Below are 46083 nucleotides of genomic sequence, written 5' to 3'. Positions count from 1 at the left end.
GGCCTAAGATACGGTTCAGAGTCTGTCGGAAGACCGGGGAAACTTATCTACCAAACATGGTCCCAGCCATTAGGTGCGACACAGCTTTCCCCGGTTTCCACTTAATGAAATTCTACGATTTCCAAGATACAAGGTGCGACATTCTTGTCGCACATAAAAATCCTCCATATTGGTTCGGCGGGTGGGTACAGGCTCTCAGCCTGTACATCGGCCCGGGGGCCGATGGGTTTCTCCCTTGGAAAAATGTACATGCTGAGAGCATGTACCTGCCGGGAAAAATAAAGAAAGCTTTGAAAATATTTCTGGGTGCCGGATCAAGTCCGGCATGACACAATAATTTCAGGCGGCGCTTTCGCGCTCCACGTTCCAGCCGGGGAACAGGATCACGGCGGGATGGCATTCAGTGACCTTCACAATTTTCCCGCTGCGTAAAGAGAGAGGCTTTAAGCGGTCAGCAGTCTGCGCTGCAAAAGGGTCTGCATGTCGCGGCGGCCATCGGAGATCAGCAGGACATATACGGCATTATCGATAACCCGGTAAATTATCCGATAGGGTTTGAAAAATATCTCGCGGTAATCGCGTATTCCCAGCGCCAGCAGTTCCTTTGGATATGCGCCGCGCTTTGGGGATGCGGCAAGGGTGGCGACCGCCTTTTCAATTTTATCCAAAACGTGCTCCGCTTTTTCCGGAGCGTCATGCCGGGCGATGTGATCGTACAGTTCTTCGAGGTCATGCACCGCGTCGCTGGTCAGGTGAACCGCGAATGGCATTAGCAGTTTTCCCCGCGCTTCCTCAGGCGCTTGAACACCTGCGCGGCGGGTTCGGTTTTGCCTTCCTTGATTTGGCGGCCGCCCAACGCGAGGATTTTCAGCAGTGCCATCGTCTCCTGATTCTGTTCGTAGCTTGCGATGTCCTGCATCACGGCCTTCGCCTCGCCGTTTTGGGTGATGACAAGCGGCCCGCCGCTTTCGCTTATGTTGCGCACGATCTCGGCGGCATGCGCCTTCAGGTAACTGATCGGCTTTATCCGGCTGGATTTCATAATGGCTCCGTATTTTGATATGACTAAATATAGTTCATAAACAGGTCAATGGTCAAGATTGGGGGGATGTTCTTTTTAAAACCCCTTCCCGCGCCTCCCCTTGCTAAGGGGAGGACTTTATTCTTTCACCCCCGATTCGCACAGCGCGGTCAAGCGCGGACGGCACAATTGGTGGAAATGGCGCGGTTGGCGCGGTTGGAACGTTGAGTGGCGGAAAAAACCTGACGGGTTGAAGGATTTGGAGGATTTGGCGCGTTTAGGGGGATTTGAAAGAATTGAAGGAAGATTTTTCGGGTGGGTGTGGGGAGGGAGAGCCGGAGCGGGAGGGAAGAGAGCTTTGATAGTGTGTATGGGTCCCCGCGTTCGCGGGGATGACAAGAAAAAGGTCGGCCCGTTGGGCCGACGACACACAGGATTGTGTGTCCTGCCAAGGTCAGAGGGAGGAGAGGGCGTTCACCTTTTGGATGAGCTGCGCCACTTGCGGCTTGCCCACAACGTCGTCCACGCCGAGAGCTTTCCATTCCTTGATCCGCTCCGGCGTGGCCATGCTGGAATAGACGATTATCTTAAGTCCGGCGAAGCGTTTGTCCGCCTTGAGTATGCGGGCGAGGTGCAGCCCGTCCATCATCGGCATCTCCACATCGACGGTGACGGCGTTGATGAAGTCGCTGAGCGGCCGCTTGAAGTTTTCCGCCTGCCGTTGCAGCTCTTCCAGATCGCGTATCGCGTCCACGCCGTTGGTGGCGGTCAGCACCTCGTAGCCGGACTCCGTGAAGGCCGCTTCCATGATGCCGCGGGTCAGGCCGCTGTCGTCCACCACCATCACGGCGTGGCCCGGCACCGGGGCGGCTTCGATATCGGCTCCGTCTTCCATCGTATCGGGGTCGATGTCGGCGAGCAGTTTCTCCAGGTCGAGCATCATCACGATGTGTCCCGCGTTGCGGTAGAGGCCGGTGGAGGCGAGCTGCTTTCCCTGCTTCATGAACGCGGTGGGGGGGGATAGCTGGTCGAACGGTATCCGGTGTATGCGGTGTACGCGGCTCACCATGAAGCCGGCGCGGAGCATGTTGAACTCCACCACGATGGTCCGCTCGTAGCGGTAATCCGGCTCCCATTTCCCCAGCCAGCGGGGAAGGTTGATGACCGGTATCACGTCGCCGCGCAGGTCGATGACCCCTTCCAGCGCGGGATGTTCGCGCGCGGAGTGGGCGATGGCGGGGGTGGCGATCACCTCGCGCACCTTGTTGACGTTGATGCCGAAGAAGTTCGATTGCGGCGCGCCGCCGGGGCCTTTTTCGTCTATTTCGAATTCGATGACTTCAAGGATGGAAGAGGCGGCGGGGGCGGGAACCTGTTCAACCAGTGGCATCGCCTCAGTCGCCGAACGATATCCCCGTGGAGCGGGCGGCCACGATAACCTGGTCGCCGGGCGAGACTTTCCGGTTTTTCGCCGCTTCTTCCAGCGGCACCGCCTTGATGTCCGGCGTCCGGAGGCAGGCCATCTTTCCGAACTCCTTGCGGTGCGTCATGTGTACCGCTTCCACGCCGAGGCGGGTGCAGAGGACGCGGTCGAAGGCCGAGGGCTTGCCGCCGCGCTGGATGTGCCCCAGCACCACCGTGCGGGTTTCTATGCCGGTGGCGGCTTCTATTTGGTCCGCCACCACGTTGGCTATGCCGCCATAGCGGGCGCCGGTGGTCGGGTCGTCCACCACCCTCTTGATGGTGACGCTGCCCCCCACCGGCTTGGCCCCTTCGGCCACCAGCACGATGGAGAAATGCTTTCCCTTGCCTTTGCGTTCGTAAATCTTCTGGCAGACCTTTTCGATGGTGTACGGTATTTCGGGGATCAGGATGATGTGCGCGCCGCTGGCGAGGCCGCTGTAAAGGGCTATCCAGCCGGTGTCGCGCCCCATCACCTCCACCACCATCGCGCGGTCATGCGATTCGGCGGTGGTTTGGATGCGGTCCACCGCGTCGGTGACGATGCCGACGGCGGTATCGAATCCGAAGGTGTAGTCGGTGGCGGAAAGGTCGTTATCGATGGTTTTGGGAACGCCGATGATGTTGAGCCCTTTTTCCTTGTAGAGCTTGAGCGCGGTGGAGAGCGTGCCGTCTCCGCCGACGATGATAAGGGCGTCGAGGCCGTTGCTCTTGTAGGTTGCCACCACGCGGTCGGAAACATCGTGCGTAATTTTTTTGCCGCCGGCAACTTCGATGTAATTGTACGGATTGTCGCGGTTCGAGGTGCCCAAAATGGTGCCGCCGCGCAGCAGGAGGCCGCCGACGTTGTCGCCGGTGAGGGGGCGCGATTTGTTTTCGATCAGCCCTTTGTAGCCGTTCAGGAAGCCGATCACGTCCCAGTGGTAATGCTCTTCCGCCGTCTTCACCGCAGAACGGATAACCGCGTTGAGTCCGGGGCAGTCGCCCCCGCCGGTGAGAATTCCTACCTTCATAACTATTTGAGTTTACCAGATGCCGTAGTCCTTCAATGAAATAAAATTGCTATTATTTTGAAAATTTCCATTACCGTATCGAAGCGTTATTTGATGTAAAAGTCAACAATAATACATATATAATACATCTAATTAATATGTATTATATAAAATATATGGGAATTCAAACAATATGTTGACAAAGAGGGTTTTAATTACTATAATTTGGAAGCTCGGAGGATTTGAGGAGGATGTTCGGAGTTCTGGTGTTTGGAGGAGTTGTGTTGTGGTTAGTCCCGGCAATAAAGTAAAAAAAATCCGCGAAGATAAGATGATGAGTAAAGCGGAACTTGCGCGGAAAACCGGTCTTTCGGTGCAAACCATTGACCGCATAGAGAAAGGGCATATCTGCCGGCTCGATACCAAACGGAAAATACTTCTTGCCCTCGGCTTGGGGCTTGAATACCGGATTGAAGTGTTTAACGACGAGGAATAATTAAAAAATAGGAGCAGTGGACGGCCATGTTTTTTTCATCCTCGCAGTTGCTTGTGGCTCTGGATATTGGCGCCCATAGCGTAAAGCTTGCCCAGCTTAAAAAAGGGCGCAAAGGGTTGGAACTCTTGAATTTCGGGATGATTCAGCTTCCGGAAGACACGGTAATGGACGGAGAACTGGAGAATCCCCAAGCGCTCGCCGATGCGTTGCGCAATCTTCTGAAATCCGAAAAGATCAAGAATAAAAATGCCGTTATCGGCATTTCCGGCCAGTCGGTCATCATAAAGAAAATCTCGGTGCCGCTGATGTCCGAAGAAGAGCTTAACGAGATGATCCGCGAAGAGGCGGAGCAGTACATTCCTTTTGATATTGACGAGGTGCATCTCGATTTCGCGATCGTGAAAGCGGAAGGGGACATCCCCGTGGAGAAAGGGGCGGCTAATGAAGACCGCCAGATGGACGTTATCATTGTCGCGGTACGCAAAGAGGTCATTAAAAAATACATGGATGTGTTTAAAGAAGTCGGCATGAAGGTGAAAATTGTCGATTTGTCGGCCTTTGCCTTGGAAAACGCCTTCGAACTGAATTACGAGGTTGATAGGGACGCGGCTATCGCCTTGGTGAATATCGGGGGGTCGATGACAAACGTCAATATAATGGAGGCGGGGGTGACCGCCTTTAGCCGGGACATTACGATAGGCGGGTCTACGATTTCTGAGGAAATCCAAAAAAACATGTCGATTGGGTTTAAGGAGGCCGAGAAGATCAAGCTCGGCATGATTCCGCGTGATATGAACCGTGCGGACATCATAACCCAAGTGAAGGATTCCGTTGAGTTTATCTGTGGAGAATTGCGTAAAACCTTTGATATGTATGAGAAAACGTCGGATTTTAAGGTGTCAAAAATATACCTTTCCGGGGGGAGTTGCCTCATGGAAGGGCTCGATCTTTTGATGCACCAGAATCTTGGTATTGAAGTTGAGGTGATGAATTCATTTCGGAACGTATATTGCAACACCAAGAACTTTGATGAGCAATACATTGAGGCCATGGGGCCGGTTGCCGCTATTCCCGTTGGATTGGCTTTGAGGATGACAAACGATAAATGATTAAGATAAACCTTATAACCGTAAGAATACCGAAAGATCACCTGATCGTTCAGCGGCAGGCCATGTCGGTTGTCGGCGGGGTTATTTTATCTATCATCATTGTTGGCTGGTGGGCGAGTCACGCCAGCGCCACCAAGGAGGAAGTGCAAAACCAGCTTGAGGGTGAAAAGGCGAAGTTGCAACGGCTGGAGCAGGTCGCGACGCGGATCGAAGAGTTTGAAAAGAAAAAACTGCGCCGCGAACAGATTCTCGATGCGATCAAAAAGCTGGAGACCCGCAAAGTCGGGCCGCGCCTTTTCCTGGACGATCTTAACATGATACTGCCATCCGACGTCTGGCTGTCGAAGATCACCCAGCGCGACGTTACCATCAGCGTGTCGGGCTACAGCTTCTCGAACTCCGCCATCGCCGACCTGATGCGCGCGATGGAAGCATCGCCGAACTTTTCCGATATGGAGTTGGGCCAGATCACGAACGAAGTGATGAAGGGCGAAGATATCAAGAATTTTACGCTAAACTGCGGTTGGGAAGCCGTGAAAAAGCTTGAAGAGAAACCCGCTTCGCCCAAAGCGCCCGCGGAAAAGAAATAGACAGTATGGAATTGGAAGTTTTACAGGAAAAGGTTTTCTCAAAGATACCTTATGGCCGCCTTACGGGGATGCCGTTAAATGTCCGTTGGGGCATTGTGGCCAGCATACCGTTGGTGTTAATCGTCGCGGCCTATTTCTTGTTGATCAGCGGCACCATGGCCGAAACCGACGTCATCCGCGAGGAACTGCTGAAAGCGCAAAAAGATGTCCAGGTGAAAGAGGCGCTGGAGCGCCGGCTGCCGGAATTTGAAAAGAAAATCGCCGAGTTGGACGGGCAGTTGGCGATGATCCGCCGCCAACTCCCCGAAAAAAAGGAAATACCGGATCTTCTGGATCAGATATCCAGCCTTGGCACGCAAAGCGGCCTTCAGTTTCAGCTTTTCAGGCCGTTGCCCGAAGCGGAAAAAGACTTTTATGCCGAGGTGCCGGTTGATCTGGTGGTGTTCGGCAGTTTCCACAACGTGGTGGAGTTTTTTGACAAGGTGGCCCGCATGCCCCGTATCGTAACCATCACCAACATCGAAATTGGCAAGTCCGGCAACAAAATGAAGGGGACGCGGCTTAAGGGGACGCCGGTGGAAGCCAAGTGCAAGGCGGTGACTTTCCGTTTCCTTGAAACAAAAATCGACACGCCGGCGCCAGCCGCGGCGGCGGTAAAGGCTTCACCGCCCGCGGCGGGGGGGCATTAAGCCGTGGATACGAAAAAGAAGATCATGATCGGCGCGGCGGTGGCCGCCGTGCTGGTGGGGGCGCTGCTGTTCTTTGTCATGGCGGGTTCCGGCAAGGACGAACAGGCGTTGCGTGAGGCGTTTAAGCAGTTTTCCGCCGATCTTGCCGCGGGGAACAAGGCCGACGTCGGAAATCTCATCTCCCGCAAATTTAATGACGCCGGAATGGATTATAATGCGGCGGTGGAAGAGTTTGGCATCAAGCGTGTCGGCTATATGGCCGAAATCACCGGCATTAAAATCAAGGATGCGCTGGCCGAGGTGAACTATTCGCGCAAACAGATGGTGGGCAAGAAACTGGAAACCACCCAAGTCACCGGCGAAACCTGGGTGAAGGACGATGACGGCAAGTGGCGTCTCGTGAAGTTGTCCGCCAGCGACCGCACACAGTTGCCGAAACTGCGGCAGGCGCGCAAGGAGGCCGAGGACAAGCTGGCGGCCGAACTGAAAGCGGCCGAAGACGCCGAAATGGCCGCCCGTAAAGTGAGCTACATCTCCGCGGGCAAACGCGACCCTTTTGAATCGCTCATCGTTGACACGGCCGGCGGAGAGGGGGCGGCCCAAACGGATCCTTCCCGCATGTGCGATCCGGGGCGTCCGCGGCAATACCTGGAAGGGTTCGATCTTTTCTCGTTCAAGCTGGTCGGCATGGTAAATACGAACAACGTCTACTACGCGTTGGTGGAGGCGCCCAATGGCAGTGGTTATACGCTGAAAGCGGGGATATATATCGGGCGGCGCTGCGGCAAGATCACCAAGATTACCGCCGAGCGGATCGTGATTGCCGAAAAATTCCCCACTCCCCGCGGAGATTTTAGTGTAAGAGAGATAGAATTGAAACTCAAAGAGGAAGAGTAGGGGGCTTATGAGAACAGGCTGGAGAACTTTTGCGGCTTTTGCCCTGACGTTGGCGGTCTACGCCTGCGCTTCGGGAGATCACTCGGGGCCCGCCGGGGCCGTGCCCGAGGGGGGAATCTTTGTCACCAATATCGTGCCCGTCGCGCGTGAGGGCGGCCTGGAGCTTTCGATCGAAGGGAGCGGAAAGCTGCAATATACCGTCTACAAGCTCGAGAATCCGAAACGGCTTGTGATCGACATTCCGGATGCCGACTCTTCAGCTTTTACCGCGCCTATCGAGGTGGCAAAGGGCGTTGTGTGGCAGATACAGCCGCACTACTTTCCGAAACCCGGCAACTCGCGCATTGAAATTTTCCTCAAAGAAGCGGTTCTGTACAAGGTAAGCCGGATTAACGACAAGAAAATCGTGGTGGACGTCAACCCCTACACCGCGGAGGCGGCCCAGGTGGTCGCCGAATCCGACATGGCATTGGAGCCGGGGCAGACCGAGATTACCGACGTCGACCTGAGGGATGTGCAGGGGATGGCCCGCTTGGTCATATCCTATAAGGGAGCCAAGCCGCAGTTTGCAATGACCCGCCGCCGCGATATGAACCGCATAACCCTGGATATCAGCAACGCCAAGGTGCGCAAGTCGAACGAAAGACTGCTCACCGTGGATACGGCGGAGAGCCTGGTGAAAAACGTGGCGCTCTTCCAGTTCACCACCAAGCCCGCATCGGTCAAGGTGATCGCCAATCTTAACCAATTCACCTCGTCCAACGTGTTTGAAAAGGACGGCAAAGTCTACTTTGACATCGGCCCGGACGCGGTGCTTGCCACCGCTTCGGAAATGAAGGGCGAAGCCAAAAAGCCGGTTGATGTGAGCGCCAAGAAGGAAAAACTCCCCTCCGACTACATGGGGCAGAAAATCTCGCTCGACTTCCAGGACGCCGACATCCATAACATCCTGCGGATCATCGCCGATGTCAGCGGCATGAATGTGATCACGTCCGACACCGTCAAGGGCAAGGTCACCATGAAGCTGATCGACGTGCCGTGGGACCTCGCGCTTGAAACCATCCTGAAGAACAACAAGCTCGCGATGGTGAAAACCGGAAATATTATCCGCGTTTCCACGGCGGACGAGCTGAACAAGGAAAAAGAAACGGTCGCCGCCGACCAGCAGGTCAGCGATAAGTCGGAAGTTCTCTACCTGAAGGTGTTCCAGATAAATTATGAGACCGCCCTGAAACTCAAGGACAACCTCAAGTCGATCGCCAGCCCGCGCGGCAGCATCGACGTGAACGAGCGGACCAACACGCTTATCATCCAGGATACCCGCGACCGCCTGGCGGAAATGGAAAAACTTATCGAAACGCTGGACAAGCGGACGTTGCAGGTGCTCATCGAGGCCCGCATCGTGGAAGTGAACCACTCCTTTACCCGCGAACTGGGCATCAAGTGGGGCGGCAACTATAATGCCAACACCGGCAGCGCTTTCCCCGCCACCATCGGCCTCAGCGGCGTGCAGGGCGGCGCGGCGAGCACCGCGGCGGGGAGCATCGTGAATACCGGCACCAGCGGCGTCACCGGCACGCTGGGCCTCAAGCTCGGCAGCGTGGACAGCACCGCGCTGCTTGACATGCAATTGATGGCCCTGCAGAACGAGGGGAAAGGGCGCATCCTCTCCATGCCGAAGATCGCCACGATGAACAACATCGAGGCGCTCATCGAAAGCGGCCGCGAAATCCCGTACCAGACCACTTCGGCCGACGGCACCAAGACGGAATTCAAGAAGGCCACCCTCAAGCTGAAGGTGATCCCGCACGTTACGCCGGACAACTTCATCCGGCTGGAGATCGAGGCGAACAAGGACGAAGCCGACTTCGCCAACCAGTTGCCGAACTCGCCGCCGCCGATCCTCACCAAGCACGCCAAGACGGAGGTGCTGATCAAGGACGGCGATACCACGGTCATCGGCGGTCTCTTCAAGGAGACGAAGAACGAATCCGAATCGGGAGTTCCGTTCTTCTCTAAAATCCCGGTGCTGGGCTGGTTTTTCAAGGGGAAGGCCAACTCCAACACCGGCGAAGAACTGCTGATATTCATAACCCCGAAGATTCTGTAAGGAGGTATGGGGGATGCTGAACAACGGATTTAAAACGGCGCTTGTGGCGGTGGTCGGCGCGGCTTTCTTGATAGCCGGCGGTTGCGGCACTAAGGCCGATAGCAATACCTATAAGGTGGGTCCCACCGGCCCGACATCGCCGGGCGGGTACTATTTCACATTGGATGTTCACCCGGCTGTCGTCATAAAAGACGGCACCACCCATGCAAATGTATGGGTGACCAACGCCGCTGGCACGCCGATCGATGGCACTGTGACAACGGTTTACGTGTTTTTTAGCGGAACAGGGGCTGCGATTGACCCGATAGCAATAGATGCCAACGGCAGGGCCGGAATGTTTCTTACGGTGACCGGTGCCGGCGGGACGAATGTTCAGATTACCGCCAACGTTGGGGATAAGAGCTTAACGATACCGGTGCAGATACTTCCGTAAGGGCTATCCGCATTTTGGCTTCCTTGCGCGTTGACCTTGGCGAGAGGTCGTATTCCATTCTTATCGGAGACGGTGTCTCCGAAGAGGGTATCGCCGCGCTTCCGCGTCTGTTGCGCGGGAAAAAGATCGCCGTCGTCACCAACCCCACGGTGGCTAAGCTCTATGCGCCTAAAACCGTCCGGCTTTTGCAAAAGGCCGGCTTTAAACCGCTTGTCATCACGTTGCCCGACGGGGAGCGGTATAAGACCATAAAACACCTTGCCCGCGTCTACGACGGGCTTATAGCGGCCCATTGCGGCCGCGCCGACGCCATCCTCGCCCTCGGCGGCGGGGTGGTGGGGGATATGGCCGGGTTCGCCGCCGCCACCTATATGCGCGGCATCGACTTCGTCCAGTTTCCCACAACGCTCCTGTCGCAGGTCGACAGCTCGGTGGGGGGGAAGACCGGCGTCGATTATCCCGGCGGCAAGAACATAGTCGGCGCGTTTCACCAGCCGCGCCTCGTTGTGTGCGACCTCGGCGCGCTTAAGACGCTGCCGGAGCGGGAATACCGCTGCGGCATGGCCGAGGTGATAAAGTACGGCGTGATCCGCGACGCGCGGTTCTTCGCTTGGCTGGAAGACAATGTGAAAGAAGTGGCGGCCCGCAAGACCGGCGCGCTGGAAACGGTCATACGCAAATCGTGCGCCTGCAAGGCGGCGGTGGTGGCGGCGGACGAGCGGGAGGCGGATATCCGCGCGATACTCAACTTCGGCCACACCTTCGCCCACGGCATCGAAACGGCGCTGGACTACAAACGCCTCAAGCATGGCGAGGCGGTCGCCATCGGCATGGTGATGGCCAGCCGCCTTTCGTACAGCCTTGGGCTTATCCCGTATAAGACCGCCGAGCGGGTGGCGCGGCTCATCGCCGCCTATGGGCTGCCGACGCGCATTCCCAAATATCTTTCCGCCGACGCGGTGATTTTGGGGATGGAGCACGACAAGAAGATCATTTCCGGTTCGTGGCGGTTCGTGGTTTATGACCGGATCGGCAACGCCTTTGTGAAAGGCGGGCTCACCCGCGCCGAAATCGCCGCCGCGATGCGCTGAACCGGTTTACAACCGCTTTTTGCCGAAGGCTTCCATCGGCGTTTACTTGGCCGCTTTCACCACCGCCGTGGCGATGTAATCGATGTCGTCCGTCGCCAGGTACGGATGCATCGGCAGGCTGAATACCTTCTTTGACACCGCTTCGCAGACCGGCAATTCGCCCTGTTTGTAGCCGAGGCCGGCGAAGGCGGTTTGCAGGTGGAGCGGCTTGGGATAGTAGACCATGGCCGGTATCCCCTCGGCTTTCAGCGCGGCGATAATGGCGTCGCGCCTGTCGTGCAGAATCGAGTACTGCGCCCAGGCGCTCCGCATTCCTTGCGGGATGTGCGGAGTGGTCACCGCCCCTTTGAGGCGTTCGGTATACGCGGCGGCAACATCCTGCCGCTTCACGATTTCTTCCTCAAAAATCGCCAGCTTCTCCAGCAAAATGGCGCATTGGATGGTATCCAGCCGCCCGTTGATGCCGATGCGGATGTTGTCATATTGGTCGGTTCCTTTGCCGTGGATGCGGATGGAGGCCATGATATCGGCCAGCCGGCCGTCGTTGGTGAATACCGCGCCGCCGTCGCCGTAGCAGCCGAGCGGCTTTGCCGGGAAGAAGCTCGTTGCGCAGATGTCTCCCAGCCCGCCGATCCGCTTCCCTGTGTACATCCCTCCAAATCCCTGGCAGGCGTCGTCGAGGATGAAAAGCTGGTGTTGCCGTGCGATGGCGGTTAGCGCCTCGAAATCGGCGGGGAGGCCGAAGAGATCCACCGGAATGATGCCGCGGGGGCGCAACCCCGCTTTTTTTGCCTTGTCGATGGCGGCGGGGATGAGCGCGGGGTCGATATTGTAGGTTTTCCGGTCGATATCGACGAAGACCGGCGTGGCCCCCAGCAGGCTCACCACCTCGGCGGTGGCGATGAAAGTGAAAGCGGTGGTGATAATGGCGTCCCCCGGTTTCACATCGTAGGCCATCAGCGCCATCAGCAGCGCGTCGGTTCCCGATGCGCAGGCGATGGCGTATTTCGCTCCCGTGTATGCGGCCAGCCCCTTTTCGAGTTCGGCCACCTCCGGTCCCATGATGTATTGCCCGTGATCCAGCACTTTTTTGATGCGGCTTTCAATGTTGGCGCGTATGCGCTGCTGCTGGGCCGGGAGGTCGATAAAGCGGATGTTCCGTTGTGTCATAGGTTTTTCAGATTCCCTTCATGTTTCATATTCAGTAATCATAAACGATTTTCGTGCGCCGCCGGAAGCCGGGAAATCGCCGGGGGCCGCCGCCCAAAACCCCCGGCTGTAACCGCGGCGTGGTGGTGGTACAATGGCGCAGGTTTATCAACGGGAGGATTAGAAGATGGGTGACGCCGGGAAGAAAGACATCGTTCTCGATTATTCCAACATGATGATGCAGGCCGTTGGCTCCGACCACGGCATCTTGCAGGGGGAATTGGACGGCCTGAAAGGGCGTGCCGCCGCCGCGCACAAGCGGCTGGCGGAATTGAAGGCTGGCGGCACCATCGGCTTTTTCACCCAGCATGAAATGGACACCAAGCCGATTAAAAAATACGCCGCCAAGGTGCGGGAAAAGTACGAAAACTTCGTGGTGCTGGGCATCGGCGGCTCGGCGCTTGGCACTATCGCCGCGAATCAGGCGGTCAACCACAGCTTTTCCGCTTTGCTCACCAAGCGCAAACGCAACGGCTACCCGCGTCTCTTCGTGGCGGATAACATCGATCCGGATCAGTTTGAGGAACTGCTCAAAACCCTCGACCCGAAAAAAACCATTTTTAACGTCATCTCAAAATCCGGCACCACCGCCGAGACGATGAGCCAGTTCATGATCGTGTTCGACATGCTGAACCGGAAGCTGAAGGGAAAGTGGAAAAAGAAGGTGGTGGTCACCACCGACCCGGCAAAGGGCATCCTGCGCGAGGTTGTCAACGAGTTCAAGCTGGACAGCTTCGAGGTGCCCGCGAATGTCGGCGGCCGCTTCTCGGTTTTTTCAGCGGTGGGCTTGCTGCCGCTCGCCTGCGCGGGCATCGACATCGACGGACTGCTGGCCGGCGCGGCGCGCATGGCCGGGCGGTGCAACGACGCGGAATTGATGAATAACCCGGCGTATCTTTTTGCGTCGCTTATGTACCTCTCCGACACCACCCGCAAAAAGCCGATGCTGGTGATGATGCCTTACAGCAGCAAGATGTACGGCATCGCCGACTGGTTCCGCCAGCTTTGGGCCGAAAGCCTGGGCAAGCGGTACGATCTCCAGAAGAAGGAGGTTCACACCGGCCAGACGCCGATCAAGGCGCTGGGGGCCACCGACCAGCATTCGCAGGTGCAGCTTTACGTGGAAGGGCCGAACGACAAGGCGTTCTGTTTCCTGCAAGTGGAAAACTTCAAGACCACCACGGAAATCCCGCATGTGCTGGAAGACAAGCCGGAACTTGCCTACCTCGCCGGCCACAGCCTTAACGAACTGATCAAAACCGAGCTGGAGGGGACGCAATACGCGCTCACCGTTCACCACCGGCCGAACATGGTCATCCGCCTGCCGGAGCTTTCGCCCTATACGCTGGGGCAGGTCATATATCTGTTCGAGCACGCCACCGCGTTCGCCGGGGGCTTGTATAACGTTGACCCGTTCGACCAGCCGGGGGTGGAGTTCGGCAAGAACTACGCCTACGCGATGATGGGGCGCAAGGGGTACGAAGCGCTGAAGGCGGAGATAAAAGACAAGCTGAAAAACATTCCTTCCCGCACACTGTGACACGGCCATGAAACCATTCCTTGAAGCGCTGCAAGAACGGGTGTTGCTCTGTGATGGGGCGATGGGTACCTACCTCTATGAAAAAGGGGAGTACATCAACCGTTCCTACGACGAGCTGAACCTCACCAAGCCCGACCTCGTGCGCGAAATCCACCGCGAGTACATCGCCGCCGGAGCCGACATCATCGAGACCAACTCCTTCGGCGCGAACCGGCAGCGGCTGGCCCGCTGGGGCCTGCAGGACAAGGTGCGCGAGATAAACATAGCCGCCACACAAAACGCCGTCTACGAGGCGCGCGGCGCGGTCTATGTGGCGGGGAGCATCGGGCCGCTTGGCACCGGCATACAACCGCTCGGCACCGTGCCGCCGGAAGAGGCCGCCGCGGTTTTCAGGGAGCAGGCGGAAGCGCTCATCGACGGAGGCGTCGACCTTATCATCCTTGAGACATTTGCCAACCTGAAAGAACTCGAAATTGCCGTTGGCGCCGTGCGCGCACGGAAGGCCGACATCCCGCTCATCGCGCACATGACGTTCGGCGAAGACGGCCACACCCCGCTGGGCGAGCCGATAGAGAAGGTGGCCGCCGCGTTGGACGCATTGCCGGTGGATGTTATTGGCGTGAACTGCTCGGTCGGCCCCGCGCCGATGCTCGACATGGTGGCGAAGATCGCAACCGTCACGCACAAGCCGGTATCGGCCATGCCGAACGCGGGTTATCCCCGGATGCACGAGGGGCGGCTCATATACATGACCACCCCCGAATATCTTGAGACCTACGCCAAGCGGTTCATCCGCTCCGGTGTGAAAGTGATCGGCGGCTGCTGCGGCACCACCCCAGCGCACATCCGCGCCCTGCGCCACGCCGTGAAGGCGCTCGCCCCGGCCCGTCCGGCGGTGGAGGTGAAAGAGGCGAAGAAGGAAGAGGCGGTGCCGGCCGTGCCGACCGCCGAAAAAAGTCCGCTGGCGAAGAAATTGGCGCAAGGCAAATTCGTCACCTGTGTTGAGATACTGCCGCCGAAGGGGGCCGACCCGTCGAAAGTGCTCGACATGGCAAAGCAGCTCAAGGACGCCGGGGTGGATGCCTGCAACATACCGGATGGCCCGCGCGCCAGCGCCCGCATGAGCCCGATGTCGTTGGCGCTTCTCTTTCAGCAGAAGGTGGGGATAGAGCCGGTGCTGCACTACACCTGCCGCGACCGGAATATTCTGGGGATGCAGTCCGATATTTTGGGAGCGCACGCAATCGGCCTGCGCGATATTTTGGCCGTCACCGGCGACCCGCCGAAACTGGGGAACTATCCCGATGCGACCGCCGTGTACGATGTCGACGCCATCGGTCTGGTAAAAATCATCAGCAATCTTAACCACGGACTCGACGTGGCGGGCAACCGCATCGGCGCGCCGGCCGCCATCCACATCGGGGTGGGGGTGAACCCGGTTGCAATCAACCTTGAGCAGGAGATTTCCCGCCTGCGGCAGAAGGTGGATGCCGGCGCGGAGTTCATCTTTACGCAACCGGTGTTCGATACCGAGATGTTCATTCGCTTCAAGGAATTGACGAAGGACATCGCCATCCCGACGCTGATCGGCATTTTGCCGCTGGCGTCGTCGCGCATGGCGGAGTTCCTGCATCACGAGGTTCCGGGAATGAGCGTGCCGGATGGCATCAGGAAACAGATGGCCGACGCGGGGGACAAGGGGGCGGAGCTTGGCGTGCAACTGGCCGTGGAAGCGCTGGAGGCGATGCGCGGCATGGTGCAGGGGGTTTATGTGATGAGCCCCGCGGGCGGGGTGAAGGCGTCGCTTGCGGTATTGAAGAAATATTTGTAAGTGATCCAGCCGAAAAAGAAAAAAGCCGCGCATGTGGCGGTCTATGTGCCGCTGCGCAAACTCTTCTCCTACTCATTTAAACCCGAAGACGAGGCAAAGCTGATTCCCGGCGTGCGGGTGGTGGCGCCGTTCCGCAACCGGGAGAACATCGGCGTCTTCGTTGGATTCGGCGAGACCGATATCGAAACCAAAGAGATAAAGGCGGTGCTGGACGCCGCGCCGATCTTCAGCACGCACCTGATGAAGCTGGCGCTCTGGGCCGCTGACTATTACATCGCCGCTCCGGGCGAACTCTTTCGGGGTATCGGCCCGCGCGAGGAACTTAAGAAACGGGTGGTGTACGAAAAGACCGGCGCGCAGCCGGGCCGCCTGCGGGAAGACAAAAAGAGAATCCTCGATGCCGTCAAAGAAAGCCTTGGCGCGCAGACGCTGGCGGCAAAGGCCGGTCTCACCGTCACCGAGCTGGATAAAGCCGCGAAAAGCCTGGTGAAGGGCGGATTGCTGGTGAAGCGGGAGGAATACTATTTTGGCGGATCGGAGCTTATCGCCAAAGATGGGGAAGAAGCGGTAACGGAAAAAAGCATCGACCCCGCAACCTACACCGCCGAACAAAATGCCGCGATAGAGAAGATCGCAAAAGATGTTGAAGCGAAGAGCGGCGCGATAACCTTGCTGGAGGGAAAAACCGGCAGCGGCAAGACGGAGGTCTACATCGCGCTCTGCAAAAAGGCGTTGGAGTTGGGCGGCGGCGCGATACTGTTGGTGCCGGAAATCGCCTTGACGTTCCAGTTCGTCCGCCGTTTCCGCGCCCGGTTCCCGCGCGACATCGCGGTGTTGCACAGCGGGCTTACCCCGGCGCAGCGGCGCGAGGAGTGGCGGCGCATCAGCGGCGGCCAGGCGCGGGTGGTCATCGGCGCGCGATCCGCCATCTTCGCGCCGCTTAAACAGCCGCGCCTTATCGTGGTGGATGAAGAGCACGATGCCAGCTATAAACAGTCGGAATCGCCGCATTACAATGCGCGCGATCTTGCCGTGGTGCTGGGGGGGATGACCGGCGCGGCGGTGGTGCTTGGCTCCGCCACCCCATCGCTTGAAAGCTACTACAACGCGCAAAACGGCAAGTATGGCCTCTGCCGCCTCACCCAGCGGATAGACAACCGCCCGATGCCCGCCGTCCGCATCGTGGAAGAGGATGAAGACGGGGAGCGGATGCTGCCCGCCGCCGTCATCGAAAAAATCATGGAACGCAAAGGGCGCGGCGAGCAATCGCTGGTGTTCATCAACCGGCGCGGCGCCGCCAGCCGGGTGAAGTGCCGCGTCTGCAAGGAGGTCGTGGGCTGTCCCAACTGTTCGGTATCGCTCACCTTTCACAGCAGCGGCGCGAAGCTCTTGTGTCACTACTGCGGTTATCAGATCGCGGTGCCAAAGGTCTGCCCCGCCTGCAAAGCGAGGGAACTTTTCAACTACCGGGGAACCGGCACGCAAAAGGTGGAAGAGTTTTTGCGCGGGATGGTGCCGAAGGCGGTCATTGAGCGCCTTGACCAGGACACCGCCCCGTCGCGGGAAAAAGCGTTCGGCATCCTCGAGCGTTTCGAAAAGGGGAAGACCGACGTGCTGGTCGGCACGCAGATGACCGCGAAGGGGCACGATTTCGCCAACCTCACCTTCACCGCCATCGTGGCGGCGGACGACTACCTTTCGTTTCCCGATTTCCGTTCCGCCGAGCGCACCTTCGGCCTTGTGACGCAGGCGGCGGGCCGCACGGGGCGCGGGGAGAAAGGGGGCGAAGTCATCATCAGCGGCACCACCGGCCACTACGCCGTGAAACACGCCGTGCTGCACGACTATCAGGCGTTTTACGCCGATGAGATTTTAGCGCGCAAGCGTACCGGCTATCCGCCGTTTTCGCGGCTCATCGGCATCATGTTCGACGACGTTAACGAAGAGCGGCTTGCAAGCGCCATGCTGAAGCTGGCACACGCCATGCCGCCCCTGCCGCCGGGGGTGGAGCCGCTGGGGCCGGTGGAGGCGTTGATCCACAAGATACGCAACCGCTACCGCTGGAAGATGATGCTGCGCGGCAAAAACAGCAAGGCGTTGCACGAGGCGGCGCTGCGCATCGAAGCGGCGGTGGAGCGGGATGTTTCCGTCTCCATTGATGTCGATCCGTACGGCTTCTTTTAAAAACCCCGCCTAGGTGGGTACCCATTTTAATGGGTATATCGGCCCGCAGGGCCGACCACTCTCTTGCCGCCTGCGCGGCAACGTACACAATAAATTGTGTACCCACCGTGAGTTGCACGCCGGACCCCGCGGATTTTTCTAGAAAAAGCGGCGCGTTTTTGCGTGCTATACTGCACCAACCATGAAAATATTGCTGGCGAACGACGATGGTATCAACGCGCCCGGCCTGCGCGCGCTGCACAAAGGGCTGAAAACCATCGGCGATGTGACGGTGGCCGCGCCCGAGATGGAAAAAAGCGCGGTGGGGCACGCCATCACCATCGCCATGCCGTTGCGCGTACGCGAGGTGAAGGATCACGGCCAGCCGTTCGGCTATGCGGTGGACGGCACGCCGGCCGACTGCGTGAAGATCGCATTGCTGGCGGTCATGAAGGAGCCACCGGACATCGTCATCAGCGGCATGAATCACGGCGCGAACCTCGCCACGAACATTATTTACTCCGGCACCGTTTCCGCCGCCACCGAAGGAACCATATTGGGGGTTCCCTCCATCGCCTTTTCGCTTACCACGCACGGCAAGGAGCCGGACTTCGCGCCGGCGGTGAAGCACGCGGTGGCGATCACCAAAAAGGTTATGGAAAAAGGGCTGCAGAAGGGGACGCTGCTCAACGTGAACATCCCGGCCATTCCCGAAAAGGAAATTAAAGGGGTAAAAATCTGCCGCCAGAGCCATTGCGTATTCCGGGGGGCGTTCGAGAAAAGGGAAGACCTGCGCGGAATGGATTACTATTGGCAAGGCGGGGTGATGGATACGAAAGACCCCGATCCGAACGTTGATATCGTGCTTAACGAAAAAGGATATATCACCATCACGCCGATCCATTTCGACCTGACCAACCACAGCTATCTGGACGAACTCCGCAGCTGGGGATTTTAAGGAATCAGCCGGTCTTTTTTCTGCCGGCGGCGGGGGAAACGGGCGGGTGTTCCAGATCGAGCATTATCTTTTTTAAATCCACGCCGCCGCCCGCGGAGAAGCCGCCGAGGCCGCCGTCAGACTGGATAACCCTGTGGCAGGGGATGATGAGCGGTATCGGGTTGTGCGCCATCGCGCTCCCCACCGCGCGCACCGCCGACGGGCTTCCGGCTTTTTCAGCCAGCTTTTTGTAGGAGACTGTTTCGCCGTATTTTACCGTGCGCAATGCCGCATAGACTTTTTGGAAGAAGGGGGATGCGTCGGTAAGCGAGACGGAGAATTTGCAGAAATCTATTTTTTTGCCCGCGAAATATCCCACCACCGCTTTTTCCAGTTGCGGGAAATTCTTATGTTCCGTCCACGCGAGGAAGTCGTGCGATTTTTGGGTGGAAGAGGGGAGGAGGAAGCCGGTGATTTCGTGATGTTCGTTGAAACGGACGGCGGCCCAGCCGAGTTCCGTTTTAATCGCGCAACCGAATGGGGTCATCGGTAGAGCCGCATATCGGCGCCGCACGCGCGCATCTTGTCCACAAAATCGGGGAAGGTGATGTTTATCGCCTCGGCGCTGTCGATGGTGGTGGTTCCGGCGGCGGCCAAACCCGCCACGGCGAGGCTCATAACCACCCGGTGGTCGTAGTGGCCCGCCACGGCGGTTCCCCGCAGCGGCGTTCCCCCTTTTATTATCAGGCCGTCGCGCTCTTCGGTAATGTCGGCCCCCATTTTGGCCAGCTCTTGGCACATCACCGCTATCCGGTCGGTTTCTTTGATGCGGGCTTGCGGCACGTTGGTAAGGTGCGTTACCCCTTCGGCCAGCGCCCCCGCCACCGCCATCGCGGGGAGGGCGTCCGGGGTGTTGTTCAAGTCCAATGTTGTGCCGCGCAGTTTTTTTCCGCGTATTTTCACGCGGTCGCCCACTTCGATGTCGGCTCCCATCGCCTTGAGGTAGTTCACCACCTCTTTGTCCCCTTGCGTGTCGGTGAAATCAAGCCCCTCCAGCGTTACCTCGCATCCGGGAATGGCGGCCAGCACGAGGAAGAAGGCGGCGGACGACCAGTCGGAGGGGATGTCCGCCTCAAACGCCTTTAAGGACTGCCGCGGGGCAAGGCGGTATTCGCTGTGGTTGTCCTGCTCAAGCCGCACCCCCAGCTTTTTCAGCCAGGCAACGGTCATATCGGCATACGGTTTTTCGTTCAGCGATTTCAGCTTAAACACGGCGGCTGTTTCGCAAAAGATGCCGTGTATCAAAAGCGCCGAGAGGTATTGTGAAGTGCTGCCCGCCACATCGGCGATCCCCCCTTTGATGGGGCCACGGATGGTTACCGGCAGCAGTCCGTTGTTTGAGCTTTCGATGACGGCTCCCAACTGTTTGAGCGATTCCAGCAACGGGGCGATCGGCCGCTTGCGGGTTTGGTCGTCGGCGGTGACGGTTACCGGTTTATCGCACAGGGCGGCAAGCGCCAGCGCGAAATTGGCGGTGGTGCCGCTGTTCCCCACGTCGATGGTGTTTTTAGGGGCGGTCGGTTTGCCGTTGAAACCCGTTATCCTAAGGACTTCGCCAGATTCTTCTATCCCCGCGCCCAGCGTTTTGCAGGCGGCGATGGCGGAATCGACGTCGGCGCTGCGCAGCCGGTGACGGATGGTGGAGGTTCCTTCGGCCAGGGCGGCAAGGAAAACGGCCCGTATGGAATGCGATTTGGATGTTGGAATCCGCACCGTTCCACGCACGGCGGACGCTTTAGAATCGATGAACATCCGCGGAATTATATCAAAATGCCCAACGGCGGCATTATTTTAATTTGTCATCCATCCCGGCCAGCGCGTTCACCGTCGCGGCGCAGATGAAGTCGTTTTCCGAGATTCCTCCCACCGAGTGGGTGGCGTAGCCGATCCGGCACCGGTTGTACCCAATGGACATATCCGGGTGGTGGTTCTCGGTGTGCGAGACCCAAGCCACGGCGTTGACGAAGGCGATGGCTTCGTAGTGATTTTTAAAAGCGAATTCGCGGGTGATGACCCCGTCTTTCAGTTCCCAGCCGGGAACGGCCTGAAGCGCCGTGGCGATGGAGCCGGGGGGCATCGGGGGTGTGCCCGCTTTCAGCGGCCGGCATTTGCGGCTGGTGAAGTCCATGGTCTTCTCCCTTTAAAAATCCATCAACAGTTGAATCGAAAGCGCCGGCTTTATCTGCGAGTTGTTAAACATGACGTACGCGGCGATTATTTTTATGTCCGGGCGCAGATGGTATCCGGCCCCCACGTTCAGCGTGCCGTAGCGGCTTCTGCCGCTGGCCCAGTCGAAGGCGGCCCACCATTTTTTGTTCACCTGCCAGTCGAGCGATACCATCGGGCCGCTGTTGTCCGCTTTTCCGTTTTCATCCACCAGCACGGTGCCGTTGCCGCTGTAGAAGCCGGCTCCCGCCCGCAAAGAGCTGAAAAAAGTTTCCGATGCGGTGAAATACATGATGTTTGCGTTGGTGACTCCGCTTTTACCGCCGTAATCGAGGAGGCCAACGGCGATGGCGGGGAAGTAATCGAAAAAGAGAGCCCCTTCGCGCAGGGCGAATTTGGCATTGAGGAAGAGCGGGCTGTCGGCGGCGGTGGGAGCGCTGCCGTTAAAATCGCGGTAATCGAGGCCGATTTCAATGCCGAATGATTTGCTGACGGTGTAGGGGATCAGGCCCCAGGCGACGCCGTAGTTGATCAGGTTCCACCCGCCGTCGGCGCCGGTTTTCATCATGGTGTTGTACGTCTCCATGTCGAACCGGGCGGCGCCGTATTCCAGCGTGTCGGTGGAGGGGATGGCGATTATTCTGCTTGGGGTGGCAAGCGACGTTCCGGCCGATGCGATGAAAAACACCGCGATGAAAACGAGTAACCGTTGTCCCATGCCCGATGTCCCTTTCCAATGCCGTTGATGAAAGCCCCGCCAGTTCCGGAGCCGGTTTCATCCTAGCCGTTAACCGCCGGTTTGACAACCGCGCGAACCCCCCGCTAGACTGTTGCCTCTATGACAGCTCCCAAAAGCGATTTTATCTGGATGGACGGCGCGCTGGTTCCGTGGGAACAGGCGAACGTGCATCTGCTGACGCATACATTGCATTACGGCACCGGTGTGTTTGAAGGGGTGCGCTGCTACAAGACCGCCAAAGGCCCCGCCGTGTTCCGCCATCGTGAGCATATGGCGCGGCTGGCCGCTTCGGCGCACATCCTGGGATACGAGTTGCCCTACAGCGTGGAAGAGCTGATGCGGGCGGTGCGCCTGACCATCCGCGAAAACAGGCTGGAAGAGTGTTATATCCGCCCCATTGCCTGGCTTGGAACCGAAAACAGGGGTTTAAATCCGAAGGGGCTGAAGGTGCATGTGGGTGTGGCGGTCTGGCCCTGGGGGAAATACCTGGGGGACGACGCCGCCAACACCGGCATCCGCGTGACGGTGAGTTCTTTCACCCGGCATCACCCGAACATCACGATGAGCAAGGCCAAAGCGACCGGCATCTACATCAATTCCGTGCTGGCGAAGCAGGAGGCGGTGCGGATGGGTTTTGACGAGGCGATTTTGCTCGACCCGTTCGGCAACGTGGCCGAAGGGAGCGGCGAGAACATTTTTGTCGTGCGCAACGGCAAAATCAAGACCCCGCCCGCGATCAGCGTGCTGGAAGGGATCACCCGCGACAGCGTGATGCAAATCGCGTCCGACCTGGGGATACCGCTGGCGGAGCAGCTTTTCCCGCGCGACGAGATGTACATCGCCGATGAAATATTCCTCACCGGCACCGCCGCCGAGATCACGCCGGTGCGCGAAGTGGATCACCGGAAGGTGGGGAGCGGCGCGGTGGGCCCGGTTACGCGGAAGATTTACGATACGTTTTTTGACGCCATTCAGGGACGGAACGAAAAGTATCTGGCGTGGCTTGACATTTTGTAATCCGGTCTTATTCTGAACTTACAGACACCATAGGAGAAGGCGGATGCCCATTTACGAATATCAATGTCCCCATTGTGAAACCAGCCGGGAAGTTACCCACGGCATGGCCGAATCCCCCAAGGTGAAATGCCCCGATTGCCGGAGAACCATGAAGCGGGTGATTTCCTCCAACTCTTTCCAGCTTAAAGGGGACGGTTGGTTTAAAACCTCCGGCAGCTATGCCAAGACCGGCGCCGCCAACACTGGCGGTGACAAGTCCGGCGGCGCCAAGAAGGCCGAAAGCTGACGGTCATGCCGATGAAGAATAACCGCCGGTCGTTTTTCGCGGCGGCGGTTATCATCGCGTTGGCGGGTTCGGCCCACGCGGTGAAGCCGCAGCCCCCCGTCACCGTCGTCTGCGATACCGTCGAAGCAAAGGGGGCTGCCTTCCAGGCCGCGTGTACCATCGCGGTGAGCGGGCCGCCGCCGGTCTCTGTCCGCTTGGCCGCCGCGCAGGATAAAGGGACTCTCATCACCAGTTCCCAGGCGGAGAGCGCAAGCGGCATCGGCAAGTGGGTCATCGTTTTCGAGGCCCACGGGCAAAAGCCGATCCCCGTTTTGTTTGACGCCCATTATCCGGATGGCACGTCAATCCGCGTCGTTGGAACCTACGACCCATATGGCGTGACGGCGAAGCAGAAAGCGCTGGTTCCCGCCGGCGTGGTGAAGGATAAAAAGGGTGGCGGCAAGGTTAAGGAATATCCTTCAAACTAGCGCTTTCCTTATTTCCCCGTTTTTTTCTGAGGTAGAGTAACCGGATGGATACGCTTGTCCGCGCGGGGTTGTTATATCCCGTCACCGCTCCCCCCGTTGAAAGCGGCTGGCTGCTTCTGCGCGGCGGGCGGATTGTCCGTATGGGCGGCGGCGCGCCGCCCGGCGCTGACGAGGTGATGGATTTTCCGGGCTGCCTCGTCATGCCCGGCCTCGTCAACGCCCACTGCCACCTGCAATTCACCGCCGCGCGGGGAACCATGCCGCGCGGCGATTTCATGGAGTGGGTGGCGGCGGTCATCGCATATTCTGAAAAAACCTCCGCGGGTGAAATTATCCGCGGCGTGGAAGAGGGCATGAAAGAGCTTCTCGCCGGCGGAACGACGGCGGTGGGGGATATTTTCTCGGATATAGCCGCCGCCACGGCGGTCATGCGGGGTCCGCTGCGCGCGGCGCTTTTTGCCGAGGCTGTGGCGCCGCAGCCGGCGCGGGCGGCACAGGCGCATGACGCGGCGGTGAAGCTGGCCCAAAGCGTCGCCGAGTCCGGCGGACGCGCCGGACTTTCCCCGCACGGGCCCCATACGGCGGCACCGGCGCTCTTTTCCTCGTTGGCGCGCCATGCCGGGGAGCGGGGGATGCCGCTCATGTCCCATGTGGCGGAAACGCCGGAAGAGCGGCGTTTCATTGAAAAAGGGGAGGGGCCGTTCCGCGCGTTGCTGCGGAAACGGGAATCTCTGATTGATGATTTCCACGGCTATGGGAAAAGTCCGGTGATGTTGATACGGGAACAGGGAGCGCTGAGACGTTTGCTGGCGGCGCATCTGAACGAGGTGGACGAAGAAGATATTGCCGCGCTGGCGGCGGCGAAGGCGATCCCGGTTTTTTGCCCCGGCTCGTCCCGCTGGTTCGGCCGGAAGAAGATTATGCCCTTGGATCGTTTCATCGAGGCGGGGCTTGCCCCCTGCCTTGGCACCGATTCGGCGGCGAGCAACAATTCCCTGTCGATGCTGGATGAACTGCGCGCCGCGCGGGAGTATTTCCCCGCTGTTCCGCCGGAGCGGCTGGTGGAGGCGGCCACGATAAACGGCGCGCGGGCGCTTGGCCTTGAATGCGGCGCGCTCGAAGCGGGGCGGTGGGCCGATATCGCCGTTTTTCCGGCGCGGGGCGGCTTAATGCTGGATGCGCTTTTCACCGCCGGCAAAGCTTCCTTCGTGATGGTTGGCGGGACGGCGCTGCGAAATAGCGCTTGAATTTGCCGGGGGTATTCCTTATAAGGATTAATGCGCAACCAAGGGAGTGACGGGTGAAGGAGACGCTGGGAGAGCGGGAGCGGCAAGTATTGAGGGCGGTGGTGGAGAACCACATCTACAACCCCGTGCCGGTCGCCAGCCGCACGCTTTCCGCGCTGGGACTCAGCCCGGCCACCATCCGCAACATCATGGCGGATTTGGACGAGATGGGGTATATCACCCAGCCGCACACCTCCGCCGGCCGCGTGCCGACCGACAAGGGGTACCGCATCTATATCGCCGAGCTGATGCAGGCCCGCCCGCTTACTCCGCGGGAACGTCAGACCATCGACAGCGGCCTCTCCATCGCCGATGCCGGCGCGGGGGATATGCTCACCGCGGCGTCCCGCCTGCTGGTATCGGTTTCGCATCAGGCGGGGCTGGTGCTTTTCCCCAAGCTTTCTTCGGAGCCGATCAACCGGTTCCATTTCGTCAACATCCCTCCCCGCCGCGTGCAGGTGGTGCTGGTGGGGGCTTTGGGGCACGTGCGGAATGTGCTCATCACGTTGGATGAAGAACTGACCGACATGGAATTGGCCGAACTGGCGAACTACATCAACCACCATTTTTCCGGCAAGGGCTTGAAGCAGATACGCGCCGCGCTCCGCCGCCGGGCGGGCACCGAAGAGGCGCGGGCCGTCCGCCTGCGCGAGCGGGCGTTCAAGATACAGGAGCAACTGGCGTTGCACGGCCAGGGGCTTGATCTTGCGGTGGAGGGGGCGGAGGCGCTGTTCGACATTCCGGAATTCCAAAGGGATGCCGGGAAGCTGAAAAAACTGTTAAAGCTGCTTGCGGACAAGAAACGGCTGCTTGCCATTTTGGATCGTTGCATGGAGGAAGGCGCCAGCCAAATTGTGGTCGAGGTTGGCGCTGAATTCAAATGCGACGGCGGCATCGAAGACTGCGCGTTCGTGGCCCACGCCTGCGGCGGCACGCCGGAAGGGTGGGAAGGGGCCATCGGCGTGATCGGACCCACGCGGATGGATTATCCGTATATGCTGGGGTTGCTGGATTATTTTTCAAAATCGTTGAACGGCATCATGGTGGGGAGCAAAAAATGACCGGGGAACGGGAACAAAAACAGCCCGCGGCCGGCCAGAACGTGCCGGAGGCCGCGGCCCCGTCTCCCGAGGCGGCAGCCGCCGCTGAAAAGGAGGCGTTGAAAGCCGAAGTGGAGAAACTCCGTTACGAGATGTTGCTGCAACGCGCTGATTTCGAAAATACGCGCAAGCGCCTCGAACGGCAAAAGGAAGAGGATGTGAAGTACGCCGCTTTGCCGATGGCGCGCGAACTGGTGACGGTGCTCGATACGCTGGAAATTGCCCTTACCCACGCCACGGCGGATGATCCCATGCGGCAAGGGGTGGGAATGGTGTTTGACAGTTTTTTAAAAACGCTTGAGCAGTTCAACGTGCGCAGGGTGGAGGCGGCGGGGCGGCCGTTCGACCCGAAGCTGCACGAAGCGATGGGAATGTTGGCCGATCCCACGAAGCCGGATAACACCGTCTTGGCGGTGCAGCGTCCCGGCTATATGCTGCATGACCGGCTGGTGCGTCCCGCCGGAGTGCTGATCAATCGTCTTCCGCATCCGGCCGAAGCGCCAGCGGATGCGAATCCGAAGCCGGAATAATCACCACCATTTCGCCTTTCAGGCGGCCCCCTTTCACGCGGGCCTTTATTTCGGCGGGAGTGCCGCGCAGGAATTCTTCGTAGATTTTCGTCAGTTCCCGCGCCACCACGATCAGCCGTTCCGGCATGATCAGCTCCAGTTCATCCAGCAGCTTGGCGATGCGGTGCGTGCTTTCAAACAGCACCACCGTCCGCGGCTCTTCCGCGAGCCGTTTCAGCGCGTTCATCCGCCGCCCGCTTTTGACGGGCAAAAACCCCTCGAAGGTGAAGGCGGACGTATCAAGTCCGCTGCCGCTCAGTCCGGCCAGCAGCGCCGAAGCCCCCGGCACCGGCATTACCCGTATTCCGTGCGCCACGGCGCGCCGCACCACCTTCACCGCCGGGTCGCTGATGCCGGGGGTGCCGGCGTCCGTGATAAGCGCCACGTTCTTTCCTTCCAGCAGCAGGTGCAGCAGCGTTTCGGCCCGCTGGTGCTCCTTCGGCCCGAAGTAGCTCACCATCCGTTTCGGGCCGATGGCATAGTGATCCAGCAGCCGTTTGCTGGTGCGGGTGTCTTCGGCGGCGATGATGTCCGCCGCCTTCAACACTTCCACGGCGCGGTAGGTCATATCCCCCAGGTTGCCAATCGGGGTGGCAACCAGATACAGTGTGCCGTGCGGGTTTTGATTCGCGCTCATGTTCCAATATAATACGGGCAACTCAAGGAGTTGTAAAAGGGAATGACACCGGAAGAGAAGCTGTTCCTCAAATATGAAAAGGCCCGCGTTTTCATCGTCGGCTTTACGCCGCCGGAATTCAAGCTGCTGAAGGCATACCTGTACGGCAAGCATATCACCGGCGTCACCGAGTCGCGCGATGCCGAAACGGCCCTCGACAAGCTGGAGCTTGCCAGCTTCCACCTTTTTTTCATCAATGTCGATCTTCACAACAACCACACCCTGCTGGAACAGGTGGTGGAGACCACCCGCTTTGCCAATACGCCGATCTTTGTTTTTTCAAAAACGCCGATGGTGTACCAGTACAGCTACGAAAAACGCCGGATGAAGGGGGTTTTCTGCCGCCTGCCGGTGAATATCAACGAGGTGGAAAAATACCTGCTGGCGCTGATGAAAGAAGGAAAGATAGAGAAAAGCCAGATCGGCGCGCTGGCGGGGGTGTTGCAGCATTACGCGCTCGGCTGCAAGGCGATGGAGCAGGGAAATTTGGCCGAGGCGAAGGAGCAGCTCCGGCTGGCGCTTAAGGAGGATCCGAAGTTCTTCGACGGCTACCTGAAGATGGCCGAAGTTCTGACCGGGCAGGAGGATTACGATACCGCCTTGCGGGTGCTGGCAAAGGCAAATGAAATACAGCCCAATGACGCGCGCGTGTTTTTCAAGATGGGGATGGTGCAACTGGCGAAAGGGGACAAAACCGCCGCCGTCGATCTCTGCAAAAAGGCGATCGCGCTGGATCCGCGCAACATCAAGCTCATCATGGATTGCGGCAACGCATTTCTGGAAAAAAACCACATCGAGGAAGCCCTCTATTTTTTCAATATGGCCAAGGGCCAGTCGCCCGACTTCATTTACGCCTACAACCGCATCGGCATAGCCCTGAGCCGCGCGGGGAGGTTCGGCGAGGCGGAGGAGAGCTACAATCACGCGCTGAAGCTGGACGAGAACGACCCCGGCATCTACTTCAACCTTGGCATGATGTGGATGCGCCAGCAGAAGAACGACAAGGCGGCGGAGAAGTTCAAGCAGGCGCTCGTTCTCGACCCGGAAATGAATGAAGCCCGCGAGATGATGGACAAAATCACAAAAGGGGAACAGCCCGCCGCCAAGGCGTAGTCCGCGGTTCTTCCTGGCGGACGTGATTCCAATTCCGCCGCCGGAATTATAAAAATCCCCGAAAAATCCCTGAATTTCCTTGAATCTTAGTACACCACCGGATAGACTCTAGCCCATTATGGCAACGGGAAAAATCGCGTTTGTGTTCCCCGGACAGGGGGCGCAGGCCGTGGGCATGGGCAAAGACCTCGCGCAAAATTGCTCCCCGGTGGGCGGCCTGATGGAGTCCGCCTCCGCAGTCATCGGCATCGATCTCGGCAAACTTTGTTACGAGGGGCCGGAGGAAGAGCTTTCCCAGACTCAAAATACCCAGCCGGCGTTATTCACCGTTGGCGCGATGGCGCTGGCCGCCTTCCGCGCCCGGAGCGGGGTACAGCCCGATTTCGTGGCCGGCCACTCGCTGGGCGAATTCACGGCGCTTTACGCCGCGAACGCGCTTTCTTTTGAAGATGCCGTCACCATCGTGCGGCGGCGCGGCCTTTACATGAGCGAGGCGCGCGGCGGCGGCATGGCGGCGGTGCTGGGGCTGGATGCGGCGGTCATCGAGGAGGTTTGCCGCGAAGTGGGCGATGCCCCCGGCGCGCTGCAACCCGCCAACTACAACGGCGATGCGCAGACGGTTATTGCTGGCCGTAAGGAATTGATAGAGAAAGCTGTTCCGCTTCTGCAGGAGCGCGGAGCCAAGAAGGTGGTGGTGCTCAACGTAAGTGCCGCTTTCCACTCCCCGTTCATGAACGATGCCGCCGCGCGGCTGGCCGCCGACCTTGACCGGATGAAGTTCGCCGATCCCGCGGTGCCGCTGGTGAACAACGTGGACGCGAAGATCGTGACCGCCGCCGCCGAGGCCCGCGAAGGAGTAAAGCGGCAGGTGACCGGCGCGGTGCGCTGGACCGGCGTGATGCAAACGATGCTTGATAATGGGGTGCGGACGGTAATAGAATTTGGCATTGGCAAGACCCTTTGCGGCATGTTCAAGCGGATGGACAAGGGCCTGACGCTCTGCAATGTGGAAGACCTTGCCAGCCTGGAAAAGACGCTGGAGGTGCTCAATCAAAACGCTTAGCGGCAAGGTGGCCCTGGTCACCGGGGCTTCGCGCGGAATCGGCAGGGAAATCGCCGTGACGCTGGCCGAGGCGGGGGCCGATGTTTTTATCACCTATAACGCCAATCCCGCCGATGGCGTGCTTGCCGCCATCCGCGCCCACGGCGCGCGGGGGGAGCAGGCGCAATTGAATGTGGCCGATGGCGCGCGGTGCGACGCCGTGGTGAAAGAGTGCATCGAAAAACTGGGCGGGGTGGATATCCTGGTGAATAACGCCGGGATCACCAAGGACGGCCTGCTGATGCGGATGAAGGACGCCGACTGGGACGAGGTGCTGGACACCAACCTGAAAGGCGCGTTCAACATGACCCGCGCGGTTTCACGCCCGATGATGAAAAAACACGCCGGGCGGATTATCAATATCGGCTCGGTGGTCGGCACCACCGGCAACGCCGGGCAGGCCAACTACGCCGCCAGCAAGGCGGGGCAGGAGGGGCTGACCAAGGCGGTGGCGAAGGAGCTTGCCAGCCGGAATATTTTGGTGAACCTTATCGCCCCCGGCTATATAGTTACCGAAATGACGGATATTCTGGGCGACGACGTGAAGAAAGCGGTGCTGGAAGGTATCCCGGTAAAGCGGTTTGGCGCCACGCGGGACGTGGCGAACGCGGTGGTGTTTCTCGCCTCCGGCGCGGCGGATTACATCACCGGGCAGGTGCTGCACGTAAACGGCGGAATGTACATGTAAGGGCTGTAGCCCCTCACTCAACCTTTTTTATTGGAGAGTCTTAAAATGAACAAAAAAGCGGTGGGCATGGCGTTGGCTGTGTTTGTTGTGATCGGCCTCGTCTTTATGTCCTTCCTCGATTCGAACGTGGCCCCCGCCGCGGCGGCGGAAGAGAAAGCGGCCGCCAAGGCCGCTCCGGCGCCGGCTGCCGCTCCGCCGCCAGTTGCCGCACCGGCGCCGGTGAAGGAAGTGGCCTATGACCCGAAGAAACTTCCGAAAGTGATCGCCACCATCGGGGGGGTTGAAGTTAACAGGGAAATATTCGTAAGGGTGCTGGACAACCTGATAAGACAGATGAAGTCGCACGGCCAGCCCATCACCGAAGAATGGCTGAAGAACGCGCAAAAGCAGGTGGCTGACCGGATGGTGGTCGCCGAAGTTCTTTATCAGGACGCCCAAGCCAAAAAAATAAAGGTGGACGATAAGGAAGTGCAGGATCAGATCGACAAGATCGCCAAATCGTTTCCTTCCCCGGAAGAATACAAAAAGGGGCTGAAGGAGCAGGGAATCACCGAAAAAGACCTGAAAAGGGACATCGGCAAAAACCTCGCAATCCGCCGCCTGCTTGACGAAAAGGCCGCCGCCGGGGTGAAAGTTGACGAGGCGGAAGCCAAGAAGTATTACGACGAGCACACCAAGGAGTTTGACCGCCCGGAAATGGTCCGCGCGCGTCACATAATCCTGCTGGTGGACAAGGCGGCTGATGACGCCAAGAAGGCCGAAGCGAAGAAAAAGATGGATGAAATCCAGGCGGAGCTCAAGGGCGGGGCGAAATTCGAGGATGTCGCGAAGAAACATTCGCAGGACGGCAGCGCCGAGAGCGGCGGCGACCTCGGTTTCTTCCCCAAAGGGGCGATGGTGAAGGAATTCGAAGACGCGGTTTGGAACATGAAGCCGGGCGAGGTGAGCGGCGTGGTGGCCACCCCGTTCGGCCTGCACATCATCAAGTTTGAGGAACGCAAAGCGGCCGGTTCCGTTCCGTTCGCGGAAATGAAGAACGACCTTATCCGCGGCCTCGAATCGCAGAAGAAGGGCGACGCGGTGAAAAGCTACATTGAAAACCTGAAGGCAAAGGCCAAGATAAAGATCAACATCTGACCCGGCATTGCGGCGGCGGGCTTTCCGGCCCGCCGCCTTTCTTTTTTCCAAAAATACCCGCTATGATTGAGTCATGCGCCTAAGCGTCATCATCGTCAATTACAACAGCGGCCCCTATCTGGAGAAATGCGTCGCCTCGATGGCCGAAAAATTCGGCGGCCTCGAATACGAGGTCATCATCGTCGATAATGCCAGCACCGACGGCAGCATCACTCCCGCCGCGCGGGCCGACCGCCATACCGCGCTCATCATGAGCGAAACGAACATGGGCTTTGCCGCCGGCTGCAACGCTGGGGCCGATATCGCCATCGGGGATTTTCTGCTCTTTCTCAATCCCGATACCCGCATTCTTACTGACGGCATCGGCGCGCTGCTGGACAATTTCAAGGCCGATAAATCGGCTGGCGCCCTCGGTTGCCAGAATCGCCGTCCGGATGGGAGTATCCAGACCTCCGCCTACGGGTTCCCCACGCTTTTTCTGGTATTCGCGTGGGTTTTCCGCTTGCGGGAACTGCTTCATCTGCCGGGCGTCAAAACGCTGCTCACGCCGTTCCTTAAAGGACGTTTCGGGCAGTTCGACCCGCACAGCCGTCCGAAGCCGGTGGATTATGTCACCGGCGCGTTCTTGCTGGTGAAGCGGCTGGCGTGGTATAAAGCGGGGCCGTTCGACCAGCGGTTTTTCCTTTTTTGCGAGGAGATCGACTGGTGCCTGCGCTGCAAGCGGGCCGGGTTTAACGTGGTGTTTGATCCGTCGTTTGAGATTGAGCATTACGTCGGCTACAGTTCGCAAAAGGAAAAGCCGCGCGTGTTGCTGGAAAAATTTTTGAGCTACCGGCTGTACTTTGAAAAACACCATCCCGGCCTGAAAAGCGCCATTCTGAAGGCGATGTTCGCTTTTGGCGTGCGTTTTTGGGCGCTGTATTACAAAATGATCGGAGACAGGGAATACGCCAATGCCTACAAAGGAATCAAAAGCCGTCTTGAGCTTGACGAAGGCTGAGAAATACGAAAAGTTGCGCGCCATTTTCGCCGGCATGGAGAGCGTCGTCATCGCCTATTCGGGCGGGGTGGACAGCTCGTTTTTGGCCGCCGCCGCGTGGGATGCGCTGAAGGATAACGGTGGCCGGGTGCTTGCCGTCACCGCCCGCAGCAGCACGTATCCGGAAAGCGAATTCCGGCAGGCGCTTGATATCATCAAACGGATCGGCGCGCCGCACCGGGTGATCGTCAGCGAAGAGCTGGATATCCCCGGTTATGCCGACAATCCGCCGAACCGCTGTTTTTTCTGCAAGGGGGAGCTTTTCGGCATCCTTTCCAAAATGGCGAAGGAAGAGGGGTATGCCTTCGTCTGCGACGGGGCGAATATGGACGACCTCGGCGATTACCGTCCGGGGCGCAAGGCGGCGGCGGAACAGGGCGTCCGCTCGCCGCTCATCGAGGCGGGATTCACCAAGGAGGACATCCGCCATCACGCGCAACGGCTTGGCCTGCCGAACTGGGACAAGCCGGCCGCCGCGTGCCTCGCCAGCCGTTTCCCGTACGGCGTGAAGATCACCGCCGAGAAATTAAGCCGCGTGGAACAGGCGGAGGACATTTTGAAGAAGGCGGGGTACAGGCAACTCCGCGTGCGCGATCACGACGGCATCGCCCGGATCGAGATCGCCAAAAGCGAGTTGGCCGCCTTTATGGGCGACCCGCGCTATGGCGAGTGGGCGGCGGCGATAAAAGCGCTTGGCTTCACCTATGTAACGCTCGACCTGGAAGGCTACCGCACCGGCTCCCTGAATCTGTCCCAATAACCGCGCCTTATACATGTCATTCTGAGCGGAGCGAAGAATCCCATTCCGGAAAGAGATCCTTCGCCTGCGGCTCAGGATGACAGGGAATTTTTAACAGACCGCTATTAAAAGAACGGTTCGCTGGCGGTGCCGAGCGAGACTTCGGGCTGGTTCTGCGCGCCGTGGGGGCGCTGGCCGGCGATGGCTTCCAGGATGTTCTGCGCGGCGTCGAGCGTGATGTTCCGCCGCACGTCATCCACCGCGCTGCCGATGTGCGGGGTGAATACGGTGTGCAGGCTGTTTTTAACCAGCGCCGGATGGATGCTTTCGGGGTGATCCAAAAACATGTCATCTTCCATGGCGAATACGTCCGCCGCATAGCCGGCAAGATGGCCGGTTTCCAGCGCTTTTACCACCGCCGATTCCTCCACCACGCTGCCGCGCGCCATGTTGACGAGGTAGGCGCGCTTTTTCATCTTCCACGCCGTATCCGCGTTGATGAGCCCGCGCGTTTCGGGCAGGAGGGGGAGCGAGAGGATGACGAAGTCGGAAGAGGCCAGCAGGTCGTCTTGCGATTTGCGGGTAAGTTTCAGGGCGTATTCGCGGTCTTTTGACAGCGGATTCGGATCGGCGTAGAGCAGCTTCATTTCAAATCCCTCCAGCCGCTTGGCGATTGCCTGTCCCAGCGCTCCCATGCCGAGGATGCCGAGCGTCTTGCCCGAAAGGCCGGTGCCGTAGTGGTCGGCGCGCCACCCTTTGAACTTGCCGGAACGGATGAAGCGGTCTCCTTCGGGAAGCATCCGCGTCACGCCGATTAAAAGGCCGACGGCCAGCTCGGAGGCCGGGGTGTGCCGCATGTCCGGCACGGTGGTGTACCAGACGCCGCGTTTGGTGCAGGCGTCCATATCCACGTTCTTCGGTTGGGTGGTGGTGGCGGCGGCGATACGCAGCTTTGGGGCGGCGGCGATCATCTCGCCGTCCACCACGTCTTTGCCGAAGACCATCAATGCTTCGGCGGTGCCGATTTCCTTGAGGAGCGTTTTGCGCGGCATGGGCTCACGGCTGTCATTGCGGATCAGCTCGCATTGGGAGCTTAGATAGTCGATGACTTCGTCATGCACCCAGTGAGTGAGAACCACGCGCGGTTTGATCATTTGGCCGCTCCTGCCGATTTGTAGAGAACTGCGATTGATTATAGTGAAAAACGGCGTGAAATGGAAATGGTCTTGAGAAAATGACGTACCGATGGCGTATAATACCGGATTGGAGACGGAAGCGCGACAATGGCTAAAATAATGATCGTGGACGATGACCCGAATATCGGGCTGCTGGTCGAGATGACCCTGCGCAAAAAGGGGAACTTCGACATCATCAACTGCTCCAGTGGCGAGATGGCGCTGGAGCGGCTGGCCAAGGAGCAGCCGGATTTGATACTGCTTGACATCATGATGCCCGGCATTGACGGCTATGAGGTCTGCCGGACGATAAAAGAGAGCCCCGAAACCAAGTTCATTTCCGTTATTATGCTCTCCGCCCGGCGCGAGATGGGGGACAAGATCAAAGGGATGGATTTGGGGGCCGATGACTACATCGTCAAACCGTTTGATCCGGATGAACTGTTAAGCAGGGTGAAGGCCCGCCTCCGCATCCGGGAACTTGAAAAGGACCTGGTGGACGCGAAACAGCTCCAGACCGTCCTTGCTATGACGGTTACCCTCCAGCACGAGATCAACAATCCGCTCGCCGGCATCATGGGCAACGCCGAGATGCTCAAAGATTGGCAAAAAATGGATGCCAAGGATGTGTTTGAGTGCATCCAGGCGGTGAATACGCAGGCCTGCCGCATCCGTGATTTGGTGACGAAGCTCGGTTCTGTCACCAAGGTGGTGGAATCGACCTATGTCGGTTCCACCAAAATGATAGACGTGGATCGCTCCAGTCCGTTGTCCGACACGGTTGGCTGATCCCTCCCCCAAAAAAATCCCCACTTACAATTACCCGACATTTTTGATAAGGTATACAGGTTCGGTAACGGGCAAAAAATTTCGATTAACAACCTTAATGCCAAGGAGAGCAGCATGGGTGAGACGTATCAGATTTGCGATTGCCGCCGCGTGACCAACACGCAGATCGAAGAAGCCGTGAAAAACGGCGCCGATACCTTCGACAAGGTGCAGGCGATCACCCATGTGGGCACCGGTTGTGGCGGATGCATCGTGGACGCCATCAAGACATTTAAGGATGCGAGGGCAAAATACCTTGTCTGAACTGTTTCTGGACGAACCGTCAATCCTTAAAGTGACTCTTTTGGGGCACCCCGTCTTGCGCAAGCGGGCCGACCCGGTGACTCCAAAGGAACTCAAGGATCCGCGGTTCAAGCTCTTCATCGAGTCGATGATCGACACGATGCGGGAGTATAACGGCGCGGGGCTTGCCGCCCCCCAAGTAGGTGTTTCGCGGCAGGTGGCGGTTATCGAGACGCAGGAAAACCCGCGCTACCCCGGCAAGGAGGCGATTCCGCTCACCGTGTTGATCAATCCGGAAATCACCGCGTTTTCGCAGGATGTGGAAGAGGGGTGGGAAGGGTGCCTGAGTGTGCGGGATCTCTGGGGCAAGGTAAAACGGGCCGCTGGTATCACCCTGAAAGCGCTGTCGGTGGACGGCAAGGAGATCACTATTAAGGCGGAGGGGTTTCAGGCCGTGGTGTTCCAGCATGAAATCGACCATCTCTACGGGAAGCTTTTTATTGACCGGATGGAGGGGTTCCAGACCTTGAGCTTTACACAGGAATACCGCCGCTACTGGCAGGAAGATTGATCCGCCGCGGCTTTTTCCGTGTGTGTATGGGGATTTTACTCCTTGTCAAATCCGGCTTGTTTTGGGATTATGGAAGTAAGTTGGCGATGGGGTAACCTGCGAGCGCGTGTCTGAATGCGGGCTATATCCCCTTTCCACGGCGGAGGGAAAGCCATGCATTATAATGGGAGGTCGGTGTGAAGAGACTGTTCCTCGGTGTAGACATCGGATCCATCAGCGTCAAAGCGGTTCTGCTTGACGGCCAAAAAAACGTTTCCACCACCGTTTACCGGCGCATGTACGGCAAACCGTTGCCCGTTCTGGCGGAAATTCTCAAGGAACTTCGCGCACAGCACCCCGATGCCATCATTGAGGCCTGCGGCGCCACCGGCACCGGCGGCGAACTGGCCGCTTCGCTCATCGGCGGCGCGTTTTACAATGAGGTTGTTGCTCAAAGCCGCGCCATCGCCCACCTGCACCCGGAAGTCCGCACCGTTATCGAAATGGGAGGGCAGGATTCCAAGCTGATGATCATGAAGCCGGATACCGCCAAGGGAGCCGTGCTGGAAGATTTTGCGATGAACACCGTCTGCGCCGCCGGCACCGGAAGTTTTCTCGATCAGCAGGCTACCCGGCTCGGCTATTCCATCGACAAGGAGTTTGGCGGCATGGCGCTGAAATCGAAAAACCCGGCCCGCGTGGCGGGGCGCTGCTCCGTCTTCGCCAAGTCGGACATGATCCACCTGCAGCAGGTAGGCACGCCAAACTACGATATTATCGCCGGCCTGTGCCACGCCGTGGCCCGCAGCTTTAAAAGCAATATTGCCCGGGGCAAAAAAATGGAAACTCCGATAGCCTTCGTGGGAGGGGTTGCCTCAAACAGCGGTGTGGTGAAGGCCTTTGAGAGCGAACTGGAACTGGCCGACGGCGCGTTGGTCATCCCGGCGCTGCACAACGTCACCGGCGCGTTGGGGGCCGCCCTCAGCGCGCTGGACGAGGGGCGGCGCGCGGAATTCCTTTGGGAGCAACCGGTGGAGGAATACCTCCGCGTGCGGCGGGCGGTGGAAGGGGCGATGGATCCGCTGCTGGATGGCAACGGACACGGCTATGACATCGGCGTCCACCCGGTCCAGCCGGGGGCGGCGGTCTACGTCGGCATTGACATCGGCTCACTCTCCACCAATGTGGTTGCCATCGACGAGCAGTTCCGCGTGGTGGCCCGCCGCTACCTCCGCACTTCCGGCAAGCCGATTCAGATGGTGACGCAGGGATTGCTGGAAATCGGCGGCGAGATCGGCGGCATGGTGGTCGTCAAGGGGGTTGGCGCCACCGGATCGGGGCGCTATATGATCGGCGATTTCGCGGGGGCCGACGCGGTGCGCAATGAAATCACCGCGCAGGCCACGGCGGCCGTCCATTTTGTGCCGGATGTGGAAAGCATCTTCGAGATCGGCGGGCAGGACAGCAAATACATCGCCATCAAGGATGGGGCGGTGGTCGATTTCGAGATGAACAAGGTTTGCGCCGCCGGCACCGGCAGTTTCATCGAGGAGCAGGCGGAGCGGCTCGGCCTCGATATCAAGAAAGATTTTTCCGATGCCGCCTTTTCGGCGCCGCGTCCGGGGAAATTCGGCGAGCGTTGCACCGTCTTCATAGAATCCGATTTGGTGTCCAACCAGCAGAAGGGATCGCCCGCGGCCGACCTCGCGGCGGGGCTGGCCTATTCCATCGTAAAAAACTATTTGAGCGTGGTGGGAGACCGTATCATCGGCGCGAAAGTGCTCTTCCAGGGGGGCGTGGCCTGGAACCGCGCCGTGGTGGCCGCCTTTGGCGCGATCACCGGCAAGAAGATACATGTGCCGCCGCACCATGATTGCACCGGCGCGGTGGGGGCCGCCATCATCGCGGCGCGCTACATGCGCAACCGGCCGGATTTGAAGACCCGCTTCAAGGGGTTTGATCTGCGCGGACGCAATTACAAGGTGACCAGTTTCGAGTGCAAGGCGTGCGATAACGTATGCGATGTTTCCCGCGTGAAATTCGTCGACGAGCCGGCGCACTACTACGGCGCGCGGTGCGAGCTGTTTGAAAAAGACGCAAAAAAGGCCGACAATGGCCTTCCCGATCTTTTCGCCGAGCGCGACCGGCTTTGCTTCGGCCCTTATCTGGAGAAGAAAAAGCCGGCGGCGGAGGGTGGCATGGTGGTCGGTGTGCCGCGTGTGCTCACCATGTACGAGTCATTCCCCTTCTGGCGCGCTTTTCTTGAGGAACTGGGGGCGGACATCATCCTCTCGGGCAAGACGAACCAGCAGATCGCCCGCGATTCGATGGAGCACATTACCGCCGAGACCTGTTTCCCGATAAAGGTTATCCACGGCCATGTGGTGGATCTTGCCAACAAGGGGGCCAACGTTATTTTTATGCCCAGTGTGCTCACCATGAGCCAGAAGGGAACCAGCAAGTTCAAGAACAGCCAGATGTGCCCGCTGGTGCAAGCCAACAGCTATATAGTAAAAAACGCCATGGATCTCAAAGGGAAAGGGTTGGAGCTTTGGGAGCCGGTCATCAACTTTCAACGCGGGGACGCCGCCGTCGCCGAGGCGCTGATCCCGCTGGGAAGCCGGCTGGGGGCTTCGGCGTCGAAAGTGGCGGCGGCGGTGCGTGTGGCGCGCGCCGCGCAGAGTGCCTTCTACGCCGCGCTCAAGGCTCGCGGCCGTGAAGCGCTGGCGGGCCTCAAGGACGACCGCCAGGCGGTGGTCATCATCGCGCGTCCCTACAATGGCTGCGACAGCGGCATCAACATGGACCTGCCGCGCAAACTCAAGGATATGGGGAAAATCGCCATCCCGATGGACATGCTGGAACTGAGTGAAGACCCGGTTTACGAAAGCAACCCGGACATGTATTGGCGTTCCGGCCAGCGTCTTCAGGCCGCCGCGGAAGTGGTGCGCAAGAATCCGAAGCTCAACGCCATCTACATCTCGAACTTCAAGTGCGGTCCGGACAGTTTTATAACCTACCATGTCCAGCAGCAGATGATGGGAAAACCCTACCTCCATCTGGAAGTGGACGAACATTCGGCGGATGCCGGAGCCATTACCCGCTGCGAGGCGTTTTTCGACTCGCTGGAAAACGTGGACGGGGGTGATTATGCGCGGCGTCAGCGGCAAAAGACCGCCCGGCTTAACGGCCACAACCGCAAACTCTTCATTCCTTGGATGTGCGATCACTCCTACGCCATGGCGGCGGCGTTCCGGTACTACGGAGTGGACGCCGAGGTGTTGCCGAGGACCGACGCGGCGTCGCTGGAGGTGGGCCGCCGCTACAGCACCGGCAAGGAGTGCATCCCCTACACGTTGGTGGCTGGGGATGTATTGAAAAAGGCGTTGGAAAACGGCTTCGACCCGGCGGCCGCCTCCTTTCTTATTCCGACCACCGAAGGCCCTTGCCGCCTGGGACAGTATCAGGGAGCGCTCCGGATACAACTGGACCGGCTGGGACATGTCGATGCGCGGCTGATGGCCCCTTCGGCCGAAGGGAATTACGGCGGCTTTGAGGGCGTGGGGCGTAATTTCAAGCGGATGACCTGGCGTGGTATCGTGGCGACGGATATCCTGCTCAAATTGCTGCACGAGACGCGCCCGTATGAAACAGTTCCCGGCACCGCCGACAGGGCTTATCAGCAGGCGCTGGATATCGTGGTGAAATCGGTGCGGGGGGGCGCAAAGGACATCTTTAAACGCATGTATGACGTGCGCGCCCTATTCCGCGCCGTGCCGGTTGAGAAAAGCGTACGCCGGCCGGTCATCGGCGTGGTTGGGGAAATTTACGTCCGGTTGCACAGCTACAGCAACGGGAATGTTATCCGCCGTATCGAGGAGATGGGTGGGGAGGCGTGGCTCGCGCCGTTGGGCGAATGGTTCTTCTATTGCACCGACCGCTTTATCGCCAAAAACCGGCGTGATGGCAAATGGGTGGGAGTGCTGTCGGGGATGATGCTCAACGGAATAACGCACAACGATGAGAAAAAAATGATGGAACCATTCAAAGACGATTTGCTAAACTGGCATGAGCCTTCCACGCCGGAAGTGTTGGCCCGCTCCGCGCCGTACATTGACGCAACATTTGAGGGGGAAGCGACGCTTAGCGTGGGGAAGGCGGTAGACTATGCGGGCAAGGGGTGCGCGGGGATAATTAACCTCTTGCCTTTCGGTTGCATGCCGGGTACGGTAGTAAGCGCCGTCTCCAAACGCGTGCGTGAAGAGTGTGGTAACATCCCTTGGTTGAATATTGACATCGACGGGATGGATGAGAATAATGGACGTTCCCGCCTTGAAGCATTTGTTTTCCAGGCGAAGCAGTATAAGGAACGCAAGGCTGCGGAAGGCAGTGTGGCTTAATTGAGAGGAGGATTTGTTGTGGCTTTGATTATTAACGATGAATGCGTCAACTGCGGCGTTTGCGAACCGGAATGCCCGAACAGCGCCATTGCGGAAGGCGATGATATTTACGTCATTGATCCGGCGAAATGCACTGAATGCGTCGGTCACTATGACGAGCCGCAGTGCGTTGAGGTTTGCCCGGTCGATTGCATCATAAAGGATTCCAATAACGAAGAATCCAAAGAGCAGTTGATGGAGAAATACAACAAGCTGAAAGGCTGATCGAACCGCTATCCATGGCCGGTCATCCGTCCGGATGGCCGGTTTTTTTTCGCCTAAAGCCCCCGGCTGCGGATGCCGATATAGTGGACAACTATGGGTTTATTTACGATATACGATCTCGAATGGGTTTTTGCGGCGGTGTTCGCCATTCTCTTCGCCTTGGTGGCGTTGCGGGGGCTGGTTATCGTTGTCGGGGCCATATGTATGGATATCGAAATCCGTTTGCGCTACCGCGAACGGGCCGAATTTATTGAAAATTTCTACCGGATATACCATAGCCAGCAGACGCGGATCGAAGAGGATCGGCGCAAGGAGGAAGAGGCCCGGGAGGCCCGGTACGAAACCAGCCTCGTCTGAAGGACGCCCCGCTGGAAACCGCGCGCACCGCCCCGCGTTGCGTATAATTGGGCGTTTAGTGGTTGGCCGGTTCGGGCATGCCGGCGTTTTCGCCTTCCATCTCGCCTGATTCTTCTCCCGCCTCGATCCCTGGAATTTCCTGTTGGGTTGCATAGCCGGAAGGGTGGATTTCTGAATGGCCGATCAACCCCCCTAGGTAGGATGCGCGGGCAATCGGGATTGTGGTGATGACTGACAGAATGACGATCCCCATCATGAGTTTGGGATTAAGCGGTTTCCCTTTTTTCTGGTTCCATAGCTCAATCGCCGCAAGGATCGCGATGACGCCGATTAAAATGCCGGCCACGAGCGCCGCCGTTTCGTGGGTCTCAATCATTGCTTTGAGCACCCCCGGTTTGTGTTCCACCATTTCTTCGGCCGGCTCTCCGGTCAAGTAGGCGAAGATGGTGGCGACGCCAACAACCACATAAGCCCACAGGGCGGCACGTTTCATATGGTTGTCGTTAACGTAAAAGGCATATCCCCCCAGCGCGATGCTGAAAAAAAGTCCCATGACCGGGGCATGGTTGAGAACGAGGTGCATATGTCCCACTTTCGGCTCCTTACATTTTTATTTTTATGATTCAGGCAATAAATAATAGTACAGGCATGGGTACTGATTCTTAAAGAAAAATGGTGCCCCGCAAGTGTTTGCCGCGCGCCGCGGCGGGATGTCACCAGACGATATTGCGGGCTTTGAGCAGCCGTTTCGCCTGTCCGTTGCCGCGCCGCGCGGCCGCTTGGTAGTCCTCCAGCGCCGCGCCGGCATTGCCCAGTTTTTCGTGCGTCTTCGCGCGGCGGAGGTGGGCCTGATGAAATTCCGGTTTTAAATTCAGCGCCCGGTCGAAATCTTTGAGGGCTTTCGGGTAGTCGCCTGTTTGATAGGCGGCGTTGCCGCGCGCCGCGTAGTTTTCAGCGGAGGGGTCGATATTGATGGCGCGGGTCAGGTCGTCCAGGCCGCCGGTTTCGCCAACCCGTATGCGGGCCATCCCGCGTTTCCCCCATGCTTCGGCGTTGTGGGGGTCGAGCGCCAGCGCCCGGTTGAGGTCATCCACGGCGGCACGGTCACTCCCCAGCGCGATGAGCGCCTCGGCGCGCAGGGTCAGCGCTTCCGCGTCATCCGGGGAATTTTCTATAACGTAATTCAAGTCATCCAGCGCGGCTGCATGGCGGCCGTTGGCGATATGGGCCTGTCCGCGGTTGTAGCGGGCGTTTGTATTTTCAGGGCTGATGGCGATGGCGGCATCGTAATCGGCGAAAGCCTTGTCCCACTCTCGCAACTCACTGAAAGCATTGCCTCTATTGTTGTAAGCGAAGTCGTCCAGAGGATCGAGGGCGAGTGCCAAGGTATAATCGTTCACCGCCTCACGGTATTTTCCCAGCATATAGCGGGCTAAGCCACGCCCCACGTAAGCATCTGTATTTACAGGATCAATTTTGAGAGCGCGGTTGAAATCGGTGATGGCGCTTGCGGGGTTGCCCACGTCGCGCAATGTTTCGCCGCGTTGTTGTAAGTATGCGGAATCATTTGGGTTGAGGACGACGGCGTGGTTCATGTCATCGAGGGTTCGTTCGAGCTGGCCGAGCATGTGATAGGCGGCGGCGCGGTCGCTATAAGCTTTTGAATCAGCGGGGTTTTTTACGATAGCGCGGGTGGTTTCCTCGATGATGGCGTAGGGATCGGGCGGAGGCGGAGCATCTTCCTCCATTTCCTGCAAATCCACCGCGCGCGCCAGCGGCGTCAACGGCGTCAAAAACGCCAAAGCCAACAATACGGCGCGCAAAAGTATAAATCGCATTTTTGTATTTTAGCGTATCGGCGGGGCGGAGGCTACTTGATGCCGCGTTCGATGGCGCGGAGAATTTCCAAAGCGATGAATATCCCGATAGCCAGGAGGATGAGGACGACCATCGCGGTTTCTTTCGGGAAGAAGGCGAGCACTCCGGCGGTGATGGCGAGATAGGCGCTGAAGAGGTAGAGCATCATATCGATTTGCGTATCGGAAAGGCCGAGCCGCCGCAGCCGGTGATGGATGTGGCCGCTGTCGCCGCGCATCGGGTTTTGTCCTTTCAGCGCACGGCGGAAAAAAGCGAGCACCGCGTCCAGCAGCGGAATGGCGAGTATCACCATCGGCACGAGGAGGGTGAGGGTGACGGAGCCTTTGCGCCGCTCCATCACCGAGGCGGCCGCCAGCGCGAAGCCGAGGAAGAGCGAGCCGGTGTCCCCCAAAAACAGTTTTGCGGGGGGGAGGTTCATCCTGATGAAACCGAACAGGCATCCCGCCAGCAGCACGGCGAACGAGGCGAGCGTGTTTTCGCCGAAGATGTGCGAGATGGCGAAGAGGGTGATGGCCGAGATCAGCGCGATACCGGCGGCGAGGCCGTCTATGCCGTCGATGAGGTTCATGGCGTTGGTGACGGCGAGAATCCATATCACCAGCGGCACGGCTCCCCACGCGCCGACGGCGACCGCGCTGTGGATCGGACTGGTGATGAAATCGAGCGACTGCCCCCCGGCCATGAAGACCAGCGCCGCCGCGGCCTGCACGGCGATTTTCAGCACCGGTGAAGCCCCTTTGCGGTCGTCGTAGAGGCCCAGCGCGGCGATGATGGCAAGGGCCGCGAAAAGAAAGCCGAGCTGCCCCCGGCCGGCGTTGAAGGCGAGCGGGTTGAACAGGGCCGCGGCTCCCAGCACCGCGAGGAAGGGGATAATGATGGCGATACCCCCGGCGGTGAGCCGCCGTTGCGGGAGCGATTTCTGGTCGAAAAAGCCGTTGCGCTCCAGAAATGCGGGGAGCCGCCCGGCCAGGAACGCCGCGCCCAAAATGCCGATGGCGAAGAGCATGGCGTAGGAAATCCAGAACATCATTTGAAGCCGTCCCGCCGTCAGGAGTTCGTTCATAGCCGCCTCATCGCTTCGGTGACCGTGCCGGAGCGGATGGCGAAGAACTCGCGCAGGTGCGCGTTCAGGTGCCGGTTTCCGCTCAGCAGCGAAACAAGGATGTAGCGCGCCGCGATGAACCAGAAGACCAGCGCCGAAAGTGAGCCGTCCTTGCGGTAGAGGACAAGGTGCGAGCGGGTCATGTGGTAGTGGTAAAAGGCGGATCGCCGGGGCATTTTGGCCACGCAGCGGCCGCCGTGGTGGCGTATCCGCATGAGCGGCGCATAGAGCACCTCGTACCCCGCGCCGCGGATTTTTTTGCAGAGGTCGACGTCTTCAACGTACATAAAGTACTCTTCGCAAAAATTGCCCGCTTTCTTGAGGGCCTCGCGCCGCGCCAGCATGAAGCTGCCGGAGACGGCGTCCACCGGCATCACGGCATCCTCCGGCGCGCCGCCGTAAAAATAGCGGGCGATGCGGGGGTGGCGGGGGAAGAGGCGGATGAGGCCGCTGGCCTTGTAGAAGGCGGAAAGCGGATCGGGATAGCCGCGGCGGCACTGGCGCATGAAGCCGCCGTCGGGGTTTTCCACGCGGCAGCCGATGAGGCCCGCCGCCGGACGCGCGGCCATGAAGGCGACAAGCTTTTCGAGGCCCGGCTCGATGAACTCCATGTCGGGATTGAGCATCAGCACGTATTCACCGCGCGCCACGGCCAGCGCCCGGTTGTTTCCCGCGCCGAATCCCAGGTTTTCGCCGTTTTCGATGATCCGCACGGCGGGGAATTTTTCCCGCAGCATCGCCACCGAGCCGTCGGTTGATGCGTTATCCGAAACGATGATCTCCATGTCCGCCGTTTTTTCATGCCGGTAAAGGCTTTCGAGGCAGAGGCGCAGCGGCTCACGGCCGTTCCAGTTCACGATCACCACGGAGAGGAGGGGGTTTGGGGTATCCATGTGGAGAATATTCTATCCCATTTTATCGGGATAATTTATGGCTTCCGCCGTTCCGGTCATCCTGAGCCGCGGGCGAGGGAGCGGCGGAATAAAATGCGGCGGCGAAATGCAATGGAGCCAGCCGTGTACAAACCGCCGCGAAAAAAGCGGACAGTCCGCAGGACTGTTCCGTCTTTTTAACACAAGCGCCTCTGGTGCGCAGTGTAAAACGCCCTTCAAGGGCGAAGGATCTCTTTCCGGAACAGGAGCATGAACCACGAATAGCACGAAGCGCGCGAATGGGAATTAGAAAAATAGTCTCTGTTCTATTTATTCCTGTTTCCAACTTTCCTGCCATCGGCCCAACGGGCCGACAGGGTTGGCGCTTTTGCGCCAAAGTCACACTGGAAAGTGCGACCTACCGGGGGGAGGGAGGTTGGCGCTTCGCGCCAATGTACACAATATGGCCTATAGGCCACCTCCGGCGCGGATTGAAAATCCTTCCGCGCCTCCCGAATTGTGTACCTACCGGTGGGGACTGACTTATGCGGAGGGCGGCGGGTTTTCATCCGAAGCGAGGGGGAAGTTCAAGACAACCGACGCACCCGCGCCATCGGCGCGGTTTGCGATTGCGAGCGTGCCGTTGTGGTATTCCATTATCAGTTTGGCCATAGTCAGCCCCAGCCCCATCCCGCCGCCGTGGAATTTATAGCGGCCCGTCGAGTGTTTCAGCGAGCTTTCGAGGGAGTAGTAGGGAATAAACACATCCCGCAATTTGTCTTCGGGTATTCCCTCCCCTTCGTCGGCCACTTCAATATGTACCAAACCGCCGCCGGAATATGCCCGGACGCTGATGGTTTTGCCGTCCGGCGTGAATTTGACGGCGTTGGAAAGCACCTCGTCCAGCGCCTGCTTGATCATGCCGCGGTTTCCCATCACGATGGCATGACGCGGGATACCCGCCATGTCCGTTTCAATCCTGATATCCCGCCGCGCGCCTTCGATATTGCTTTGGGTGTTTTCCAGCGCCGCCGCGATGTCGTAGTAGATGAAATCCCTGACCAACGGCTTTTCGGCGCCGGTCCGGGTCATGTCCGAGATCAGGGTGGTGGCGTTGACGATCCGGTCGAACGCCGCCATCGATTCCAGCAGCGCGTTGCGCACATCCCCAATGCGCTCCCCGGACCCGGCGGTTTCGATCTGCTTGAGCATGTTCTCCACAAGATGCAGCTTCGTCAGCGGCGTGCGGAGTTCATGCGCGGTGATATCGGTGAAATAGGCGCGCGATTTTTGCAGGGCCGCTTCGCGGGTAACGTCGCGTTTCACCGCGACGAAGTTCATGATCGCGCCTGATGCGTCCGCGATGGGGGAGATGGTCATCTCTTCGTCATACAGGGAACCATCCTTCCTGCGGTTGACGATACGGTTGCGCCAGACGCGCCCCGCCTTGATGGTTTTCCAAAGCTCTTCGTAGAACGGGCGGTCATGGCGGCCGCTTTTGAGCACGCGCGGGTTCTTTCCTATACACAGCGTCTTAAATAATTGCGCATAGTCTTTTAAGCTGTCCGTTTGGCCTCAGCCATTTATCCAACTGTTTTCCGATAACGACAATCAACTCCTCAAGGCTTTTGAAATACCTGTTATGGGTGCATAGGCGTCGC

46 protein-coding genes are annotated in these 46083 nt (G+C 58.8%); 30 read left to right on the top strand and 16 right to left on the bottom strand.

Going from position 1 to position 46083, the window contains the following annotated elements:
- Positions 1 to 443 precede the first annotated feature (443 nt).
- The 4 genes from HZA03_05845 to HZA03_05830 form a co-directional block, all read right to left on the bottom strand.
- A complete protein-coding gene (locus HZA03_05845; GenBank protein MBI5637477.1) occupies positions 444 to 770 on the bottom strand; it encodes a type II toxin-antitoxin system RelE/ParE family toxin in 327 nt (108 codons plus the stop codon).
- Positions 770 to 1042: a type II toxin-antitoxin system Phd/YefM family antitoxin gene (locus HZA03_05840; protein ID MBI5637476.1), complete on the bottom strand. Its 273-nt coding sequence runs from the start codon at positions 1040 to 1042 to the stop codon at positions 770 to 772. Before HZA03_05840 ends, HZA03_05845 begins: the two co-directional genes overlap by 1 nt.
- 433 nt (positions 1043 to 1475) lie before the next feature.
- Complete coding sequence (locus tag HZA03_05835; protein ID MBI5637475.1) at positions 1476 to 2411, bottom strand: chemotaxis protein CheV; 936 nt, start codon at positions 2409 to 2411, stop codon at positions 1476 to 1478.
- Positions 2412 to 2415: 4 nt separating this feature from the next.
- Complete coding sequence (locus HZA03_05830; GenBank protein ID MBI5637474.1) at positions 2416 to 3495, bottom strand: ATP-dependent 6-phosphofructokinase; 1080 nt, start codon at positions 3493 to 3495, stop codon at positions 2416 to 2418.
- Between the two features lie 172 nt (positions 3496 to 3667).
- On the opposite strand from HZA03_05830, the gene HZA03_05825 reads away from it, so the two are divergent.
- From HZA03_05825 to aroB, 8 genes are all read left to right on the top strand, one after another.
- Entirely contained in the window at positions 3668 to 3970 is a 303-nt protein-coding gene (locus HZA03_05825) for a helix-turn-helix transcriptional regulator (protein MBI5637473.1), read from the top strand.
- Between the two features lie 53 nt (positions 3971 to 4023).
- Entirely contained in the window at positions 4024 to 5079 is a 1056-nt protein-coding gene (gene pilM, locus HZA03_05820; GenBank protein ID MBI5637472.1) for a type IV pilus assembly protein PilM, read from the top strand.
- Complete coding sequence (locus tag HZA03_05815; protein MBI5637471.1) at positions 5076 to 5669, top strand: PilN domain-containing protein; 594 nt, start codon at positions 5076 to 5078, stop codon at positions 5667 to 5669. The genes pilM and HZA03_05815 overlap by 4 nt, the downstream gene beginning before the upstream one ends.
- Before the next feature lie 95 nt (positions 5670 to 5764).
- Positions 5765 to 6358: a type 4a pilus biogenesis protein PilO gene (locus HZA03_05810; GenBank protein ID MBI5637470.1), complete on the top strand. Its 594-nt coding sequence runs from the start codon at positions 5765 to 5767 to the stop codon at positions 6356 to 6358.
- A 3-nt stretch (positions 6359 to 6361) separates the two neighbouring features.
- On the top strand, positions 6362 to 7255 hold the full coding sequence (locus tag HZA03_05805; protein ID MBI5637469.1) for a pilus assembly protein PilP: 894 nt from the start codon (positions 6362 to 6364) through the stop codon (positions 7253 to 7255).
- Positions 7256 to 7262: 7 nt separating this feature from the next.
- A complete protein-coding gene (gene pilQ / locus HZA03_05800; GenBank protein MBI5637468.1) occupies positions 7263 to 9365 on the top strand; it encodes a type IV pilus secretin PilQ in 2103 nt (700 codons plus the stop codon).
- A 13-nt stretch (positions 9366 to 9378) separates the two neighbouring features.
- Positions 9379 to 9798: a hypothetical protein gene (locus tag HZA03_05795; GenBank protein MBI5637467.1), complete on the top strand. Its 420-nt coding sequence runs from the start codon at positions 9379 to 9381 to the stop codon at positions 9796 to 9798.
- 5 nt (positions 9799 to 9803) lie between these two features.
- On the top strand, positions 9804 to 10889 hold the full coding sequence (gene aroB, locus HZA03_05790; protein ID MBI5637466.1) for a 3-dehydroquinate synthase: 1086 nt from the start codon (positions 9804 to 9806) through the stop codon (positions 10887 to 10889).
- Between the two features lie 42 nt (positions 10890 to 10931).
- Here the strand turns inward: aroB and HZA03_05785 are convergent, their stop codons facing one another.
- The gene (locus tag HZA03_05785) at positions 10932 to 12044 is read right to left on the bottom strand and encodes a DegT/DnrJ/EryC1/StrS family aminotransferase (GenBank protein MBI5637465.1); all 1113 of its coding nucleotides are present in this window, start codon (positions 12042 to 12044) and stop codon (positions 10932 to 10934) included.
- Between the two features lie 181 nt (positions 12045 to 12225).
- On the opposite strand from HZA03_05785, the gene HZA03_05780 reads away from it, so the two are divergent.
- The 4 genes from HZA03_05780 (at position 12226) to surE (ending at position 18590) form a co-directional block, all read left to right on the top strand.
- Positions 12226 to 13638 carry a glucose-6-phosphate isomerase gene (locus HZA03_05780; GenBank protein MBI5637464.1) on the top strand — a complete coding sequence of 471 codons (1413 nt, stop codon included), beginning with the start codon at positions 12226 to 12228 and terminating at the stop codon, positions 13636 to 13638.
- Between the two features lie 7 nt (positions 13639 to 13645).
- The gene (locus HZA03_05775; GenBank protein MBI5637463.1) at positions 13646 to 15469 is read left to right on the top strand and encodes a bifunctional homocysteine S-methyltransferase/methylenetetrahydrofolate reductase; all 1824 of its coding nucleotides are present in this window, start codon (positions 13646 to 13648) and stop codon (positions 15467 to 15469) included.
- Entirely contained in the window at positions 15470 to 17653 is a 2184-nt protein-coding gene (gene priA / locus HZA03_05770) for a primosomal protein N' (GenBank protein ID MBI5637462.1), read from the top strand.
- Between the two features lie 181 nt (positions 17654 to 17834).
- Complete coding sequence (gene surE / locus HZA03_05765; protein ID MBI5637461.1) at positions 17835 to 18590, top strand: 5'/3'-nucleotidase SurE; 756 nt, start codon at positions 17835 to 17837, stop codon at positions 18588 to 18590.
- Between the two features lie 4 nt (positions 18591 to 18594).
- Here the strand turns inward: surE and HZA03_05760 are convergent, their stop codons facing one another.
- The 4 genes from HZA03_05760 to HZA03_05745 are packed head-to-tail and all read right to left on the bottom strand — an operon-like array spanning position 18595 to position 21513.
- On the bottom strand, positions 18595 to 19116 hold the full coding sequence (locus HZA03_05760; GenBank protein ID MBI5637460.1) for a methylated-DNA--[protein]-cysteine S-methyltransferase: 522 nt from the start codon (positions 19114 to 19116) through the stop codon (positions 18595 to 18597).
- Entirely contained in the window at positions 19113 to 20381 is a 1269-nt protein-coding gene (gene aroA, locus HZA03_05755; GenBank protein ID MBI5637459.1) for a 3-phosphoshikimate 1-carboxyvinyltransferase, read from the bottom strand. Before aroA ends, HZA03_05760 begins: the two co-directional genes overlap by 4 nt.
- 34 nt (positions 20382 to 20415) lie before the next feature.
- The gene (locus HZA03_05750) at positions 20416 to 20757 is read right to left on the bottom strand and encodes a 4a-hydroxytetrahydrobiopterin dehydratase (protein MBI5637458.1); all 342 of its coding nucleotides are present in this window, start codon (positions 20755 to 20757) and stop codon (positions 20416 to 20418) included.
- A gap of 12 nt (positions 20758 to 20769) precedes the next feature.
- Positions 20770 to 21513 (bottom strand): hypothetical protein, encoded by a 744-nt coding sequence (locus tag HZA03_05745; GenBank protein MBI5637457.1) that lies wholly within the window; start codon positions 21511 to 21513, stop codon positions 20770 to 20772.
- A gap of 120 nt (positions 21514 to 21633) precedes the next feature.
- Between HZA03_05745 and HZA03_05740 the strand changes: the two genes are divergently transcribed.
- Genes HZA03_05740 through HZA03_05715 form a run of 6 tightly spaced genes read left to right on the top strand, consistent with a single transcriptional unit; the run spans position 21634 to position 26220 of the window.
- Positions 21634 to 22551 carry a branched-chain amino acid transaminase gene (locus tag HZA03_05740; GenBank protein MBI5637456.1) on the top strand — a complete coding sequence of 306 codons (918 nt, stop codon included), beginning with the start codon at positions 21634 to 21636 and terminating at the stop codon, positions 22549 to 22551.
- A 43-nt stretch (positions 22552 to 22594) separates the two neighbouring features.
- Positions 22595 to 22837, top strand: a complete 243-nt coding sequence (locus HZA03_05735; GenBank protein ID MBI5637455.1) for a zinc ribbon domain-containing protein — start codon at positions 22595 to 22597, stop codon at positions 22835 to 22837.
- Between the two features lie 5 nt (positions 22838 to 22842).
- Entirely contained in the window at positions 22843 to 23304 is a 462-nt protein-coding gene (locus HZA03_05730; GenBank protein ID MBI5637454.1) for a hypothetical protein, read from the top strand.
- A gap of 44 nt (positions 23305 to 23348) precedes the next feature.
- Positions 23349 to 24551 (top strand): amidohydrolase family protein, encoded by a 1203-nt coding sequence (locus tag HZA03_05725; protein MBI5637453.1) that lies wholly within the window; start codon positions 23349 to 23351, stop codon positions 24549 to 24551.
- Between the two features lie 53 nt (positions 24552 to 24604).
- Positions 24605 to 25651 carry a heat-inducible transcription repressor HrcA gene (gene hrcA / locus HZA03_05720; GenBank protein MBI5637452.1) on the top strand — a complete coding sequence of 349 codons (1047 nt, stop codon included), beginning with the start codon at positions 24605 to 24607 and terminating at the stop codon, positions 25649 to 25651.
- Positions 25648 to 26220, top strand: coding sequence for a nucleotide exchange factor GrpE (locus HZA03_05715; GenBank protein ID MBI5637451.1), 573 nt, complete (start codon positions 25648 to 25650; stop codon positions 26218 to 26220). Before hrcA ends, HZA03_05715 begins: the two co-directional genes overlap by 4 nt.
- Here HZA03_05715 and rsmI read toward each other — a convergent pair.
- Positions 26162 to 26896: a 16S rRNA (cytidine(1402)-2'-O)-methyltransferase gene (gene rsmI, locus HZA03_05710; protein ID MBI5637450.1), complete on the bottom strand. Its 735-nt coding sequence runs from the start codon at positions 26894 to 26896 to the stop codon at positions 26162 to 26164. The two genes, HZA03_05715 and rsmI, sit on opposite strands and share 59 nt — an antisense overlap.
- Positions 26897 to 26938: 42 nt before the next feature.
- On the opposite strand from rsmI, the gene HZA03_05705 reads away from it, so the two are divergent.
- From HZA03_05705 to larE, 6 genes are all read left to right on the top strand, one after another.
- On the top strand, positions 26939 to 28048 hold the full coding sequence (locus tag HZA03_05705) for a tetratricopeptide repeat protein (GenBank protein MBI5637449.1): 1110 nt from the start codon (positions 26939 to 26941) through the stop codon (positions 28046 to 28048).
- A 118-nt stretch (positions 28049 to 28166) separates the two neighbouring features.
- Positions 28167 to 29111 carry an ACP S-malonyltransferase gene (fabD, locus tag HZA03_05700; GenBank protein ID MBI5637448.1) on the top strand — a complete coding sequence of 315 codons (945 nt, stop codon included), beginning with the start codon at positions 28167 to 28169 and terminating at the stop codon, positions 29109 to 29111.
- On the top strand, positions 29053 to 29838 hold the full coding sequence (fabG, locus tag HZA03_05695; protein MBI5637447.1) for a 3-oxoacyl-[acyl-carrier-protein] reductase: 786 nt from the start codon (positions 29053 to 29055) through the stop codon (positions 29836 to 29838). Before fabD ends, fabG begins: the two co-directional genes overlap by 59 nt.
- 45 nt (positions 29839 to 29883) lie before the next feature.
- Positions 29884 to 30975, top strand: coding sequence for a peptidylprolyl isomerase (locus HZA03_05690; GenBank protein MBI5637446.1), 1092 nt, complete (start codon positions 29884 to 29886; stop codon positions 30973 to 30975).
- 73 nt (positions 30976 to 31048) lie between these two features.
- Complete coding sequence (locus tag HZA03_05685) at positions 31049 to 31975, top strand: glycosyltransferase family 2 protein (protein MBI5637445.1); 927 nt, start codon at positions 31049 to 31051, stop codon at positions 31973 to 31975.
- On the top strand, positions 31929 to 32774 hold the full coding sequence (larE, locus tag HZA03_05680) for an ATP-dependent sacrificial sulfur transferase LarE (protein MBI5637444.1): 846 nt from the start codon (positions 31929 to 31931) through the stop codon (positions 32772 to 32774). Before HZA03_05685 ends, larE begins: the two co-directional genes overlap by 47 nt.
- A 104-nt stretch (positions 32775 to 32878) precedes the next feature.
- Here larE and HZA03_05675 read toward each other — a convergent pair whose 3' ends face one another.
- Complete coding sequence (locus HZA03_05675; protein MBI5637443.1) at positions 32879 to 33904, bottom strand: hydroxyacid dehydrogenase; 1026 nt, start codon at positions 33902 to 33904, stop codon at positions 32879 to 32881.
- Positions 33905 to 34036: 132 nt separating this feature from the next.
- Here HZA03_05675 and HZA03_05670 point away from each other — a divergent pair, with 132 nt between their 5' ends.
- The 6 genes from HZA03_05670 to HZA03_05645 all read left to right on the top strand — a co-directional run bounded on the left by HZA03_05670 (position 34037) and on the right by HZA03_05645 (position 40570).
- Positions 34037 to 34717 carry a response regulator gene (locus HZA03_05670; GenBank protein ID MBI5637442.1) on the top strand — a complete coding sequence of 227 codons (681 nt, stop codon included), beginning with the start codon at positions 34037 to 34039 and terminating at the stop codon, positions 34715 to 34717.
- 114 nt (positions 34718 to 34831) lie between these two features.
- Entirely contained in the window at positions 34832 to 35020 is a 189-nt protein-coding gene (locus HZA03_05665) for a (2Fe-2S)-binding protein (GenBank protein ID MBI5637441.1), read from the top strand.
- The gene (gene def, locus HZA03_05660) at positions 34995 to 35570 is read left to right on the top strand and encodes a peptide deformylase (GenBank protein MBI5637440.1); all 576 of its coding nucleotides are present in this window, start codon (positions 34995 to 34997) and stop codon (positions 35568 to 35570) included. The genes HZA03_05665 and def overlap by 26 nt, the downstream gene beginning before the upstream one ends.
- 176 nt (positions 35571 to 35746) lie before the next feature.
- Positions 35747 to 39949 carry a CoA activase gene (locus tag HZA03_05655; GenBank protein MBI5637439.1) on the top strand — a complete coding sequence of 1401 codons (4203 nt, stop codon included), beginning with the start codon at positions 35747 to 35749 and terminating at the stop codon, positions 39947 to 39949.
- 18 nt (positions 39950 to 39967) lie between these two features.
- Positions 39968 to 40213 carry a YfhL family 4Fe-4S dicluster ferredoxin gene (locus tag HZA03_05650; protein MBI5637438.1) on the top strand — a complete coding sequence of 82 codons (246 nt, stop codon included), beginning with the start codon at positions 39968 to 39970 and terminating at the stop codon, positions 40211 to 40213.
- Positions 40214 to 40306: 93 nt separating this feature from the next.
- Positions 40307 to 40570: a hypothetical protein gene (locus HZA03_05645; GenBank protein ID MBI5637437.1), complete on the top strand. Its 264-nt coding sequence runs from the start codon at positions 40307 to 40309 to the stop codon at positions 40568 to 40570.
- A gap of 55 nt (positions 40571 to 40625) precedes the next feature.
- On the opposite strand, the gene HZA03_05640 is transcribed toward HZA03_05645, so the two are convergent.
- From HZA03_05640 to HZA03_05620, 5 genes are all read right to left on the bottom strand, one after another.
- Positions 40626 to 41162, bottom strand: a complete 537-nt coding sequence (locus HZA03_05640; protein MBI5637436.1) for a hypothetical protein — start codon at positions 41160 to 41162, stop codon at positions 40626 to 40628.
- Between the two features lie 121 nt (positions 41163 to 41283).
- The gene (locus HZA03_05635; GenBank protein ID MBI5637435.1) at positions 41284 to 42408 is read right to left on the bottom strand and encodes a tetratricopeptide repeat protein; all 1125 of its coding nucleotides are present in this window, start codon (positions 42406 to 42408) and stop codon (positions 41284 to 41286) included.
- A 32-nt stretch (positions 42409 to 42440) separates the two neighbouring features.
- Complete coding sequence (locus tag HZA03_05630) at positions 42441 to 43511, bottom strand: undecaprenyl/decaprenyl-phosphate alpha-N-acetylglucosaminyl 1-phosphate transferase (GenBank protein MBI5637434.1); 1071 nt, start codon at positions 43509 to 43511, stop codon at positions 42441 to 42443.
- A complete protein-coding gene (locus tag HZA03_05625; protein ID MBI5637433.1) occupies positions 43508 to 44443 on the bottom strand; it encodes a glycosyltransferase family 2 protein in 936 nt (311 codons plus the stop codon). Before HZA03_05625 ends, HZA03_05630 begins: the two co-directional genes overlap by 4 nt.
- A gap of 522 nt (positions 44444 to 44965) precedes the next feature.
- On the bottom strand, positions 44966 to 45928 hold the full coding sequence (locus HZA03_05620) for a PAS domain S-box protein (protein MBI5637432.1): 963 nt from the start codon (positions 45926 to 45928) through the stop codon (positions 44966 to 44968).
- Between the last annotated feature and the right edge of the window lie 155 nt (positions 45929 to 46083).

It is taken from the genome of Nitrospinota bacterium (assembly GCA_016217735.1).
In the GTDB taxonomy this organism is placed as follows: domain Bacteria; phylum Nitrospinota_A; class UBA7883; order JACRGQ01; family JACRGQ01; genus JACRGQ01.
Note: the sequence above shows the minus strand (reverse complement) of the source record. Positions and strands in the feature narration are given on the sequence as shown.

Bases quoted from the DNA above. Each gene is read 5' to 3' on its own strand.
- HZA03_05845 (MBI5637477.1), bottom strand. From the start codon at position 770: ATGCCATTCGCGGTTCACCTGACCAGCGACGCGGTGCATGACCTCGAA.
- HZA03_05840 (MBI5637476.1), bottom strand. From the start codon at position 1,042: ATGAAATCCAGCCGGATAAAGCCGATCAGTTACCTGAAGGCGCATGCC.
- HZA03_05835 (MBI5637475.1), bottom strand. From the start codon at position 2,411: ATGCCACTGGTTGAACAGGTTCCCGCCCCCGCCGCCTCTTCCATCCTT.
- HZA03_05830 (MBI5637474.1), bottom strand. From the start codon at position 3,495: ATGAAGGTAGGAATTCTCACCGGCGGGGGCGACTGCCCCGGACTCAAC.
- HZA03_05825 (MBI5637473.1), top strand. From the start codon at position 3,668: ATGTTGACAAAGAGGGTTTTAATTACTATAATTTGGAAGCTCGGAGGA.
- HZA03_05815 (MBI5637471.1), top strand. From the start codon at position 5,076: ATGATTAAGATAAACCTTATAACCGTAAGAATACCGAAAGATCACCTG.
- pilQ (MBI5637468.1), top strand. From the start codon at position 7,263: ATGAGAACAGGCTGGAGAACTTTTGCGGCTTTTGCCCTGACGTTGGCG.
- HZA03_05795 (MBI5637467.1), top strand. From the start codon at position 9,379: ATGCTGAACAACGGATTTAAAACGGCGCTTGTGGCGGTGGTCGGCGCG.
- HZA03_05780 (MBI5637464.1), top strand. From the start codon at position 12,226: ATGGGTGACGCCGGGAAGAAAGACATCGTTCTCGATTATTCCAACATG.
- HZA03_05775 (MBI5637463.1), top strand. From the start codon at position 13,646: ATGAAACCATTCCTTGAAGCGCTGCAAGAACGGGTGTTGCTCTGTGAT.
- surE (MBI5637461.1), top strand. From the start codon at position 17,835: ATGAAAATATTGCTGGCGAACGACGATGGTATCAACGCGCCCGGCCTG.
- HZA03_05760 (MBI5637460.1), bottom strand. From the start codon at position 19,116: ATGACCCCATTCGGTTGCGCGATTAAAACGGAACTCGGCTGGGCCGCC.
- aroA (MBI5637459.1), bottom strand. From the start codon at position 20,381: ATGTTCATCGATTCTAAAGCGTCCGCCGTGCGTGGAACGGTGCGGATT.
- HZA03_05750 (MBI5637458.1), bottom strand. From the start codon at position 20,757: ATGGACTTCACCAGCCGCAAATGCCGGCCGCTGAAAGCGGGCACACCC.
- HZA03_05745 (MBI5637457.1), bottom strand. From the start codon at position 21,513: ATGGGACAACGGTTACTCGTTTTCATCGCGGTGTTTTTCATCGCATCG.
- HZA03_05740 (MBI5637456.1), top strand. From the start codon at position 21,634: ATGACAGCTCCCAAAAGCGATTTTATCTGGATGGACGGCGCGCTGGTT.
- HZA03_05735 (MBI5637455.1), top strand. From the start codon at position 22,595: ATGCCCATTTACGAATATCAATGTCCCCATTGTGAAACCAGCCGGGAA.
- HZA03_05730 (MBI5637454.1), top strand. From the start codon at position 22,843: ATGCCGATGAAGAATAACCGCCGGTCGTTTTTCGCGGCGGCGGTTATC.
- HZA03_05725 (MBI5637453.1), top strand. From the start codon at position 23,349: ATGGATACGCTTGTCCGCGCGGGGTTGTTATATCCCGTCACCGCTCCC.
- HZA03_05715 (MBI5637451.1), top strand. From the start codon at position 25,648: ATGACCGGGGAACGGGAACAAAAACAGCCCGCGGCCGGCCAGAACGTG.
- rsmI (MBI5637450.1), bottom strand. From the start codon at position 26,896: ATGAGCGCGAATCAAAACCCGCACGGCACACTGTATCTGGTTGCCACC.
- HZA03_05705 (MBI5637449.1), top strand. From the start codon at position 26,939: ATGACACCGGAAGAGAAGCTGTTCCTCAAATATGAAAAGGCCCGCGTT.
- fabD (MBI5637448.1), top strand. From the start codon at position 28,167: ATGGCAACGGGAAAAATCGCGTTTGTGTTCCCCGGACAGGGGGCGCAG.
- fabG (MBI5637447.1), top strand. From the start codon at position 29,053: ATGTGGAAGACCTTGCCAGCCTGGAAAAGACGCTGGAGGTGCTCAATC.
- HZA03_05690 (MBI5637446.1), top strand. From the start codon at position 29,884: ATGAACAAAAAAGCGGTGGGCATGGCGTTGGCTGTGTTTGTTGTGATC.
- HZA03_05685 (MBI5637445.1), top strand. From the start codon at position 31,049: ATGCGCCTAAGCGTCATCATCGTCAATTACAACAGCGGCCCCTATCTG.
- larE (MBI5637444.1), top strand. From the start codon at position 31,929: ATGCCTACAAAGGAATCAAAAGCCGTCTTGAGCTTGACGAAGGCTGAG.
- HZA03_05670 (MBI5637442.1), top strand. From the start codon at position 34,037: ATGGCTAAAATAATGATCGTGGACGATGACCCGAATATCGGGCTGCTG.
- HZA03_05665 (MBI5637441.1), top strand. From the start codon at position 34,832: ATGGGTGAGACGTATCAGATTTGCGATTGCCGCCGCGTGACCAACACG.
- def (MBI5637440.1), top strand. From the start codon at position 34,995: ATGCGAGGGCAAAATACCTTGTCTGAACTGTTTCTGGACGAACCGTCA.
- HZA03_05645 (MBI5637437.1), top strand. From the start codon at position 40,307: ATGGGTTTATTTACGATATACGATCTCGAATGGGTTTTTGCGGCGGTG.
- HZA03_05635 (MBI5637435.1), bottom strand. From the start codon at position 42,408: ATGCGATTTATACTTTTGCGCGCCGTATTGTTGGCTTTGGCGTTTTTG.
- HZA03_05630 (MBI5637434.1), bottom strand. From the start codon at position 43,511: ATGAACGAACTCCTGACGGCGGGACGGCTTCAAATGATGTTCTGGATT.
- HZA03_05625 (MBI5637433.1), bottom strand. From the start codon at position 44,443: ATGGATACCCCAAACCCCCTCCTCTCCGTGGTGATCGTGAACTGGAAC.